Origin of the sequence: Actinopolymorpha singaporensis (genome assembly GCF_900104745.1) — a bacterium.
GTDB classification, from domain to species: Bacteria; Actinomycetota; Actinomycetes; order Propionibacteriales; family Actinopolymorphaceae; genus Actinopolymorpha; species Actinopolymorpha singaporensis.
Window position 1 is genome coordinate 1651539 of the sequence record NZ_LT629732.1, and the last position, 57671, is coordinate 1709209.

Below are 57671 nucleotides of genomic sequence, written 5' to 3' on the forward strand. Positions count from 1 at the left end.
CGTCAGGGCGGAGAACGTCATCGCGCCGGCGGGCGGCGCCGAGTAGGTGGCCGTGTAGGAGCCGTCGGTCGCGTGGAACGAGGCGTACTCCAGGCCCTTGACTGTGCTGGTGGTGTAGTCGACTCCGCTGCCGGCCATCGACAGCCCGCTCAGTACTGACCCTCCGGGGCCCGCGGTCGGCAGCATTCCGGTCAGCCCGTTAGAGCCGGTGCCGCCGGTGATGCTGAAGCTCAGCGTGTTGCCGTTCCAGACGACCTTCCCGAACGCGGAGGCGTTGCGTCCGTCCAGCCAGGTGAGGAGCTGCTTGCCGCTGATGATCGGCACCTCGTGGCTGCGCGCCGAGGAGATCAGCGCGTCGCTTTGCGGCTCGGTCGGAAGGTCGGTGTGCATGTTGGCGGTGAAGGCGCCGTAGTACCCCAGGGGACCTGTTGCGTTGGTCAGCAGCTGGTCGACCGTGAACGGATAGGTCTGGTCCGACTCGTCGGTCATCTGGGTGACCGCCTGGTAGACGTCGATCGTGCTTCCGTCGGTGTCGGCGAACCGCATGGGCATGCCCGATCCCGACATGAAACCCGGCCGGTCCTGAACCCAGCTACCCGGGAAGTAGTAGTAGTTGGTGTCCAACCGCATGCCGTTGGCCAGCTCGGTCTTCGGTTGCGTCGCCCAGTCGCTCCACGGGATGCAGTGAGTTCGGTTGGTGACGGGTGACGGGACATCCGGATAGATGCTCCGCCAGACCGACAGGTCGTTGGCGTAGTTGCCCGCCAGCGACGTTGGCGTGAAGTCGCTGCAGTAGGTCGTCTCGTGAACGCCGACCTCGAAACCCTGGCTGGTGTACGACGCCGCGGCCGAGTTGGTCAGGCGCGGGGTGTTCGGATAGACGTACGAGCTGTACCGATAGCAGGTCCAGTCGGCCACGGAACAGTTCGCGGGACTGTTGGCGAGCAGTTGGTCGAAGCGGCCGGAGGTTCCGCCGTTGCCGTGGTCGTCACCGGTACCGACGATCACAGCATCGAGGCCGCGCGGGAAGTACCAGAACCGTGGCAACGGCATCCTGTCCCGGTTCATCACCTGGATCAGGTTGGCAAGCAGCCGCTGCTGTTCGTCCGCCTGGGGAATCGCCACCTTGTTCAGGTCGATCCAGTCCGGAGAGCTGCTGGTACCGAAGAACATGTCGTCGGATCGTCGCGGCGACAGCTGGTCGCGCTCCTGCCCGGCCCAGGCCCGGTTGCCCTGGCGCATGGCCACGATCGACCGGGGCAGGTCGTAGGTGAACGCGGCGGCTTCTCCGCCGTTACTGCCGACGCTGTGCAGAGTGACCGCCGGGTTGGTCGTCGCCGTGGCCGCGTCGGTGTACAGCGTCGCGATCGACTGTGCGCCGGACAGGGCGTAACGGTCGGCCGAGCCATGGAACTGGATCGTGTCGGAAACGATGCCCGAGCCCGGTGCCGTCGCGGTGTCGACCTTCAGGTATCCGTCGTCCACCGATCCGCCGGCGGCGGTGAGCCCGAGCAGAGCGGACAGCGTCCCGCTCGGCTTCATCGCGATCAGGTTGCCACCTCCGTCGACCCAGGCGGACAGGGTCGCTGCCTGGCCGGCGTCGACGGCCACCGCACCGAGCACCACCACGTCGTAGGGGGCCAGGGCCGAAGCCGACAGGGACGACACGTCGATCATGCGGAACTCGTTGAGGCCCTCGGTGTGCAGGATCTCGGTGATGTACTTGGAGTACGGGTTCGCCGAGTTCGTGACCACCGCGATCGGCCCTCCCGGGCCCTGGGCGATGCCCGGCGGTGGAGGTGCACCGGTCGTGAATGACCAACTCGCCGGCGCCATCGTGTTGCCGGCGGCGTCCTTCGCCCCGCTGACCGAGACCGTGTAGCTCGTCGAGGCCGCCAGCAGGGCGTTCGGGGTCAGGGTCGCCGTCAGGCTCTGGGCGTCGTACCCGAAGGTGGCCGGCACGACATCGCCGTTCGGTCCGGTCAGCGTCATGGTCGCGGCGCTCACGTTTTCCGAGAAGGTCGCCGTGACCGGCGTGGACACCGCGACTCCCGTCGATCCGCCGACGGGTGCCATGGACACCAACGAGGGGAGCGTCGTGTCGGTGGCGCTGGTGTCGAACACGACGTCGACCCAGTAGTTGGTCGCCTGGAAGCCGTTGGTCGGGAAGCCGCTGGCGCCGTACTTGTAGAGACCATTCAGTCCGTCGGTCCCGTTGCGAAGGGCGGTCAACGGGCCACGGGACGTCGCGGTGTTCGCGAAGTAGCTGCTGTTGTTGGCGTACCGGCCGACGGGTGCGTAGTAGGACGCGACGTAGGTCGTTCCGGCAGTCACCGGTACTGGTGAGGCGAAGGTCGCCTGCTGCCACCCGGTTGCAGTTTCGTCGGTGAAGGTGACCGAGGCGAGCTTCGTGCCGCTCTTGCTCCACAGGCTGCCCACGTGTGTCCCGGTGTTTCTGGAGCCCTTGTAGAAGCGGACTCCGGTGACGAAACCGTTCTGGCTGGTACGGAACTTCACACCGAGCTCGACCGCAGAGTCGTCCGCGGTTGCCTCGGTGGCCGGGGTGGTGGTGTTCGGCCACATGGTGCACGGGCAGGGGGACCCGGTCGCGCCGGTGGTGAACGTCCAGGTGATCGGGTCCATGACGTTCCCGGACGAGTCCTGGGCACCGCTGAGCCTGGCCGTGTACGTGGTCGAGGTGGCCAGTGGTGCGTTGGGCGTGAGGGTGGCCGTCCGCGTTGCCGAGTCGTAGTTCAGCGTTGCCGGTACGGCGCTCGCGCCGGTCAGAGTGAAGGTGATGCTCGACTGCTGGACGTCCTCACCGAAGGTCGCCGAAACCGGCGTACCGACCGGGACGCCGGTGGACCCGCCGCCGGGTGCGAAGCCGGTCACCGTCGGCTTGGTGGTGTCGGCCCCGCTGGGACTGAAGACGACGTCGACCCAGTAGTTCGTCGCCTGGTAGGTGCTGGTGGGAAAGCCGCCACCGGTGCCGTATCGATAGACACCGTTGCCGCCGTCACTGGCGTTCTGCAGGGCGGTCAGCGGGGAGTTCACCTTGCTCCCGGTGGCGAAGTAGCCGGTGTCGGCCGAATACCGCCCCACCGGTGCGTAGTAGGAAGCGACGTAGGTGGTGTCGGCGGTGACCGTCACCGGGGTGGCGAAGTTGGCCTGCTGCCAACCTGACGTTGACTCGTCGGTGAACGTCACCGTCGCGAGTCGGGTGCCCGCGGCGTTCCACAGTGAACCGGTGTGCGTGCCGGTGTTCCCTGTTCCCTTGTAGAACCGGATTCCGGTGACGAACCCGTCCTGGTCGGCGCGGAACTTCACGCCCAGCTCCACCGGGGCGGTGTCCGTGTCGGCGAGCGTTCCGGGCGTCTGTGTGCCGAAGATCGTGCACGGGCAGGCGGCCGCCCTGGCAGTCTGGGTGGACAGGCTGCCCAGAAGGCCGAGCAGCAAGGTGATCGCGAGCACCAGCGCAACCCGGCGCCGCGAAGCACGGGCAGGGTTGCCCCAGGAGGTGACGGACATCGAGTTCCCCCGGCTCTTTTCAGTTTGTGGTGAAGACCACGTCGACCCAGTAGTTGCTGGACCGGTAGCTGTCATTCGGATATCCGCTGGCGCCGTAGCGATAGACACCGTTGGAGCCGTCGGTGCCGTTCTTCAGGGCCGTCAGCGGTCCTCGTGTCGTCGCGGATGCGAAGTAGTTCTCGTCGACGGAGTAGTGGCCCGCGGTCGTGAAGTACGACGCGACGTAGGTGGTGTTCGCCGAGACGGACACCGGGGTGGCGAAGTTGACCTGCTGCCATCCGCTACCGGACTCACCGGTGAAGGTGGCCGTCGCGAGCCTGGTGCCGGTCCGGCTCCAGAGAGTTCCGGTGTGGGTGCCGGTGTTCGTCGCCGACTTGTAGAACCGGATTGCGGAGATGAACCCTGCCTGGCTGGTGCGGAACTTCACGCCCAACTCGATCGCCCCCGAGTCGGGGTCGGCCGGCGTCGCCGGAGTCGCGGTGCCGGCCCAGATCGAGCAGGGGCAACCACTGCTTGACGGCGCCGCCGTGGTGAAGGTCCAGCTGTCCTGGCTCATCGGGTTGCCCGCGGCGTCCTTGGCGCCGGACACCGTCACCGTGTAGGAGGTGCTGTTGGCCAGTGCGGTACTGGGCGTGAAGGTGACCGTCCCGGACGTGGCGTTGTACGACGTGGTCCCGGCCACAGCGGTCCCGTTCGCCGGGGCGACGCTGACCCGAGCGGTCGAGTCCTGGATCGGCTCGCTGAAGGTGGCCGTCACCGTGGTGCCGGTGGCGACGTTCGACGCGCCCGCCGCCGGGGTGCGCGCCGTGATCGCCGGCGGGGTGGTGTCCGAAGTGCCGCCGCTGCCTCCACCACCGTCGTCGAAGACCACGTCCACCCAGTAGTTGGTCGACCGGTATCCCTGGTTGGGGAAACTGCCGCCGCCGTAGCTGTAGGCCCCGTCAGGGCCGTCGGCGTTGTCCGCCAGCGCGGTCAGCGGCCCGCGGGCCACAGCCGTACCGAAGTAGTTCTCCGAGATCGCGTAGTGACCGTTCGGCGCGTAGTACGACGCTACGTAGGTGGTGTCGGCGGCGACGGTCACCGGGTTCTCGAAACTGGCTTCCTGCCAGCCCGAGGCGGACTCGCCGCTGAAGGTCACCGACGCCAGCTTGGCCCCGGCGGAGGTCCACAGTGATCCCACGTGGGTGCCGGTGTTCCCCGCGCCCTTGTAGAACCGGATGCCGGTGATGGACCCGGCCTTGACCGTACGGAACCTGACGCCGACCTCGACTGCGGCGGAGTCGGACTCTGCTGCCACGGCCGGCACCGCGGAACTCGGCCAGATGGTGCACGGGCAGGTCGCCGGAGGTGGAGACCCGTCGCCGATGGTCACCGTGCGCGCCGGAGCAGGCGTCTCCATCCGTGCACTGTCGTCGGTTGCCCTGGCCATCACCGCAAGGTCGGTGTTGACAGTCGGCGTGAACGTGTACGACCAGGACCCGCGGCCGGTAGCGGGGTGCCAGGACACGCCGCCGTCGACGGAGACCTCGACTCCCGCGACGACGCCGCCACCGGTATCGGTGGCGGTGCCGCTGATGGTGAGCGGCCGGCCGACCGGTTCGGTCGCACCGACAGCCGGTGAGGTGATGGTCGTACGGGGTGGCGTGGTGTCGGCGGACTCGGTGGCCGCGACAAGCCCGGTCTGCAACGTCGCCGGTTGGGCGCTCATGTCGGCGAGGAGGTTGACGGTTGCCTGCCTGACCGCGGTGTCGGACGTGGCGCCCGAGACATCACTCCAGTGGGTGTCGTCCAGACCCCATGACCATTGGATAGTTCCGGCGCCGAACACCAGCGCGCCGCTGCGTGCGCGGTACAGCGAGAGGTGGTGGGTGGCGGTGCCCGACGCATACGTCGAGCCGTAGTCCTGCAGGTAGCTGGGGACGTTCTGGGTGTCGGTGGAGAGATGGATCAGACCGTCGGGCTGGGATCCGTTGTCCGGGCTCTCGTCCCACTCGTAGCCGAGAATCCCGTGCCCCAGCGTCGTGGTGGCGGTGGAGGCGAGGTTGGCCACCCTGGTGTTGCGCCAGAACCGCAACCTGGCGTCGGCGCCGCCGACGTGCATGTCGGTGGCGCAACAGTTGACCGTGAACATCGTGCCGCTGAGGCTGTTCTCCGGCCGGCCGCCGTCAGCGGGCGGGCTGAACCGCGGGTCGCGCCAGGTGCCGGTCCACACCGTGGGGTCGAGCGGGTCGATCGTCGCGTTGGCGTGGGTTTCCTTGTAGGTGACCAGCGTCCGGTGGTCGTTCTCGTACCGCGTCTTCCAGAAGATCTCGTTGCCGCTGAAGAACGCCAGGTTCACGCCGGCGTCGCGGGCCGCCTCGACGTTCGTGCGCTGCTGGCCCGACCAGTACTCGTCGTGGCCCACCGACATGAAGACCTTGTGCTGCTTGATCAGCGAGCCGTACCGGTCGGTGTCCACGCCGGACTCGTAGCTCACGTCGTACCCGTTGGCCTCGATGAAACGGACCATCGGGTACTCGGCGCTCCACACGAAGTCGTGGAAGGTGTCACCGCTGTTGGTGTTGAACGGGCGGTTGTAGCTGACCTTGTAGGCGCGGTTGGCGGGGCTGCCGACGTAGAGGCTGTTGCCGCCGTACTTGTTGTACGCCTGCCAGGTGGTGTCGGAGGTCTGGAAGTACAGGTCGGAGTGGCTCGCGTCGTCGCGGACCACGAACACGATGTGGCCGCGGGTCGTGCCGGATTTCAGTTCGGCGAAGTAGATGCCGGACACCGCGGTCGTCGGTACGGCCCAGGTCGCACTGGTCGACCAGTTGCCGCAGTCGATCAGTCCGGTCGAGGTGTCCTTGTTGCAGTCGGGCTGGTCGGTCGGCGCGACGTTCGCGATGCTCGTGACCTTCCGGGCGCCCGCGCCGCCGTAGTAGCCCATCCGGTAGATGTTGATCGTGTAGGTCAGTGCGGTGTCGACCTTGAACCCGATGGTCGAGCCGCGGTTCACGCTGATGTCGGTGGAGAAGCCCTGCAGCGCCGGGCTGTCGGGACTCGACACGTCCCAGTCGGTCGAGCCCGCCTGGGTGTTCTCGCAGGCGACGGGATTGAGCACCGGCGGGTCGCACGGTGCGGCGGCCGCTCGCGGCGTCGAGAGGAAGAGCAGCGATGCCACGCCGAGACACATCGCGAGTAGCAGGGACACCGCACGATGGCGTGGGCCACCGAGCGCAGGCGACAACGACCGGACACGCACGACGTCTCCCCCCGAGATGCCGAGATGATCACCGAATCAAAGCACGGTGGGACAAAAGTCCGCTGGCAAAGCGGGAAAGAACCCTTGTCGTGGAAATTTTTGGAGATTTCCTCCGAATCCGGCCGGACTTTTCGAGCATCGACCGATGCCGGCAGTTGCCGGCAGTTGCCGACGGAACGTGTTACTTCAACTGCTGATTGTCAACCTCGACCCTTGACGTTCTTGTCGCCGCGGCCAGAAATCCGGTCGGTCACAGCCGACGCTGCCCTGGCGACCGGACCGGGGACGATGCTGCCGGCGATCTCCTTCGCCAGTCTGCCCCGGTTCAGGGTTCGCACCTTCCGGCCACCATGTGACGTACGCGGACATGGAATCACGTGAGAGGTCATCGACGAAACCTCGGTCGGTGCGGTAGCAGGTGTGCGCACTATTTGTGCGTACGTCGGAGGCTCAGCCGCTCCCTGAGGCCGGTTGGGTGCTCGGCCTGTTCCCTTTGTTCCGGCACGTTGGAAGGCGCCGCAGACCCAGCGCCTTCGGCCTTGGCTCGTTGTGCCTCTCGTTCGCGCAGTTCCTGCGCCTCGCGTTGGGTGTGCCGGAACTCGCGTCGCCGGTGCCGTGCCCGTCGCGCGGCCCTGACCATCAGCGCGATCCCCAACATGCCTACCAGACCGGTGACGATGCCCCAAAAGAACAACCAGCCTGCAGACATCGGCACCGGCCAGCCGAAGAGCGTGAAGTTGCTCGTCAGCATCGAACCGGCACTCTGGTTGGCCGTCACTCCGACGACTCCGACCACGGCGGCCGCCACGAGCAGGATCAGCCCGAGAACGAACATGAAACTCGCCTCCGTAGCTTCGGAGGTCTCCACCCGCGGTCTGGGCACTGAGAAAGCGGACGCGTGGCCATCACGCCTGTCGCCGCAGGCCCGCGGCGTGCTTGCAGTTGACGCTGCAAGTGAAACGCCGCGGCGCGAGGGCCGTCAAGGTACGACAGTCCTGACTGCCGTGAGCTGCCGACCGTGACGAGCGCCCTCGCCGGATATGCCGACATTGCGCTTGCCGTGGCCGGTGCCGCAGCGCTCAGAGCGCACGGCGCCCGGGCGGGCGCCCGGCTATCCCACCGTCACGGTGAGGCTTGGTGAGACGTTGGCAAGGTGGTCGGTGTCGGCAGAGCGGTACACCCGGAAGGGCTTCGACCCCTTCGAAGACGGTTTGTAGCTCACGCTGTAGGTGCTGGAGGAGGAGAGGGTCGCCGACTTCACGGTGTGCCAGGCCCCGGAGTAGTACGCCTGCAGGAGGACCGTCCCCCCCGCGTGGCTTGGGGCGACCGAGCCCGTGATCGTCAGAGTCTGTCCCAGCAGAATGGAACTCTTGTCCGACGCGGCGGTGACCTTCTGTGCCACGTTCACTCGTACGACCGGGCTCGTGGCACTCGCATACTGCTCGGACGCGTCCGACAGGAGCCGGAAGTCGCGGGTGGCGCTCGGCTTGATCGACGCGGTGATCTGGCCGGTCGACGAGGTGGTACCACTCACCAGGGTCTTCCAGGCCGACGAGCCGAGCGAGCGGTACTGCACGTGCACCGGAATCGACGGCAGCGCGCCGCCCTGGGGGTCGGTCAACCGGCCGCTCATGGTCACGGCGCCGCCGTACGTCAGGCTGGTCGCCGAGGTGGTGAACGACAAGGTGGGGGCGTAGCTCCCGGGGATCGTCACCACCCGGGCGGAGCTGACGTTGCCGGTCGAGTCGTAGGTGAAAATGCCGACGCTGTACGTACGTCCGGACGCAAGGCCGGACAGGTCGACGCTGGTGCCGTTACCGGTGTAGGCGAGGTGTCCGGCCGTGGGATCGGTGGGCGGGGCGGAGGTGTCCGGCAGGTATCGCACGACCGTTCCGGCCCGGTCGGCGTCGGCCGGGTTGGACCAGGTGAGATGCGCGGTGGTGCCACTGGTTCGGGTGGCGGTCGCGTTCGTCACCCGGGCGGGTGCGGTGTAGTCCGCCCTGGCGCGGTAGCGGAGCCGGCCGTGCAGCGCCGGGGTTCCTTCCTCACAGTGTTGCTCGAACGTGAGATCAAGGCGGTCGAGGGTTCCCGTGCTCGTGAATCCGACCTGGTCGGCCGTGAAGTCGCCGACGAGCTTGTTGCAGCCACGCCCTTCACCGCTGACGTTCATGCCGGCTCCTGTGCCGTTGAACGGATAGCGGTGAGCGTCGGGGTAGGTGTTGCCCTGGACGAGAATGTCGCCCTGGGCCGGCACGAAGGTGGCGCCCCACGAGTCGCCGTTGGCCGCGTCGACACCACCACTGACGAGCGTTCTCGAACCCGAGAAGGCCACGATGTCGGTGTCCGTGGTGTAGTGGTAGGTCTTGCCGCCGCCGATGTAGTCGCCACTGTCGCTCTGCATGGACCAGTCGGTCGTTCCGGCAACTCCCAGTCCGTCGAGCGGCACGCGGATCGTCCTGGCATTGGTCGTGATCCGGAGGACGGCCGTGCGGGGGCCCGGAGCCTGTGGCGCAAACCGGACGTTGACGAGACAGGACTGGCCTTCGTCGAGGGTCTGACCCGTGCACTCGTCGGTGCGAATCGCGAAGTCCTGCGGGTTCGCCCCCTCGAGCGCGACGGCGGAGACGGAGCCGGCGGAGGTGCCCCGTTGCCGTACGAGCACGGGAACGACCTTGCTCTGCCCACCCGGATAGGTGTCCGGCCAGTGCAGCGCGTGCGGCTCGACATCGGTGGAGGCGGTCGGCATGCCGAACCTGATCTCACCGAAGTCGGCCTTCTCGCCACCCTCGCAGTGATGCTCGTACAGCAGCCACAGCTTGGTGAGTGTGCCTGAGGACCAGGCGATGTCGCGTACCTCGAAGCTGCCGGTCACCTCGTTGCAGCCGCCCGCGACCGACATTCCTGGACGACCCGCCTCCTGGAACGGATAGCGCTGCGCGTCGGGATACCAACCCGCGGCCATGGCCGCCTTGTCGGGAGCCTGGAACTCGAAGTCGTACGACGAACCGCCTCCGCTCACGTCGAGGTTGACCAGGTTGCTGGTGCTCGAGTTGGTCAGCACCGCGTTCGTCTCGTCGAACACGAGGTTCGCGCCGCTGCCTTCACGGGACAGGGTCACCGACCACGGACCGCTGTAGGCGGCGGCACTGGCACCGCCCTCGAAGACGGCGAGACCGCCGGCAACGACAAGCAATCCGATCAGAGACGCAAAGGTTCGGCGACCGCGTCGTACGCGCATCCGTGGGGCTCCCCTCCCATGTGGCGGAGAGAGTGTGGCACAGATGATCTCTGATCCGCGAGGGCCCCGACGTCCGGAGTGTGTTTCGACATTTCTCACCTGTTGGCTACCCAGACAGCCGGGTGGCGATCTAGGTTCTGAGGACTCGAGAAGACCTGATGATTGCGAGGTGCTCATGTCGCTACGTCATGTGCTGGCAGCATTGGCCGTGCTGCCGGTTGTCGCCGTACCGGTGACCGCGCAGGCCGCCTCCGCGACGGGACCGGAGGTGTTGCCGCAGAAGACCCACTTCGACCTGCAGGCGCACCGGGGCGGTATCGGGATGACCACCGAGGAGTCGCTGCAGGGGTTCGCCAAGGCGCTGCGTCTGGGTGTCAGCACCTTGGAGCTGGACACGCACGTCACCAAGGACGAGAAGGTCGTCGTCAACCACGACCGGCAGATCAGTGCCCAGAAGTGCCGCGACACCGAGCCTGTCACGCCGGGCGATCCGATGTATCCGTACGTCGGCAAGTACATCAAGGACCTGACGCTCGCTCAGATCAAGACCATGGACTGCGGATACCAGCAGCTGCCCGGGTTCCCTGAGCAGGAGGTGATCCACGGCTTCCGGATGGTCGAGCTCAAGGACGTGCTGAACCTCGTCAGGAGCTACCACGCCGACCAGGTGAAGCTGAACATCGAGACCAAGGTGGAGGCGGGCGCGCCGGAGCAGACCGCGCCACGCGAGTTGTTCGTTCGCCGGGTGTACGAGGAGATCCACGCCTCCGGAATCGAGGACCAGGTGACCATCCAGTCGTTCGACTGGGGCGCACTGATGGAGATGCACCGGCTCGCGCCGACGTATCCTCTGGTGGCGTTGACGAACTACGACTTCCTCCAGGTGGGCCAGCCCGGCGCCTCGCCGTGGCTCGGAGGGATCGACGTCGACGACTACGACGGAGACTTCGTGAAGGCCGCCGACGCTGTCCCTGGCGTCACGGCGCTCTCTCCGGTGTACGGGTTCCCCCAGAACGGAACGATCAGCGACCCCGCGTTCCGCTTCTACGTCAGTGACGACATGGTGTCCGAGGCACACGCGCGTGGCCTGAAGGTCGTCCCGTGGACCTGCGACGACCCCGCCACTGTCGAGGCCCTCATGGACATGGGCATCGACGGCATCATCACCAACTACCCGAACCACGTCCGACAGATCATGGCCGACCGCGGCATGCGGCTGCCCAAGGCCTACCAACCCCGCTGAGCCCTTCAACCGATTCGGAGACCGCGTAACTGGCCGGCGAAACCGCCGGTCAGGTACGCGCCCGAGGTGTACGGAATCTCCGAACGCACCGACCTGCTTTCGTTCGCCGAACCCGGCGCGTGCCGCCTGGAGCTGATGACCCGCAAGCCGGGAGTCGCTGCCGGCGACGACCACTGATCACAGTGCAGGCGGGGGCTGGTCCTCTTGTGACGTGGGTTTCGTCTCGGTCGTGGGCCTCTCTCCCGTCGCGGTGGGCGTTGTGTCCTGGCCCGTCTCGCCGGGGCCTCTGGCGTACTCCCGACGCCTCTGCTCCCGCTGCTCCTGACTCCTGCGGTAGGCGTCTTCCAGCATTCGTTGTGCGATTGGCCGCCCGCCAAGACCGAAGGCCAGCGCGAGGCCGAGTGCGAGTGCTCCCATGGTCGCGGCGAACGCGATCTGCACGATCTGCTCGGCGATTCTTAGTTGTTGCAGGATCATGAAGCCCGCTATGACCATGATCAGGGCGGGAAGGACGGTACCGGCGATCTTTCCGGTCGGGCTGTCTCCCATCGTCCGGTTGACGGCGGCAGCGACCAGGCCGGCGAGGATCGCCGCGATGACGAAGATGAGAATCGCCGCGACGATGTTCGGCAGGTAAGCGATGATCTTGTACATGAACGTCGTGAGCGCCGCGATGTGCAGTACGCCGACCGCGACGAAGACGAAGATCAGGAATATCAACCAGAAGACCAACCTGGCGACCAGATGCGCCGGACTGTCGCCGGCCAGGACCGAGAGGTACCTGTGCGCGTGAGACTCGTGCAGACGTCGATCGACACCTACCTTGTCGAGGATCTTGCGTACGGCGGCTGCAACCAGTTTGGCGACGATGTAGCCGATGACAAGAAGGACCAGGAACCCCACGAGGTTCGGGAGGAACCCGATCACCCGGTCCAAAACTGGCCGGAAATCTTCAGCCACGTTCATGAGAACCCCCTCGGCTGGCGGAAGCCGGGCGGTATGTATGCTGAATCAGGGTCTTTGGCAGGCACTACGACGACGCCGCAGTACGGTCCAGGATGACCGCTCGGCCTGATGCTCACGGGTAACATTTGCCCGACGAAATTGCCCACGCAAGGGACAGACGTCCCGCTTGGGTCACGTCATGAGTCACCGCTCGAGGTTGGACCACTTCATACTTGCCGCGCCGGACATCATCCGCGCGGCTTGACACGTAAGCGACGGTCGACGACCTAAGCTGCATCGACATGGCAGAGGTTGTCCTACGTGTCCGTTTCACCAGTGGCGACCACATCGACCTTGCCTACGACGAGCCCCACATCGTCGAGGTTGATCAGGTCCTCGAACACGTCATCACGCAACTGGCACAGGATTCGGGATCACTTCGCACAAGGCACGGAGACCGGCTCGTGGTCTTGTACGGCCGCGGCGTGGCCGCCCTCGAAGTGACTCCACGTGGCGCGGTGCTGTGAACGGCACGGCCGAGTCCTCTTCCACCGCGTCCAAAGCGTCGTCGACGACGGTCCTGGCGACAGGTCGGAGATCTCGCGGGAGCCGGTGCAGCGGGTGTTGGTGGACCAGCTCGGGCCACCAACTGCCACCGCACCAGCTGCGCGGCTCGGCATGCGGTCTGTCCACTGCCCGGGAGCGACCTCTGCGAACGCGGGCAGCGTGTTGCGGATCTGGCCGGCCGGTTTGTCCCACGCTCGCCGTTCCGCGTGGCCTGGGCGGGCTCGTGGCAAACCGCCGAGCCCACTTATGACTTCTTCTGCTCCTCCTGGGCCTGCCTGGCGGTCGGGATCTTCTGGTCACAATTCGAGTGCCCTGAGGACTACTGGACGAGTATTGTGCCTGACCCGGAAAAGGTCATGAGTAATTCTCGGTTGTCTGGGACACGTGTGGGTTCCCGAGGAGACTCGACATACATTGTTTCGGCTCCGCGATCAGGTGATCGAAGTCGCGTGCCCGGAAGGTTCTTGAGGGTGCTCCGGAATACGAGGTCAGGACCTACAGATGATCTCGCCGTGCAGTACGGAGAACCATCCGTCATCGTCGTCGGCCCAGGTCCGCCAGACTTCTGCCAACTCCTGAAGTCCGGCCTGGTCGGTGAGGCCGTCGCGAACGAGTTGCCGAGCGAGGTCGGAGGTCAGAACCCGATCGGCCCACAGTCCACCCCACCATGCGCGATCGTCCGGGGTCGCAAAGCTCCAGGTGCTGGCGCCTGCAGTGACGTCGGTGAATCCGGCGGCATGGGCCCAGGCCATCAGGCGCCGGCCAGCGTCTGGCTCGCCGCCGTTGGCTCGGGCGGCAGCCCGGTACAGAGATAGCCACTCCTCCAGTCCGGGGAGGAGGGGAAACCAGGTGAACCCCGCATAGTCGCTGTCGCGCGCCGCGACAACGCCTCCGGGTACGCAGACTCGCCTCATTTCTCTCAGCGCCTGCACTGGATCTGCCACGTGCTGGAGGACCTGATGGGCGTGGACGACGTCGAACCGGTCAGCCGGCCAGTCGAGGTTGTGCACATCGCCCACCACGAAGTCGATGTTGGACACTCCCCGAGCGCGGGCTTCCGCTCGCGCCAGGGCCGAGACCTCTTCGGCCACCTCGAGCGCTGTGACGCGCCCGGGGAACACCTTCGTCGCAAGGTCGGCCGTTATCGTTCCCGGGCCGCAGCCGACGTCGAGCACCGACATCCCCGGTTCAAGCAGCGGCAACAGGTAGGCCGCGGAGTTTTCGGCTGTCCGCCACCGGTGAGAGCGCAGCACCGACTCGTGATGACCGTGCGTGTAGACGGCCCGCGTGTTCCTGCTGTCAGCCATGTCGGGCAGCCTAACCGCCGATAGCCACATAGCGAGACTAGCGTCTCATGATATGACACGCCGAGTCCTGGCGTGGCCGGACCGAGCTCACGAGGTCTTCGGTGCGGAGTGCCCAGAGGCAAGGAGTGCCGGCGGCGGGTTGGTGGACCTCGTTGGCGTACCGCAGCAACCTCTGCCGTTCACGCACACTCCGCGCTGTCGGGCCCGCCGAGATGCGCTCGGCGAAGTGCTTCCCCACCGCGGCGACAGTCTGGCTCACCGTCTGGTTGTCGACGATCGTCGCCGCGTCCGGGGCAGCGTCGGGTTGCTCCGGATCCACTGCCAGCCCCACAGATACCCCGTGGTGTACCCCCTCCGGGTGGCGCTTCTGGAGCCTGGCTCGTTGTTCCTGTACTGCCACGTGTGCGCGTCCACGCTGTACCAACGCAGGCCGTTACGCCTCGCCAGGAGGCGATTCACCGTCGTCTTGCCGGCAGCAGCCGGGCCACCGATCCAATGAGCATGCGTCGTATCTCCCACCGGCCCTCCGTCGGATGCGTCACGACTGGATTTTCACCGGGCATGCGGCCAGCTTGCCCTCGTCGTACTCCAGGGAATGTCGAGAATCAACTTGCCAAGGAGTCTTGGCAAGTTCAGACTGGCAGGCATGTCGAAGCCATCATCAGCGGCACAGTCGAGGGAGTTGGACCTCCGCAGCCTCCGGGCGCTGGCTCATCCGCTTCGGGTCGAGATATTGCAAACCCTGTCCACGGACGGACCGTCGACCTCGGCCCGGTTGGCGGCACGCATAGGTGTGCGGTCAGGATCGACGAGTTGGCACCTGGCCAAGCTCGCCGAGGCCGGACTGGTGGTGGAGGACCCGGAGCGCGGCACGCTGCGCGAGCGTTGGTGGCAGGCGGCCTCTCCGGGCTGGTGGATGGACGCGGCGACGTACCTGGGTGACGAGCAGACCAATGTCGAGGCGACGCTGGTCCTCGGTTCGGTCATTCGCCAGCATCTTCGGCGTGCCGAACAGTTTCTGGGGGAGGAGTGGCCGGAGGAGTGGCGTCGTGCCTGGATCCTGGAGACCTCACTTCCCTTGCGACTTACTCCGCGGGGCCTGACGGAGTTGGGGGAACGGCTCAGGGGAGTGCTCGGTGAGTTCACCGCGCGACCGGACGACGAGGGCGCGGAGACCGTGCTGGTGCAGATTCATGGTTTCCCGGTTCATGGCGAGTCGGGGCGATGACGGACGTTGCCGATTGGCGATCTCCGGTAGAGGTCTCGCTGTGGCGCAACCGCGACTACATGTACTGGTGGTCAGGCACGCTCGCTTCCACGTTGGGCTCGAGTGTGTCGGCGGTCGCGCTGCCACTGCTGATCATGTTCGACACCGGATCGGTCTTCGCGGCCGCCGTGGTGGGCACCGCTGAACGCCTTGGAGCGCTGCTGACCCAGCTGGCTGGCGGTGCGCTCGCCGACAGATGCTCGCGCAAGGCCATCCTCGTCGTTGGCGCGATTCTGCAGGCGGGACTGATGGCTGGAATCGTCTGGCTGATCACGAGGAGCTCGGTCAACGTGCCCGGCCTGGTCGCGCTGGCAGGCGCCTTGGGCATGGTCGGTGGTGTGGTCACCGGCGCGGTGATGCCCGTACTGCGGCGGCTGGTGCCCAGGTCGCAGCTGGCCGCCCGTGCCGCACAAGAGCAGGGACTGAACCAGGTCGCTCAACTGGCCGGCGGGCCCCTGGCCGGCATCCTGTTCGGCCTCGCCCGATGGCTGCCCTTCGTTGCCGACGTGGCGAGCTACCTCGTCGCGGCCATCGCCAACATGCTCATCCGTACGCCCCTCGGCCCTGACCGTTCCCACGTCACGGCCGAGAAGAAGCCCGGGATCGTGTCCGATATCCGTGAGGGTGCTCGAATCGTCGCCCGGCATCCATTCCTGCGCTACACCACCGGCTGGGTGGCCGTGACCAACCTTGTCGGTAACAGTGTCATGCTGCTTGCCATCGCTCTGCTCAAGGAGCAACACGCAGGGCCGCAAGTCATCGGCCTCACCAATGCCGCCATTCTCAGTGGTGGCGTGAGCGCTTCGTTGATCGCCAGTCAACTCATTCGGGCATTGTCGGCTCGTCGCACCTTTCTGCTCGGCAACTGGACGTACGTCATGGCACTCGGATGCGTCGCCCTCACCGAGAAGCCGTGGCAACTCGCGATCGCAGCCGGCCTCTTCGTCTTCGCGGCTGTTCCAACCGCTTCTGTCTGGGAGGCTTACACCGCGAGCCTCGTGCCCGACGCGCTGTTCGGCCGGGTCGGAGCAACCACCATGTTTGCCGCCCAGTCCCTCACCTGGGCCGGAACTCTACTCGCCGGCGCCCTTGCCGAGAGCCTCGGCGCATCCGTCGCCGTCGCCTGCTTCGCACTCTTCCTGCTGCCCTACACGCTCGCCAACCACGTCACGAACAACCTCGACGTGCTACGCACGCCCATCGACCAGGTGCCTGAGATCGTGCCTCAGTAGGCAAGGCCATTCCGGCGGGAGCACTGTGACGTCGTTCCGTTGACGCTCACGTCGAACATGGTGCGAGCCGAGGTTGTCGGGTGAAGCGCCGAGGGTCAGCCCAGGCGACAGGTCCTGGCCTGCTGGAGGTCTCGGTCGGCCCGCCTGTAAACGCTGATGCGGAACGGCGCCTTCTCGTACGCCGACATCCATCGGTGCATGGCGACCCCGGGGTCGAGTCGGCCGGCCCGGCGGTCGGCCATGGCCTGCAGGTGGGCCTTCCACTCGGCGATGCTGGCGCGCGCGGCGCCGACTGCCTTGTCAGCTTCCTCGGTGTAGGTGCGGCAGACCTCGACGCTCGTCTTCTGTTGCGTGGGGAGGGCCGCAGTGTCGACGTTGGTGCACGCGTCGCGAACTGGCCGGAACGCCTTGTCGGCCGCCTCGTAGGTCGAGACGTGACCTGGACCGGCCAAGCGGGTTCTGGTCCAGATCGCCTTGGTCTGCGCCTCGGTGTTCTTCCCGCTCTGCTCGTCTTTCATGGCCTGGATGTGGGCGGCCCAGTCGCCGACTGCCACTCGCGCACTGGTCGCCGCCGCGGTTCCCTTGTCGGCCGCCGCCCTGCACGCGCGCAGTTGCTCGGCCACTTGCCTGGGGAGTCGGGAGCCGGCGCCCTCGGGCTGGCCGGCCCTGGTGGATGCCTTCTCGCTCTTCTTCGTCGCGGTAGGCGTCGACGTGGGCTTCTTGTTCGCGGACCCCTGGATGGTGTGCTGGTTCGTGCCGCCTCGAGACGGGAGGACTGCCCACGCGATCCCTGCGACCGCCAGCGCTGCGACGACGACAGCGATCAGGATGGAGCGGGGCGACCGGGAACGGTGTGCTCTTCTGTGTCCACTTGCCATCGGGGTTCCCTTTGTCGGTGCCAGTCCTGTGCGCGCGAGGTTAGAGCCTGGACCAGCTTTAGGAAAGGTGGTTGACACTCCCGCTCACGCTGTGGGAGTTGAGCGTCACCGAGCAGAGATACCGCGCCGTCTGGAGGTCAGGGGACCCCGGTGACCGAGGTGGCCGACCGCTACGGAGTCAGCCGTCAGGGTGTTCATGGTCCGGCTGCGAGCAGCTTCAGTACGTCTGCTGAACGCCGGTGGGTCAGCGGTGGCGTCAATTCGGCCTGCGCGTGGGAGCTGGGCGCCGTTTCGCGGTCTCCTCAAGCCAGAGCCTGGCAACGTGAGATACCGGACGCTGAACGTCCGCGATCCGGTGTACGTTCCCGGGCATGTCCGACTTCACGATCAAGGCGCTCACGGCGGAGACGTTCGACGACTTCGCCGCTCTCGTCGAGCGGAACAAGGGCATGTTCGCAGGCTGCTGGTGCACGAAGTTCCATCCCGACTGCGCGGAGAAGGGCCAGAGCGCCGAGGGGAACCGGGCGCTCAAGCAACGTCTGGTGGCCGAAGGGATCGCGCACGCCGCGCTGGTCTACGACGGCGACCGGGCCGTCGCCTGGGCGGAGTACGGATCACCCGAGGAGCTGCCCAACATCCATCACCGCAAGGAGTACGTCGCCACTGCCGAGCGACTGCCCGACTACCGGGTCACCTGCATCCTGGTCGAGCGCGGCCTTCGCGGTCAGGGCCTGGCGGCGATCGCCCTGCGCGGCGCCGTCGAGCTGATCGCGCAGGCCGGCGGCGGCCTGGTCGAGGGCTACCCGCACGACACCGGCGGGGTCCGGAAGAAGAACTCGTCGTTCCTCTACAACGGCACCCGGACGATGTACGAGCGCGAGGGCTTCACCTACGACCGGCCCAAGGGCCAGGGCAACTGCGTGATGGTGCGCGAGGTGGCCCCGAACATGCGCGACTGAACCCGTCCAGCGCTCCACACGGAGACGCCGACTGCCCGGCACGCCGCCGCCTCTGCGAGTGGCTCGGCTTCTCCACGATTTATGGCGGGCTCTCGCGACTGATCCGCAAGCCGTACGGCCTTCGGTCCGCTCGGCCCAGCGCGGACGGCAATCGGCCGAGGGACTGCAGATTGGCGTAGCCACAGCTGAGCGCTGAGATGGACTCTCCGACCGTCCGCTTCCGAATCCGCAGGTCAGTGGTGGTGGGCAGGGGCGGGGTCGAACCACCGACCCTCCGCTTTTCAGGCGCGCACATCGTCGCAGGTCAGGAGGGGTGCCGGGCACTTCGTGCGGTCTCCGTGCAACATCTGTCACCGCCTCTCCTCCATCTGTAGGGTGTCCGTCCATGAGCATCGGTGATGTCAGCTTCGTTGTCGGACCACTGGGAGCCATGGTGGTCGCACCGCTGGCGATCATTGCCCTGGTTGTCCGGCAGCCGAGGCGGGCCGCATGGCTGGGCGCACCGCTCATGGCCGTCCTCGTCGTCTCGTGGGTGGGATTCTGGTACGTCTGGGGCAAGGCTTTCGACTACGCCGATGCGAACAAGCCGGTGCCAACTGCGGTCGACTCGACCTCGAACGCCTTCGCTGGGATCTGCGCGCTTGCCTGCGTCGCGCTCGTGGTTACCGCGTTGACCACGCTCCGGTCCGTGCGCCGCGTAGACGGTCTTCCGCGACTCAGTGCTTGACCAGGATCGACCGAGGCAGTTTCGCGGCGTTCCCGCTCGGGCCAGCTCGCTCAGCGCGCCGGATCCCGTCGATGAGGTGTCGCCCGTCGCGCGAAGGCCTCTCTTCATGTCGATCACGACACGCAACAACCCCGCCAGCCAGCCGGACTCGACTTCGCAACACGCCCTAGAAGTATGCAGACGGCCTTACGAACCGCCAACGCACGGATCTGCGTATGAGAGGTTGTTCCTGCGGACGCCAGTCTGGGTCGCGTTGCGGCTCGCCCTGCTCGTCACCAGACGAAGGGGAGAAGACGGGCACGGTGCCTGGCGAAGTCGCGGTACCCGTCTCCCAACGCGTTGATCATGGTGCGCTCCTCGCGCAGGAGCCGGTAGATGAGCGCAGTCAAGATCAGAAGGTAGGAAACGCAAGTGCCCGCCCAGTTGCCCATCATCAGACCGCAGCCGAGGAGCGCGGCGAGTAGGCCGGTGTAACTGGGGTGCCTCAGGAGTCGATACGGCCCGTCGCTGACGATGAGTTGGTCGGGTGAGGTCTTGACCACGACGGTGAAGTACTTGCCCAAGGTGGCAAACGACCACCAGCGCAGCAGAAGACCGAGCCATCCCACCAGGGCGCCCAGGCCGAACACCGCGCGGCCGTCCAGCACCGCGCCCGGTACCAGGGTCTGGGCCAGCGGAAGCATCAGGATGCCCGCGAAGAAGAACACCCGGAACACGACTTCGCTGCGCAGATCCGCCCCGGACGCGCCCCGGCGCCGTTTCACCGCCTGCGAGATCTCACCGATCGCGAACGCCGCGACGCTGATGCCGAACACCACCCGCGCCCAGGCGTCCTGCTGGATGTACGGCGTCGTCACCAAAGCAGTGTCTCAGTCTCCATGGTGCCGTCGGCGCCGTCACCGGAAAGTGACAGCTCATGCCGCAACGAGGTCGTACTCCGCCTCACTCAGTTGGCATGTAGGCTTCGGTCGTCGCGTAGTGGATCACTGCCGCCGTCGCCTCGGTCGGCGTCGGGCTGCGACCGCCACGCCATCAACCGCCCCGGCCGCCCTGCGGGCGGCGCTGGGACGCCGTCCTCGGACTCAACCGGGCGCACAAGCGAAGGCCCTCCAGAGTCCATGGCTCGGCTCGCAAGTAACTTGACCCCGCTTTCCTCGCACGTCAGTCTCCGGCATCCACTCCACGCGTCAAGAGCGCCCTACCGGCGTCGCTCCGCGATCTTCGACCCTGGACCCGCTCCGCTCCGGCCTTCAATCTGGCTGGTTGCGAGGTCGACGGGGAACAGTGGTCCGCGACCATCTTCGACTCCAAGGCTGCGGCTCAGGACGGCCCCAGCGCCCTATATCGGTAGTCATAATTCGCGCATGTTCATCGGTCGCGGTCCGGGATCAGCTCAGCCAGCGCTGCTCGCGAGGCAGGCGCCGGGAAAGGGTCGGCAAAGTACTGGGTCTCGTGCGTGACAAGATCGCCGGTGAGTTCCATGACGCTGACCGAGTAGGTGGGTACGCCTTCATAGGTGATCACGCACTCGCTCACCCACAGGTCGCCGCCGCCGCGGATCCGCAGGACAGTGAAGTGTCGTTCAGCCGGGTGCCCGCCGCGCTGCGCCTGGATCTTTGCCCGTCCCCTGAAGCGCTCCCCGGACTGCGGGTAGTCCAGGATCGCATCTTCGGCGTAGATCACGTGTTCAGTATCGATGTCCCCGCGTTCAGAAGCTGTCCAGTGCTGCTCCAGCCGGGCCCGGGCCCTGGCGTCACGATCCATGGCGCTGTTCACCTACACCAGGCTGGTTCGCCAGCACGACTTCGTAATCTTGGGTCACTGGTCAACATGGCGTCGCCGACACCAACACCGCGCCAATCCAGCCAGTACCACCGACGAGAGGCAGCAGGGCCGTAGGGCCGCGAAGTCCACCTGCCAGATGAGCGGTAGCGAGCTCACTGTCGCCCCAATCATGAAGATCAAGCTTGCTCTGTCCCATTGCCCTTGCCTTCCTTACATGCCGCGCACAGCCTGTAACCAGCCCGGCCGAGGCCCGCTGCCCCGTCGTCGTTGATGGCAGCGAGCTCCTACGGTGTGGCCCCGGCACCCACTGTTTACTCCCCGTTCCCCACGGGCCGAACACTGACTGAGGGCTTGAGTGAGAGCCAGCCGGCAGGCCGCCGCCGGCGCGTTGTTCGACGTGGGCGAGCTCGGCCGACCCTGGCCTGGATAGGTGAGGCTACTGGCGAGGGAGGGTGGGCCAGGTACTGCTTCCCTCGGGTAAGTAGTCTCCCTTGCGGGTAACTGCATCCTCGCGGATAGCGTCTCCGCAACGGGCTGGCACGGTGCACGGTCCGTGGAGAGGAAAGCACCCGATGGCCGATCAGCCGCAGACGATGCCCGCCGTCGTCAACCGCGCCGGAGGCCCCGTCGACAACCCCGACAGCCTGGTCGACGCACTCGTGCCCGCACCGGCTGCACCCACCGGGCATGACCTGCTCGTCGAGGTGCGCGCGGTGTCGGTGAACCCTGTGGATGTGAAGGTGCGCGCTTCCGGCAACCGGGCGCGGAAGGACCGCATTCTCGGGTGGGACGCCTCCGGCGTCGTTCTCGCCGCAGGCCCCGAGACGAACCTGTTCCGTGTCGGTGAGGAGGTCTACTACGCCGGAAGCCTCGACCGGCCCGGCTCCAACGCCTCCCGCCAGCTCGTGGACGAGCGCATCGTCGGCAGCAAACCGACCTCCCTCAGCCACGTGGAAGCGGCGGCGCTTCCGCTGACCGGGATCACCGCATGGGAGGCGCTGTTCGACAAGCTCCGCCTGACCACCGAGTCGACCGGCACCCTCCTGGTGCTGGGAGCAGCGGGCGGGGTCGGCTCCATCCTTATCCAGCTCACCAAGGTCCTCACCGGTGTGAAGGTCATCGCCGCCGCGTCCCGCCCAGAGTCCCGTGCCTGGGCTGAGCAGCTCGGCGCCGACGTTGTGGTCGACCACTCCGACCCCGACCTCGCCCGCCGCATCCTCGATGCCGCGCCCGGCGGCGTCGACTATGTGTTCAGCGCGCATAGCAGGGGACGGATCCCGCTGTTCGCGGAGGTGTTGCGTCCCTTCGGACAGATCGTCGCGATCGACGACGAACGCGACCTGGACTTCTACGCCCTGAAGGACAAGAGCATCTCCTGGCACTGGGAGTTCATGTTCACCCGCCCCCGCCACTCCTGGGACCTCACTGCCCAGCATGACCTGCTGGACCGCATCGCCGAACTGGTCGACGACGGCCGTATCCGCACGACTCTCACGCGGACCCTCGCGCCGCTCGACGCGACACGACTGCGCGAAGCCCACAGGATTGTGGAGACCGGCCACACGATCGGGAAGGTCGTCGTTGCCGCCGAGGAATAGCAGTCTGGTGCGCGTAGATCACGACCTGCTCGATGTCTTGTGTGTCGACCTGCTGAAGAACCGACAAGCTGTTGACCTGCGGAGATGTGGTGGGCAGGGGCGGGGTCGAACCGCCGACCTTCCGCTTTCAGGTCGAGGGAGATCGCGAACGGGGGTCTTCGCGCTCGTCATGATCTTGGTCGGGTGCGTCCTGACCGGCATCGAGCGGGTCTGTTGGCGTCACCGTTGGCGTCTGAGCCCGCGCCGATCCGATCAGCCGAGCCGGCCCTCGGCGAGACGGCTCCTCGAGGACGGTGAAGTCGGCGGGTGCGGCAACCCCCGTATTTGCCCAGCAATACGGGGCATAGGTGTCGGCATGAATCGCGCCCCTGTTGTTCTGCACGTCTCCGCCGTGAGCTGCGCCCCCGACAGAGAAGACATCGCCTCCGGGCCGACGGAATACGCTCCGGTCCGCTTGTCCTTCCCGCGATCGCCCCGTCCGGTGAAGCGTACGGCTGACCCACAGCGGGGCGGGTCAGCCGGCCGTCTCGGGGGTGCGCAGATCGGTGGTGCTCGGTGACGGCGGTCGACGCGAAGCCCTCGGGCGTTCGGCCGGTCCGCTGGCTTGGGCGATGGACGCCACGAGCGCTGTGGGCGCCGCGGGCGGGCCGGCTGCGGATTTTGCTCATGCTGGTGCTGCTGGCCGCCGCGATGCCGCTGCGGATCCCGCTCCCTTGGCCGGTCGTCGGATCGGTCATCGGCTCGGTGTCGATCCTCGATCTGCTGCTCCTCGTCGCTGCTGCCAGCCTCGTCCCGAACCTCCTGCGGCGGCGCCTCAACCTCGGCTACCGCACACTCGCGATGGCCCTCGCGATCCCGCCACTGGTCGCCGCGCTGTCGCTGCTGTGGAGCCAGGACCGGGCCGAGTCGCTGCGCACCACGCTCATCTCTGTCGAGGCGTTCATCGCGTACCTGTTCATCACCCGCGAGCTCGAAGGGCTGTCCGCCGAGCGGGTCGTGGCATACCTCGGGCGGTATGCCTGGCTGGTGCTCGTGCCGGCCGTGCTCCTGATGCTGCACGTACCGGGCTTCGGGCCGTACGGATCCGACTACCACACCGGGTACGCCGTCTCCTACTACGCCCGGCTCTCCCACCCGGTGCTGGGTGGGTCGAACAATCTCGCCACCGTGCTCGCGATCCTCGTTCCGCCGCTGCTGTACTGGGGCCACAGCCGCCGAGACTGGCGCGCCACCCTGGCCGGTCTGATCGCGGCAATGGGCGTCGTCTGCACTCTCTCGCGTGGTGTGCTCGCTGCATCGGTGATCGCGGGCGTCGGATACCTGGCCCTGCTTCCGATCAGTCGCCGACCCTGGGCTCGGCGACGCCCGGTGCCCGGCAAGGTGCTCGGCAAAGTGCTCATCGGGACCTTGAGCCTCTCCGCCGGGGCGGTCGCGCTCTACAGGTTCAACCCGCCGACGCATGAGTACATCAGCGGCCGCCTGTCGCCGGACAGCATCCTGAAGCGCGTCGAGTTGTACTCGGAGGCTTCCGAGAAGATCGGCGCACGCCCCTTCCTCGGGTACGGTGCGGGCGTCATCCCCTACGGCGACCCGGTGAACCCCGTCGACGTACACAACACGTATGTGCAGCAGGCGCTGTCGTTCGGGCTGCCGCTGGGCGTGATCGTCGGCGTCGCGATCGCCGGCCTTCCGCTCTTCTTCCTCCTGCGCCGCCGGGTGCATCCGCTGGCCGGGCCGCTCGGGTACGCGGTTCTGGTCGAGGTGGTGACGTTCGCGTTCGAGTCCAGCTACGAGGGCACCGTCCTGCGAGTCCTCTTCTATCTCCTCCTGGCTATGCTCGCCGGCCTGTTGCGAGCCGCCACGATTGAGAGCACGGCCACAAGGTCCGGCCCCGATGGGCGTAGCCGCTCAGCCCGAACGACGGCCCGCTCCCGGTCGGTGTCGGTCTTCCCCTCGGCATGACCCAGTGAGTCACCCGGGGCCGGGCGCGGTCGAGCATCACGCCCGGCCCGTTCGACATCACCGGGAGCACTATGGCTGCTCCCACTGAGCTTGCGCCTAGCCGCAAGCGTCGCGCCAACGGCAACGGCACCCGTTTATCAGCGCAGCGACGGACGCTGGGTGGCGCGGGCGTACGTGCTCATGCCAGACGGCACGACTGCCAGGCGTGACTACTACGCCACCAGCGAGAAGGCCGCGAACCGCAAACTCGTTGAGGCGATGTCCAGGTCGCATCAGGGGATCCCGGCGGAGGCCACGGGCTGGACTGTCGAGCGGTTCCTGCTCTACTGGCTCGAACACGTCGTCCGGCCCGCGCGTAAGCCGAAGACCCATCAGGGCTATGGCGTCGTGGTGCGCGTGCACCTGATCCCGCAGCTGGGGCGGAAGAAGCTGCACCGGCTGACCGGTGTCGACGTCCGGCAGTTCCTGGCCAGGCTTCGCAACACCTGTCTGTGCTGCCTGCACGGTGTCGACGGCCGACGGCCTGTGGGGGAGCGGAAGTGCTGCGCGATCGGACGGTGTTGTGAGCGGGTCCCGTCGGCCCGCTTGGTCCAGCAGGTGCACTCGGTATTGCGGAACGCGCTGCAGGCCGCCGTCGGGGAAGAACTGCCGGCGCGGAAGGTCGCGAAGCTCGTCCAGGTGTCCGCCCCCACGTATGAAGTGAACCGCGGAGTCGGCGTTGCCGAGGCGAGGGCCTGCTCGAGGTGCGCCCGGAGCCTGCAACGGGTCGACGGTCACCTCCAGGCGGTGACCCCAGGAGCAGAACCTCGCGACGGACGGTGCCGCTGGTCGGAGTCTGCGTCGACGCGCTGAAGGACCACCGGGAGCGGCAGGCCAGGGAACGGCAGCTCGCGGGGGAGACCTGGGTGGAGTCCGGGCACGTGTTCACAAGCAGGACCGGGACGCCGGTGGAGCCGGACAACCTGCGGCGCAGCTGGTACCCGATCCGGGAGGCGGCCGGGCTGGACGCGGTCCGTTTCCACGACCTGCGGCACAGCTGCGTGACGTTGCTCCTGGAGCTCGGTACGCCGCCGCACATTGTCCGGGACATCGTGGGCCACTCCGACATCGACGTCACGATGACGATCTACGCGCACGCGTCGTTGGAGGAGAAGCGGGCAGCGCTGAGGAGGCTCGATGAGCGACTCCAATAACGCCCGCGGACGCTGTTGGCGTCAGCGCTGGCGTCATTCCGACCAGCGCGGGTTCACGTCGAAAGTGAATCCGCAGGTCAGAGGTGGTGGGCAGGGGCGGGGTCGAACCGCCGACCTTCCGCTTTTCAGGGCCACGGACCCACGTTCACCGGCCTCCGCCGGGGAACGTCTGCGCAGATCAAGCGCGATCGGCGACCGCCGCTGATCATCGGCGGACGTAAGCGAATGAGACCACGTCAAGGACCAGGAGTCGACAATCCAAGCCATCGCGGCCGGGACAGGGTTGATCTTGGCGTCGTCATTCTGCCGCTGGACGATGGCGTGCTCGACTAATGGCCGGACGAAGCCATAGGTAGGTATGCGGGGCATCGCGTATCTGCCGCGCGTTGCCCAGTTCGCTGCGCGCGGGACCGCACTCCAGCTCGGACAGCTCGCCGGCGGTGATGTCGACTGAGACTTCCGGGCTCGTGCACCAGTCGATACGGAGCCGGACGTGGTGGGTTCCCGGAGTCAACGTCACAGTGGTCGACTCGCCTCGTCGCACCCTTCCGACCTGGACCCCGTCGACCAGGATCCGATACGCGCGCCACTTGTCCCGCCACTTGGCGGGCTCGCGTGCCACGCGCAGCGCTCCGATCCCGCTGGGGGTGCCGTCGGCACGACCATCCTCCGAGCCACCTTGCAGCTGATCGTTCACGGCTCTTCTCCTCGCTCACCGGAGGGCTCATCGGCACGACGGCGCGGTGACGATAGCGAACGGGTCTGGTCCCGCAGATGCGGGGGAACCACCCAACGCGGCCGGTTGAACCAGATGACCGCGATCCCGGTCCACGCGCTCCCCGTCACGCCGACGAGCAACACCAGCAGCAGGACCGCGAATGCCTCTGGCGGCCGTTGGTGCGCCCCTTTCAGGTGGCTGGTCGCACGGAGCCCGCCCACCACCACGATCAGGATGCCAGCAGGTAGTGGAACACCGCGAAGGTCGGCATGCTCGCCTCGAACCCCGCCCGGAACCCGTCGGTAAACGGGACCCCTCGCGTCTGGTCGCCGGGGGCGATCTGCTGCCGCCAGCTCCGTACGCCGAGCCTGACCAGCGCGGTACCTGCCGTGAGGCAGTACGCCGCAGCCAGGCACACGACGACCATGGGTTGCCTCACCGCCTCGCCGGTCGGTGGCAGTGGGTTTCGAGCAAGGTCCGCAGCGGCGAGGGATCGCCCGCCGCCGGTAGCCCGCGCTTCGGTAGCACGAGTACCACGGCACCAGGCCGCTCGGACGCGCACAGAACAAACGATCGTTCTGTCTCGACGACCTGCGGGTACTGGGACCATGCGGCTGTTTCGCTCCGACTGGCGCTGGTGAGACGTAACCCGACGTCATCGACGACGGCTCGAATGGGCTCGGACAGACCGGGATTCCCGCTCATGATCAGGCGTGCCTGCCAGCGGTAGGGCCAGCGAGCGGCGACGAGGAGCCGGAACAGGAGCAAGCCGAGGCCGGTGGCGCCGAGCGCCACCGCGGCGAAGGCTGTGATGTCACCCGCCGAGATGGACCGAAAGCCGCCAGATGCGACGAGCCCATGGAGAATTCCGTCTAGTGCGGCGACGATTAGTACCGGGAGCAACCAGGGACGCCGGGCGCGGCGCCGATGGGCGAGGAAGCCGTCAAGCACGTCGTCCTCGGTGAGTGTGTAGCTGAGTTCGACCGGGCCCACGGTGACCTGCTCGGATGACATGGGAGGGCAGTGTATTCACTACGCATGTCTGGCCGCGGCCATCGCGGCGGTCGGGGCCGCGTATGCCAGGATCTGCGCCACGACAGCGCGTCGGGGCTCGCTGTTGTTGTGGAGCTCATTGGATGTAACTGCCAAAACGAGACTCGGGCGGCTTAAGCAGCACGTCCATGCCACGCACCCTTCTGCTTGTCTCACGCGTCAACCCTGACGCGAGGGACCGTTGCACCCGAGGTCCGCGCGGTGCTGAGTTACCAAAAGCCGCGGTAGCCGAGGTGCACGGCCAGGGCGGCGGACTCGGTGGCGAAGAAGACCGCCCAGCCGACGAGCTTCCGGGAGCCTACCCGCCGGTGGGCGATGAGCGCGCCGATGAAGTACAGCTCCAGACCAACTGCGGCGAGCAGCCCCAGCAGTGGCACCGCGAACCCGGCCACCAGGCCCACGGCTCCGGCCGCCAGCAGGCTGCCCAACTTCGGTCCCCACGAGAGTGGCAGCCGCTTCATCGCCATTTGCGCCTTGGGGTAGTCGTGGCCGATCAGGTAGGTGACGGCGGCGCTGCCGGTGAAGACGGCGGCCAGGATGGTCACCGTGACGTAGGCGATGAACATGGTCTCCCTTTCCGGGGACGCTGGGAGTTATCTGAGACGGCGCCTTCGCAGGTCGCGACGGCAGCGCCGTCGCACTCCGGGTGTCCGCTGAGGGGGACCCCACACCTTCGGCGGCGCGACCCCATATCCGTTGGACCTTCTGCAGTACTACTGGGGCTCCTGCGCACGCGCGGAGGCTCGCCTCGCCATTCGGTGGATCACCCTGGAGCCCGCGGAAGCACCGAGGGCGTGTGACAACGGGTGGAGGAGGCGGGCGCCGGGTACGCGAAGCGTCCCCATGAACGCGAACCTTGTCCGGTCCGCCTCGGCCGCGGCCGCCATTCCTCCCAGCAGGAACCGGCTCTGCATCCAGCACCATCCCGGCCGGAGCACGACATCGAACCGGGCTCGCTGCCCGAAGCGTCCTCGTGCCAAGGCCTCCAGCCGTTCTCCGTCCGCCCGGGTGATTCGCATGGTGCGGACGTCGGTGAGCAGCCGCGGGAATTCGTTTTCGAGGTCGGCGGCGACCGCCCAGACCTCGTCGAAGGACAGGGGTAGGACGTCTTCGGCGTACACCGCGCCGGGGATGACCGCTGCCATGACGCGCAGGCGGCGTACGGGGTCGAGGTCGGCCTCGGGCCAGATCGTGTCGGTCATCTCCATGCCTTCCGGAAGCTGAGCCGCGCCCTGTGCAGCCGGGACTTCACCGTCCCGGTCGATATCTCCAGCAGTTCGCCCACGGCCCGTTCGCCGTGACCCTCCAGATCACGAAGCACGAGGACCGCGCGGTGCTCTGGTGACAGTCGGCACAGGACATCGCGGACGTCCGCGGCCAGGAGGGGATCGCCGGGCTGTGGCACGTCGTCCAGGTCAGTGGCGCGGGTGTGCTGCGAGCGTCGCGCCATCCGTATCGCCTCGCGAATCGCGATCGACCGAGCCCACCCGAAGACCGCTGCGGGATCGCGCAGCCCCCGGATGCCACGAAAGATCGCGATGAGCGCTTCTTGTGCGGCGTCGGGCCCGTCATCCAGTGCGATCGGGCCGCAGATCCGGCCGACGTAGGGGGCCAGCAGGTCGAGCAGATCGTGCATGGCCATGCGGTCGCCCCGCTGGGCGGCCCGGACCAGAGCGGCGGCGTGCTCGGAGTCGCCGTTCACCCGACCGGTTCCTGCGCGTGCGCGAATCCGGCGGACAGCGACCTGATCGCGTCCGCGACGAGGCCGGGCTGCTCATCGGCGAGGTAGTGGCCGCCCGGAACGACGCGAACAACCAGATCGGTGGCGTGCCGTTCGCCTCCTGCCAGTGCCTCGGGCGACATGGCGAAGTCGTCTGTGCCGAAGAGGAGTGTCGTCGGCACGGTCAGCCGGAGCGCACGGTGGCGGCCGATGAGGAGCCGTGGGATGTCCCGCAAGACGTACTGCCAGTGCAGCGCCCGGCCCGCATGGGCCCGCGCCCGCGCTCGTACGGACTCAGTGAACTCGTCGAGGTCGGCACGTCGCCACACATCCGGGTTGGTCACTCCTCTGCGAAGGATGTATCTGGTGAACGTGGGCCAGTGTCGCAGCAGCGCGCCGCCGATCACCGGATACTCCCACGGGATCGTGTACCACTGCCGCCAGGCGTGCCGAATGAGGCGCCGATGCTCCGGCCACGGATGGATCATGCTGAGCGCGAGGAAGCGGTCGAAGCGTTCGGGTGCCCGGATACAGGCCATGAAGCCGACCCACGCCCCCCACTCATGGCCGACCAGAAGCACTCGGTCCAGTCCCAGCGCATCCATCAGCGCCAGCACGTCGTCTGCTCGGGTGCCGGTGTCATAGCCCCGGTATGGGGCGTCGGACCATCCGAAACCCCGGAAGTCGGGCATGATCAGCCGGTGACGGCCGGCCAGCAGCGGGACTACGTGCCGCCACGCGTACCAGTGCTGCGGGAACCCATGGAGGAACAGAACCGGCGTTCCCTCCGCCGGACCCGCTTCGGCCACGTGGAAGCGCACCCCGCCCGCTTCGACAAACCGGTGCTCCACTCCTTCGACATACGGCATCGCTCGCATCCGCGCTCTCTTCCCTACGGCTACCGACTCGATGAATCACTTCATCCCTAAGGAGGCGCCGATCCACCTGAACGTTCCCGCCGATTTCGAGCTCGGCTCGTACCGAGCGCTCCGAGCCGCTCCTGAGCAACAACCCCGGAGGTCGCTGTGTCATCCGGGGTCATTGTTCACTTGGGCCGATCACCTGCCCAGGTTTCCTTCAGGTGGTCGGCCAGCTCACAGCATCTTCTGACTTGATGCAGGTCACAGACCGCTTGGGGCGCTGTCGCTGCGGCACGTAGATTCAGGCGGTGCTCTGGTACTGGCTCGCAATCACGCGGCTCGTCGCGAGCGCGATCAGTGATGTGGCAGCCGGAGTCCAGGACAGAAGTAGCCGGCGGCGCCACGGCCGGACGAGATTGCCGCCGTAACCAGTCGGGCCTCATTTCGTTAGTACAGCTAGCGTCGGTGCTGTGGAGGCCTGGCCGATGGTCGCCCCCGCTGATGGCCCGACCGAGCGCTTACCGACGCCGCCCGCGTTCCTACGCCCCCTGGGAACGCGGGGTCACTCTGCCGCCCAGCGGGCGGGTACCCCGGACCTGGGGCGCCGCTCGCGGGCGGCGGGTGACGCTGACCACCGGCCGTGGCCGGATGAGCGGACGCATGTGAGCGGCGGACCGTCCACGTGCAGGCCCGCGACCTTCCGAGCTCGCAAAGGAGTGTGCCGCGCGTTCGCCGCCTACATCGTCGTCACTGTCGTGGCCGCCATTGCTTTCGCGTGCGCAGCCGCCATGAACTTCACCCACCACAGATCGGTCACCGAAACCGCGGAGCGCCTGGGCATTCCGGTGTCCTGGCAGGTACCGCTCGTCTGCTGCTCGGAGCAGGCTCGGTCGGTCTGATCGCCGGCTTCGGCGTACCGGCACTCGGCACCGCCGCGGCAAGCGGCTTGGTCTTGTACTTCCTGTGTGCGGCCGGTGCACACGTCAGAGGTCGCGATACTCGGGTGGCAAGCTGGATCAACTGGTCGATCTTCTTCGGCTTGGCCGTCGCCGCACTTGCGGTGGGTTTAGCTCACCGCGGCGCGGTGTGATCCTTATCGGGAGAAGACGCGCTGGTGCGAGAAGCAGGCCCGGCTGCTCCCTGCGGGTTCCCGAGCCATGCTCGGCGGGATGCCTACTTCGACGCGATGACAGGACACGGCGTGCTGTCCAACCTCCGTAGAGGAACGCCGACGAACCCGGACACGACTCGGCTCTCGTGCATCCCTCTTGCTGGAACGGTGCCTTGGACGGCCCGATCGGTATGAAGGTCGGATCGAGAACGTCTGTCCAAGTGCGGCGAGCCTCAGGGACGGTCGCCCTTGGTAGACGAGTCAGCCCGCTACTTGCGCTGCGCTCTTGGCGGCGGTCTGGACTGGTTGGACGTAATTGCCATAACGATGCTCAGGCACGCTGAGCAGCACGTTCGCGGACGGGATACACGCCGTCAGGTTGCTCGTAGCCGAGGTGGCGACAAAGGTGTGTCCGCGTGTGGGGTGCTTGCCGGCATGCTTCCGAAGCGGAGCCTCACAGGGCCGCTGACCAGGCACGATGCCGTGGCCGGTCTCAGTTTCAGGGCTTGCTGGTCTCAGCTGCGACGGCTCCCGACAGCCATCTGTCGGGAGCCTCTAAGCCGCTGACCTGGGGGAATGTGGTGGGCAGGGGCGGGGTCGAACCGCCGACCTTCCGCCTTTCAGGGCCACGGACCCACGTTCACCACTCGCCGCCCAAGTACGTCTGCGCAGGTCAGCGCTATCCGCGGCCGGCGCCGACCACCGGCGAACGAGTGCGAATGAGACCAAGTCTGAGACCAGCACCCAACCGGATTCCACCTGTACTGAGTTGAGACGACCGCCTTGCGGCACCTGCACGAGTCATGAGTGGGCGGCGGAGGAGCTCCGCCTGCGTCACCGCGAGCAGTCGCTGGTCGTCAGCCTTGGACCTGTTGGACGTAATCGCCAGAACAGGCCTCAAGCGGTGAGCAGAGGAACGTTCCGTTGGCGGTGCTTGGCCCACGAGCTGCGGTGTCGGCGGGCCGCAACCTGTCCGTCACAGCGCACCATCACCTCCTGCGGGGAGGCGGTGCCCGACTGAGGAACCAGCGTTGTTCAGTCGGGCGCTCTGTTGTCGTGGTCGCCGCCGCTTCCGCAAGGGACGCGGACTCCCCGTCGCTCGGGGGATGGCGATCCTTCGAAGAACCGATGCCGTCGTATCGAAGCGCAACGGCCACAAAGCTGGGTGGCTCACTCCGGAGGTGCGGGCGCGGCCGCCAGGTCGGTGCAGGAGCGAAGGTCGGCGAAGTCCTTCCGCATCTCCTCCGCCTTGTCGCCGTCGGCGAAGTGCGGCAGCCCGTTCGAACGGATCATGGCCGGTGACCAACGTGCCGCCGTCACCCTACGCCCCTTCATGGTCAAAGTGAGCACGCCGGTGGTCGACGTAGTCGTCGTGGTCTGGTTCGGCCACACGAAGTTGCCCAGGCCGTAGCCGACGTAGGTCCGGCCCAGCCACCCTGCGCCTAGCAACATGTGCGCGTGGGTGCCGATCACGACGTCGGCGCCGGCGTCGGCGAGCCTTCGGGCGAGGTCCTCCTGCTTGTTGGTCGGACACTGGTTCAGCTCCTCGCCCCAGTGCAGGTAGACGACCACGACGTCGCTGGTGCGTCGGGCCTGCCTGACCGCGGCGATCAGCCGCTGCGGGTCCACCGCGGACGCGACACCGGCCCGGCCCTCACCAGCGGGGAAGTTACGTGACGTCGGATCGTTGACCTGGGTGGCACCGATCACCGCCACCGACGTTCCCTTGATCCTCACCACGTGCGGCCCGAACGCCTGCGCGGCGTCCTGGCCGATACCGACGACCGCGAGCGGAGCGTCGTTGATCGCCGCGAGCGTGTCCGAAAGCCCGTCCGTCCCGAAGTCGACGCCGTGGTTGTTGCCCATGCTCGCCACGTCGACCCCGGCCGCCGCGAGCGCCTCGAACGCAGCTGGCGGCGCGCGGAAGGTGAACTCCTTGTCCTCGGGTTCACCGCGCGTCGTGATGGCCGTCTCGAGGTTCACGACGGTGAGGTCAGCGGCGGCGAGCTCGGATCGAATTGGCTCCAAGGCGCTCTCGGGATCGTCGAGCCGCTGGCGCAGCACACTCTCCCACCGGATGTCGCCCGCGAAGGCGAGCGTGAACGTCGCGTTGTTCTTCGCCTCGTTTTTCGGTGCCACCCGTGCGCGGTCCGACCTGTTTGTCGGACCATTCGACGGGTCTGGTGTCGACATTTCTGTCGCGCCCGCGGGAGTGACGTGGGGCGTGGAGGTGGGCGAGGCGACGTCTTTGCCTGCAATGCCACACGCCGACGCGCAACACACCAGGGCGAGGAGGAGCAGCAGAATTCTTTTAAATGCTCGAGGCATATCGCCAAACTAGTGGCGAGGGATGCACCGATCAGGAAAGTCCGCCGCAGTTGGATTTGCGCCCGATCCAAATAGAACCGGCCGGATTCGACGTCCCGCAATACCGCTCGCCAGAAAATGCGTCTCGCCATATTGCGGCGACGAAATCCATGCGCAGGAATGTGTCCGAGGAAAAGGGTCGTCCGCCGGTGCCCGACGGCCGCCTGCGATACCAGGTCAGCGACCAGACGGGCCGGGTCAGCATGGACACAAGAATCAGGGGTAGAGCTGCGGAACTGGAGAAACTATCAGGTCTTCTGCGCGTAGGTTCGCCAGATCCAGTGGAGCCCGTTATCATTTACGGGATGTCAGGAGGTGGAAAAGACCAGCATTGCTACGTGGCGACGTCCTGGCGACCGTCCGCCTTCCGAAGCGGAGCCTCACAGGCCGCTGACTAGGCACGATGCAGTCGCCGGTCTCAGTGTCCAGGCCAGTTGGTCTCAATTACGACGGCTCGCGACGGTCATGTGCCGGGAGGCTCTCAGTCGCTGACCTGGGGGAATGTGGTGGGCAGGGGCGGGGTCGAACCGCCGACCTTCCGCTCTTCAGGGCCAAGCACCCACGTCCGCCGCCCACCGCCTGGATGCGTCTGCGCAGGTCAGCGTGGAGTCAACGGGGCGCTAGCGTGGGACACGAGGGGTAGATCCCTTTCGGTGAGCAGGACGGTTGGTCGCACTTCCATCCTGCCGTCGGGCGATCTACCCCTCCCTCACGCCCCGGCCACCGTCAACAACCTCATGAGCCGCAACATCTAGCCGCTCGTGTGCGGCTTGGGGGGGATTCGTCGCCGTAGAACAGGGGACGGCTGGACCACAGTTAGCGTCCTCGTGTCAGCCCGTCCACCCCCTCGCCACGAGCCCGGATTTGCCTCGGTTCCGTGGCATGGCCTTTCTTCGCTTCGGGCACGTTTCCTGGCGAGAGCATCCTTTCATACGCGGATCGAGTTACGCCCGTATGTGTCGTGCTAATCGGGGGAGGGACATTGGAGAGGTCGCCTTTGAGTACGCGGAACGTGGATTGGCGTCATAGTGAATTCTCATCGAAGACGGTGTACGTCCCGCGCTTCTATCGCGGTAGCTGCAGGCGTGGGTTAGGTGCACTGGACCGATCGTGATGGATTTGCATGGTCGTGCGTCCGTGTCCGGGTCCGGACGGTTGGCGGCGCCGGATGCTCACTCGGTGTCGCGGCTCGACATCCAAGGCTTGCGGGCGGTTGCCATCTTGTCGGTGCTCCTCTACCACATATTCCCTCGTCTGCTTCCGGGCGGCTTTCTTGGTGTGGACATCTTCTTCGTCATCTCCGGTTTCCTGATCACCGGAATTTTGACTCGTGAACTGCAGCGGACCGGGAGGATCCGGCTCGGACGGTTCTGGGCGCGCCGCGTCCGGCGCCTGTTGCCGATGGCGTCTTTGGTCACCGCACTGACCTTGGTCACGTCGATATTTGTGTACAGCCCACTACGCGTACCCGAGCTGGCTACTGACGCCCGCTGGGTGGCTTTGTATCTGCCGAACTACTGGTTCGCGGCGCGGCAAACCGACTACCTGGCCAACCAAGCACCACCGTCACCGTTTCAGCACTTCTGGTCGCTCGCGGTTGAAGAGCAGTACTACTTCTGTTGGCCCATCCTCATGCTCGCAGCCGTCCTGGCAGCGACAAGGATCCGATGCGCACCTGTCGCCAACCTCCGGCTACTCCTCCTCGGCTTGACCGCGATGATCACCGCCGTGTCGATGCTCGTGTCGTGGCAGCTGACCCAACCACATCAGCCGTGGGCGTTCTTCGGCCTACCGGCCCGCGCCTGGGAACTCTCGGCAGGTGGACTGCTCGCCATCACCATGCAGAAACCGCCGCGACTGTCCCGTGCCGTCGCCACTGCGAGCGTCGGCGCCGGCATTGTCCTTCTGACTGGGTCATTGATCTGGTTCTCTGCTGACCTGGTGTTCCCAGGATTGTGGCCGGTGATTCCGATTGCCGGGACGCTCCTCCTGCTGTGGGCAGGCAACGCACCACGGGCCAAGCTGCTGCATGTTCTGACGGAGAACAAGTCGAGCGTGTATGTCGGCACCATCTCCTACTCGTTGTACTTGTGGCACTGGCCGGTGCTGATCTTGTCCCGGGCACGCTTCGGCTTCGACCACGAAGTTGCGCTTGGTGCCGGCTGTATCGCCGTCTCGCTTGCCTTGTCCTGCGTGTCCTACCGATTTCTGGAGAACCCCGTCCGCCAGTCCGCGAGGCTGCGGCGTGTGGTCTGGCCGAACTACGCACTGCTGTTCGCCTCGACCACGACCGTGCTAGCAGCATGCACAGCGACCGCCAGCGTGTCGGCAACCCACGGCAGCGAGACCGTTCGACGACCCGAGAACAGTTCCGCACAGCCGCCCGGGCCAACCCCGCGCTCTGCCACGACGGTCTCTGCCAGCACCGTCCCCACCACGGTCCCTGCCACCACCCGGCCTAGCCTCGAGATCGCCAGGAAAGACCAGCCTGCTCTGGGCTTGTGTGGGGTCGCGTTTCATATCGCCACCCCACGTGTATGTCAGTACGGTGACCACAAGGCCTCCAAGTCGATGGTGCTGTTCGGTGACTCGCACGCAGCGCAGTGGTTCACTCCGATCAGCAGCTTTGCCCGGCAGCATGGCTACAAGATCTTCGTGATCCTCAAGTCGAGCTGCCCAGCCGCCAGTAACTACCGGTTTGTGAGCTACGCCGTGGGGCGGGAGTTCTACGAGTGCGAGTCCTGGGTGCGGCGATCAATTGGCCAGATCAACCATCTTCGGCCCGACATCATCGTCGTGAGCAACGCCACTCTTGGCTACACCGAGCCGATCGGCGGTCATTACCCCGACGCGTGGCACGACGGCCTCAGCCGAACCTTCGCCGCGCTCCCATCGGCCACCAAGAAGATTCTCATACTCGACACCCCGCGCTTCTTCGAGACCCCGCCCACGGAATGCCTGGCCGCACACTTGAACGATCCTGCTTCCTGTGGTGTCGACGTCACCAAAACGATCAGCCAAGGTGCGCGGTCTGCCGAGAAGGCCGCGGCGGAAGCGCATCAGGTCAACGTCGTGGACCCTGTCCCGTGGCTGTGCACCAAGACCTGCTACGGGATCGTTGGCGACATCATCATGTACGCCGACTCGAACCACATGACCAACACCTTCGCCAGCACGCTGTCACGGCGACTCGCCGTCCAACTCGGAAACTTGCTCCGTTAACATTACGACTGGTCCCTGAAAGTCGATGAAATAGCACTTGTCGTACGAGATTATGCCCGGAGCTTGGCTACCTCTCGTCTGTCAGAATGCCTCACCGTCGGTTCGAGATCGCCACAATTGCGGCGGCCCGGGCGTTGCGGTCGACGCGACGGAGCGAGAGTCGAATACAACACCGGGTCGGGCTGGAAGGTCGCGTCCGTACTGCCCAACGTCAACGGTGAGGACACTCCAGCCGGAGAGCGCATCGGGCAGAGAGGTTCGGCGGTGAGTCCCACGGATTCGGCGGCACGAGATACGACCTGTCCAGGCTGGCCGGCAAGGCGGTGAGGCTCCGCTTCCACATCAAGAAGGTCGACGGGGATCCGGAGACAGCCGAGGAATCCAGCTGGTATGTCGACATCCTCAAGATCGACACGTGCATCTGAGACGGACCCGTGGTGCCAACGCGTCGTTAGATGTGCCTGACGTCTTCTGACTCTGCACTGTTCGCAGGTTCGACGCGCGTCAGGCAGGTGGCGTCGTTCCAGATGTAGACAACCTCGTCGAGAAGCACACCTGAGTCGTCGAAGTGTCGCTGGCCGAGCAGGGTGCCGCCGATTCTTTCGTAGAAGGCGCGGGCGGGTGCGTTGACGGCGAGTACACCGATCGCCAGTCTCCGTCGTCCTCGCGAGACGAGGAACGTGGCCAGGTCTGCGAGCAGCGCCCGTCCGATCCCGCTGCGCTGTCGAGTGGTGTGCACATACAGCGAGTAGCATTCGCCGGTCGGGTGGGCGGCACGGTTCGCGTCGTCGAAGGGCCAGTCTGCCGGCGGCCCGCCCATGGCGATGCCGACGATCTCGCCGGCCGTGTCCTCGGCGACGCAGACGTACTCTTGCGGATCTTCGGCCGCTGCGATCTCGCGTAACGTCCGCTCCCACCCCTGGGTGGATGACTCGTACGTGCGCTCCAGCAGAAGATGTTCGGGGATCTGGCCACGGTGGGCGGTGCGGAACGTGTCGACGAACACCCGAGCCATCGCCGGAGCATCTGCCAAGGTCGCTGCTCGGACCTTGAACCCGCGACGCTCGCGCGCCTCACCCATCCGGTCGTCCGTCACAAGATCACATGATGGTCCGCAGACGCCCAGGCCGTCATCGAAACGGATCAACTCTTCCGGACCGCGACGCTTAGGTGTCGTGCCATGCATCTGCGCCGGTGCGCGGACGCATTGGACGCAATGGCCAGAACCCCTGGGCCGACCGTCCGCTTCCGAAGCGGAGCCTCACAGGCCGCTTACCAGGCGCGATGCCGCCGCTGGTCTCAGTTCCCGGGCCCGCTGGTCTCAGTTAGAACGGCTCCCGACAGACGTCTGCCGGGAGCCACTGAGTCGCTGACCTGGGGGATTGTGGTGGGCAGGGGCGGGGTCGAACCGCCGACCTTCCGCTTTTCAGGTCTGGGCAGATCGCGACCGGTGTGGTTGTCACGCTCGTCATGATCTTGGTCGGATGCTTCAGGGCCGGTGTTGAGCGGGTGTGTTGGCGTCAGGGTGGGCGTCAGGTCGGAGGCGCGACCTCTTCGTCCCGAAGCATGCCCATGATCGTCGGGTCCTGGCTCTTCATGCTCGTGGCAGCCTGCGTGCGGTGCATGGCTGTGCGGGGATGTCCGGTCAAATGCCGGTCGATTGTCACTCAGTTAGTCACTCACCGGAGACCAGCCCGGCTGGCCCGGTCTCGGAGGGTCTGCTTCATTCGTCGAACAGGTGTGCGACTCGGGGCGTATGCTGCTGCTCGGGCGGGAGGGCCGGCACCGACACTGGGCAGGGGATCGGCCGTATGGCCCTCCCCGCCCACCATCGGATTATGGAATCGGTATAGAAGTATCATTCCTCTCCATGACCGAGACCTCGCCGGATCCCCGGGACCGTGCCATCGCTCAGTTCCTCATGACGCTGTCCACTGCGGCGGCCGAGCTGGCCGCGGCGTTCACCGCCAGGCCGATGGAACAGCCGGACTTCAGGGACCGCCTGGTCGGTTCGATGCAGCGGCAGGTGGCCGCGCTCCTCGACGTCAACGGGGAGGAGGGAGTGTCTCCTCGTCAGATCACCGAGATGCTCGGCCGCACGGACGACGGCAACGTGCGCAACACCCTCAACCGGTTGCGCGAGCTCGGTGTCGCGGAGTTGGTGCCGGGTTCGTCGTGGCCGCAGATGTGGCGGCCCACGGCGCTCTACCGGAAGGACTCGCCCGAAGCCGAGTGATTGCCGGTCGGAGCTCGGTGCAGATGACTGATGCGATCGATGGGCCCGCATCCGGTGGGGCGAGGTCGGCAGGCTTGATGGGCGTGCGGACTTGGGCGGAGAGGTTGGCACTCCCTTGTCTGCGGCGGCCGGTGCACTTGAAAAGCGCTACCGAGGGACCCCTCGCGGTCATTGGTTCGAATCCCATGCCCTCCGCCCTGATCTGGCACTTAGCCGTCCTGACCTGCGGAAACGTGGTTCTGGTACGCCTTTTCGATCATGCTCGGCGAGGCTCGGTGTGGCTTGCTCTGTCCGGCCAGATCTCGGCGTTTGCGGGCCATAGGCGGGCCAGGGTCGGGCGTCGTGTCCGTAGGCGTGTGGCGTCCCACCGCGCTCTACCGGAAGGCCTCAGATGGTCCCGGCGACTAAGAGGGACGTCGCGTCGCTCGCTGGTCGAGCGGCGTTTCGGGTCCGGCGATGTAGCCGTTGCAGGTGCTTCCGCCACCTCATCCTGTCGCGGGTGCGATAGCTTGGCTATTGCGAGAGAGTTGCAACTAGCCTCGGATGGCCTGCCTGGCGCTGGTGCCGGAGTGGGCCGGGATGAAGGAGTGCACGTGAGCGACTACACCCTTCCTGACCTGCCCTACGACTACAGCGCTCTGGAGCCGCACATCTCCGGGCAGATCATGGAGCTGCACCACTCCAAGCACCACCAGGCCTATGTGACCGGCGCCAACACCGCACTGGAGCAGCTCGCCGACGCGCGGGACAAGGACGCGCTCACGCCGGTGAACCTGTACGAGAAGAACCTCGCGTTCAACCTGGCCGGGCATGTCAACCACTCGGTCTTCTGGCCCAACATGTCACCCGATGGTGGTGACCGGCCCGACGGTGAGCTCGCGGCCGCGATCGAGGAGTACTTCGGTTCGTTCGACGGCTTCCGCGCCCACTTCACCGCCAACGCCACCAACCTGCAGGGGTCGGGCTGGTCGATCCTGGCGTGGGACAGCCTCGGTCAGCGGCTGATCATCGAGCAGCTGTATGACCACCAGGGCAACCTTGCACCCGGGTCGGTTCCGCTGCTGATGCTCGACATGTGGGAGCACGCCTACTACCTGCAGTACCGCAACACCAAGGCCGACTATGTGACCGCCTGGTGGAACATCGCCAACTGGGCCGACGTCACACAACGGTTCGAGGCCGCCCGCAGCCAGACACCGGGACTGATCACCCGATGACCGGCACCCCGGGACCGCGGGACCGTCCAGCCGGCAATCCTGACCTCGCCGGTCTCGTCGATGCCGCGCAGCGTGCCGCCGGGGTGTTGGCGGCCCGGCATCGCCACGATCCCGAAGGTGTCGCCGCGTTGATGAACACCTTCCCTAACGACCGGGCGCTGGCCGGCGGGTCACTTCTTCTCGCCGAGATCGCCCTCGGGCTCTACCGGCAGCAGACAGGCCAGTCCATGGACGAGTGCGTGCACGAACTCGCCACCCAACTCGAGAACGCCGTCACCGGCCCTCCCTAGCCGGCGACCTGGGACCTGACCGCTCCTGTCCACTTCAACGCTCGCTCCAACCGAGGATTCATGGCCACTCAGACGCAAACGACGGACGCTTCGGCCCGACCTGGCCTTCGGAAGGCCTTCACCCCTGGTGAGTGGGGGTCGCTCGGCGGGATGGCCGGCTTCATCCTGCTCCTGCACGTCCTCGGGTGGGGGGTGCTGCTCCTGGCGGTGGCGCCCCGGGAGTACCACCTGGGCGGCGCCGGAGTGCTCGGTGCCGGGGTGGGGCTGACCGCATACCTGCTTGGTGTGCGGCATGCGTTCGATGCCGACCACATCGCCTGCATCGACAACACCACCCGCAAGCTCGTCGGGGAGGGCAAGCGCTCGGTGAGTGCTGGGTTCTGGTTCTCCCTGGGCCATTCCTCGGTGGTGTTCGGTGCGAGCCTGTTGCTGTCGGTCGGGATCCGGTCGGTCGCCGGCGTGGTCCAAAACGACCAGTCCCAGGTCGGGCAGACACTCGGGCTGATCGGCACCATCGTCGCCGGCGCGTTCCTGTTGTTGATCGGCCTGATGAACCTGGTCGCGGTCGTCGGCATCGCCAAGGTGTTCCGCGGCATGCGTGCCGGACAGTTCGACGAGGCCGAGCTGGAGCGGCACCTGCACAACCGCGGCTTCCTCGCCCGGTTCCTCGGACGAGTCACCAAGCGGGTGTCCCAGCCCTGGCACCTGTATCCGGTGGGACTGCTCATGGGGCTCGGCTTCGACACCGCCACCCAGGTCGCCCTCCTGGTCCTCGCCGCCGGCTCCGCCGCCTTCGTGCTTCCCTGGTACGCCATCCTCGTGTTGCCGGTGCTGTTCGCCGCCGGCATGAGCCTGTTCGACACCGCGGACGGGGTGTTCATGTCCCGCGCCTACGGCTGGGCGTTTCTCAAACCGATCCGCAAGGTCTTCTACAACCTGACCGTCACCGTCTTGTCGGTCACCGTGGCACTGGTCATCGGTGCCCTGGTGCTGATCGGTCTCCTCGTGGACCGGCTGCACATCAAGACCGAGCCGCTGGCATGGCTGGCGTCCTTGGACCTGGAGTACGTGGGCTTCGGCATCGTCGGACTGTTCGTGCTCACCTGGGCCGCAGCCCTGACCGTCTGGAAGGTCGGCCGCATCGAACAACGATGGTCCGCCCGCACCCAGCCCAGTGAAAGCACGTGACCACCGCGCCGAGGCGGCGGCAACATCCGCGCCACAGGGCCGGAGGGTTTGGCCGGTGGCCTGGGTTGGTCCGGGAGAGTGGCGGCCCGTAGCCTCGTCCGGCGCGGTGGGCAGCTTGGCTGCCCGCCCGTAACCGCCCACCGTGGGCCGCCGCTCTTAGGGTCCCGGACCAAGCGAGGTGGCTAAAGCCTCCGGCCCGGCACCACCTACGACGTACTGTCTCCCGCGGAGCGGGAGTTGATGAGGGTCGCCAGTTCTTCTGGCGGCCCTCTTGTCGCGCCCAGCCGCGCCGGCCGACCGGGCGCCGAAGGCGCGGAGGGAGAGCCGGCGCCGTCAGGCGGGCGCGCGGCGGCCGGTGGCCGCCTTGAAGACGTAGGGAAAGTTGTCACCATTTGATCAACTAAGCGCATAAGACCCGAGTGCTCGCGCTATGCTCTTGGGTCACAACTGCAAACCACCCAGACCGGCATTGGGGGCACAAGTGGTCGTCACTGGATGGGAAGCTCCACTAGCACGGGCTGTCGCCGGCGGAGTAAGTAAGGTCGTCGGGACCGCTGTGCTGAGGGGGGTCAAGAGCCGCCGGCTTAAGAAGTATCTAGAAGAGACAGATATTACTCAACCAGATCTCCCTGTCGACCTTTCTGACGCCCTTGTGCCTCAGGTGAACCAGTTTGTTTCATCACCTGAGCTTGAGAATTTAGCGTTATCGATTGCTTCGATCTTGCTTTTGGATCCAGCCGCCAAGGCCTCTGGTGAGCGCTTCCGGGATCTGCGGGAAGGGTTTCGCTGGACATGTCGTCTAACATTTATCGGGCGTCCGGATGAAATAAATCGTCTTGGTGAAGCTCTATTCGATAGGGTATACGAGGCCGTAACTCGTTCGATCGCGGTTGGCCAGGCGGTCTCTACCCCCCACGCATCAATTGCCGCACAGGCGGCAGTTATGAAGGCAGCGAGCAGTGCTGCCGCAGCCTCTGTACGCAACACCAAATTACTCTCGCGCATCGAAAAACTGGACGAAATTCTTTCTTTTGAGAAGTCGTTGCGTACGCAGATAGCAAGTCTTCATAATGGAATCCGCGTACCTCATACAGACACGACGAAGAAAGTTTCGTACAGTAAGCTGTTTGTTCAGCCAACGCTACGACGCATTGAAGAAGACGAGGCTGAAAACGAACGTGATGTGAACGTCAACGTGCTCTTACTATCTACCCTCCGCCTTATTATTCTGGGTGACCCCGGTGGGGGAAAGTCGACAACGAGCTTGAAATTGACATACGACGTCGCATCAGGTCGCCGCTCGCCTCTTTCGGCCACAGTGCCCTTCCTGGTGGTCCTGCGCGACTACGCGAAGGAATACTCGAAGTCGAGGATGCCTCTGATCGAGTACCTGGCCCAATTGTGTCGGACTCCATATTCCGTTGAACCGCCCGAGGATGCCATTGAATACCTACTCCTTAATGGCAGAGCATTGGTTGTCTTCGATGGTCTCGATGAACTACTTGATGTTGCAGATCGACGGCAAATCGTTGAAATTGTCGAGGGATTCTGCTATCGGTACCCGACGACGCCCGTCCTCGTGACGTCGAGGCGAGTTGGGTACGAAGAGGCTCCTCTTGATAAGGACCTGTTCACTGTCGCTCAACTGCAGGAATTTGATGATGACCAAGTGGAAACCTACGCCCGCAAATGGTTTAGCTTGGACGGATCGATACCGAAGCCGCATCGTGAAGAGCGAGCTACATCTTTCCTGCGCGAAAGCGAGCTAGTCAAGGATCTTCGCGTTAATCCATTAATGCTTTCTTTGATGTGCAGCATCTACGCGTCAGAGAACTACATCCCGACGAATAGGCCAGAGGTCTACGAAAAGTGCGCGTTAGTGCTCTTTGACCGCTGGGACCGCCATCGTGGAATCGTTGCGCCATTGTCGTTTGATGCACATGTTCAATCCGCTATGCGTGCACTAGCTCTGTGGTTGTACTCCAAGCAAGAGAAGCAGGGTGGAATACCGCGTAAAGAGATCATTAGTTTTATGAAGGAATATCTTCTCAAAAAGCGCTTCGATAATGAAGAGGATGCTGAGAACGCGGCGACTGAATTTGTTGATTTCTGCAAAGGTAGAGCATGGGTGCTGACGGACGTCGGCGCCGACCTGTACTGGTTCACTCATCGTACATTCCTCGAGTATTTCGCGGCCAGCCAACTCGTTAGGCAGCATCCTAGCGCCCGAGATCTCTTCGCTGAGCTCCAAGACACAATATTCCGAACTCAGTCGGACGTTGTGTGTCAACTCGCCGTGCAGATCCTCGGCAGGACGGTTGAAGATGGGGCCGACGACTTCTTGGAACTGGCAGTCGACGCCTCTCACTCGGCGTCGGAAGAGCATCGCGTAAGCGCACTCTCGTTCGCGTCACGGTCTTTACGGTTTGTAGTGCCTCGCTCTGGGGTTGTTCGCAAGATAGTGGAGGCTTCCTTTGACATCTATGTCACTTCGCGTCCAGCCCTAGGGACATCCCGTGTCTTCAGGGGGATTGCAAACTCAGAGTCAATTCCAGTACGCAACTTACTTGGGGCGTCACGCGAGAATATTCCGCTGATATCAAAGTATTTACAAGAGAGAGCTGATGCAAGGTTGTCGACTGCGCTGGACGAACGCTGCCTGGCGCTAATGCTTTTAACGCCCTCCTTCTACGACGATTTCGGTTATTGGACCGAATGGGCAGTCGATAACTGGGAGAGGATGGATAGCGTCATACAAAGGGCGCAAGTGCAATACTGGTGGATCGCGCTTGAGAAGGCTCAACGGACTGGCGATTTCAAAAGTTTGGTGACGCAACATGGTGTTGGAAGTCTATTCCAAAGTGTGGTCATAAATGAACTACCTCGGATACCGTTAGCTGCGGAAAGATTTATATTCCCACAATCTCACAAGCAGGATCTTGTCGCGAATCTGGCGGCGCTTGATCATTTTCTGACCACTAACGCCGCGCCGTGGTGCTACGAGGATGATATGCCTTGGCCCTTAAGCGCTTTTGTCTCTGATGAACTGCGGGTGATAGACCAGGTGTCGGAAAGAGAAGGTCGTTCCGTTTTGGTTAAGCTTGCCTTGCCCTTCATGGAGCTTCCTATCAAGATGAACCCGGACTCGCTTTTTCGAGGGGACTTCATTGGTGGAACCGACCACCCCTTACTGCATCTAGCACGGGGGAGGGTAAAGAAAAGCGAGTCCCAGAAGGTCAACGAGCTGATTCGCTCGCTCGACGTCAGTGCAGACACTGCAGATCTTCTCCGGGACTGGGCAAGGAATCGTGTGAGCCTGGTTGGGCCATCTAGGAGGGCTAGGAGCTAAGGTGGCGTAGGGGCGATGGGGCTCGAGGGTCCTTGCCTTTGGTCCGAGCCATCGCCAGCGCTTCGATGCCGAACTAAGTGGCGCAGGACGAGACAGAACGCATCGCTGGCTTCCGATGCCTGCCGTGCGTGCCTGGGCGTCGGTGAGCCGGGGCAGGCCCGGCCTAATGGAGTCCGCCGGTGTCGGAGGCGTACCGATGGCGGACATAGAAGAGCTCGAGTGGACCGGGCAGAGGGTGACAGAGCCAGTGACTGTGAACGTGTGGTGGACCTCGGACGCGGCTGAGATCTACTTCATGGAAACCACTGACCGACGAGACATCGGTGTGGACCTACGCGCGCCGAAGTCGGATGACACTGGACGGACACACCACGCGTATGCCCTTGTGCCCCACGTACAACCTGGCAACGTGGTGTTCCACTACCAACAGCCGTCGGGAATAGTCGCTTGGTCTCGAGTTGTTGGTGTGCCCTTCGAAGATGAGCTGGTGTGGGGTGCACGTGGACGCGTTGCGCAACGTGCCGGTGTCAAGCCATATCGACGGCCCGGATGGTGTGCACCGCTGGAGGGACCGTTCATGCTCCCCGCGCCGGTAACCCTGTCAAGGTTGCGCGCGCACGAAGTGAGGATTCGGGCAGCTATTGAGTCCACCGAGCGCGATATCACCGGCACGATTTATCGGCCTTTCCAGATTTCTGACAAGCAGCCGCTACGCGCAACACAGCACTATCTAACGAAGCTTCCCCTTGCCGTGGTGCTGGAGGTCCCGGAACTCCTCGCCGCTGCTGATCAGGCCGGCAATGGGGCTGCTGCTGCCATGTCATCGCCTTCTTTAGTCCCCGAAGCGCCACACGAAGGAGAAGTGCTCGGACAGTCCTACGTTGCTGCCGCCGAGCACGTCTCGACCGCTGAGAGAGATCCATTCAAAATTGATCCCTCTGTGATCGATCGCGGTGTCCAGGGTCATGCGATGACCCAGAACGCTCTAGCCACGGTGCTACGGCGGCGAGGACTTGAACCGCGCAGCCCCCAAGGGCGTGAACCGCAGTATGACTTGGCCTGGATTTACGGTGATCAGGTTAACGTCGTCGAGGTCAAGAGTCTGACCGTGGGTAACGAAGAGCGTCAGTTGAGGCTGGGGCTCGGTCAGGTGCTCCGCTACCGGCAGGTACTGAGCAACGGTCCCGAGTCTGTACGAGCGGTCTTGGCAGTGGAACGGGCTCCTAGCGATTTGAGCTGGCGAGACCTCTGCTCGAACCTGGACGTTCTGCTTTGCTGGCCGCCTGACTTCGAAGGTCTGTGAACTATGGTCAAGACTGGGGCGATAACGCACCCCTTGGCGAATGCTCCTTCAGCGGAGTGTCCGGCCCGCGTGCCGCGACGCGGAAGGTCCTACGCCACCAGAACGGGCTTGTATCCAATTCGGACCTGAGTACTTGCGACGGGAGCGATGTGCACCTGGCACCTCTGTCAGCCTACACATTCACGCCGAGTCGCTGCAGCAGACGCTTTAACACATTTCGGCCTGTAACTGCCTGCTGACGGTCGAGCTCGCGCACTAGCTGCGGGGTGTATGGCTCCCATACCTCTGGAGGGGCTGTACGAACCCATAGGCCAGCGCCCACATGACCGCCGCCCAAGCCGCGGTCGACGCCTGGCGCCGGGAGTACAACCATGTCCGGCCGCACCAGTCGCTGGGCATGACCACCCCGGCGCAACGGTTCGTCGCGGTGCCGACTGAGGAGCGGGCCCGGGTACCGCTGTGGATTCCGGCCGAGCTCACCGTCCACCGTGGACTCTCGTCCACTGGCACAGCCGAGAACACCAAGCCGCACCGCCCACCGTCACGGACTCGGCTGACATGGCCGCGATGGCGACGTTCGGGGTGCAGGTCGAAGCAGCACGGGTGGACCTGTCCGCACCCGAGGCGCGAGAAGCGATCGAGGTCGACCGGGTGGTGCCGGCCAGTGGGAATCTCATGGTCGGTCCGCAGCAGTTCTGGCTCGGGCGACCTCGGGCTGGGTCGGTGGTGCGGTTGTGGATCAGCACCAGGACCGTGCACGTCAGCGTGGACGGCCAGCTGCACAAGACGCTGCCGTCGCGGTTCACCAGCGTTGACCTGGCCCGCCTGCGTGCCCACGGTGCACAAGCGGCAGGGCCGCCGCCGGCGCGTAGTGCTGCCGGACCGGGCACGACTGCGACGGTCGAGGTGCAGCGGCTGGTGAACGGCTGTGGTCTGGCCACCCTCGGCGGACACCAACTCCCGGTCGGGACACCGCTGGCCGGTCGGCAGGTCACCCTGCGGGTCGAAGAGCACCTGGTCCATGTCCTCACCGACGGACAGGTCTGGAAGACCATCCCGCACACCGTCCCGCCGGCCAAACGCGTCCGGCTGCGTGGGACACAGATGCCCGCCCCGATCCCGGCCCCGAACCAGGCACCGATCCGGGTCCAGCGCCGGGTGTCGGCCCGCGGGGGGATCCAGGTCATCGGCCAGCGCGTCCAGGTGGGCTTCGCCCACCGGCACACCATCGTCACCGTCGAGGTCGACGACACGATGCTGCGCCTGCTCGACGAACACGACACGCTGATCAAGATCGTGCCCCGCACCAGCCGCAAGGAGGTCACCCGCTACAAGGCCTACACCGCCCAGGAACGGGCACAGCAGGCCTAGAACCCGTTACCCCTCAACTGAAGCCGAAGCGTCACCCATCATCTGGCACTAGGCAGGTCGTGGAAGCTGAGCGGTACGGGGTGACCCGTCAGAGCGTGCATGCGTGGCTGCGCCGGTACCGGGAGGAGAGGCCGTCTGGTCTGGTGGACCGTAGTCACAGGGTTCATCAGCATCCGTGGCGGATTTCTGCGGGTGTGGAGGCGGCGATTTGTAAGAGTCCGAGGACGAAGCCGGATCGCTGACCAAAGCCGAGGACGCGAGGTAGCAGCCAACCCCTCTGGCTCTAGTTACCGGTCCCCGGTATCTGGCCCGTGATGACGGCGGCTGCCACCGACACCACCACGTCGCGGCCGGCACTGCGGATCGCCTCCAACGCCCGGCGCGCGTTGCTCTTCTCGACCTCGGTCGGTGCGTTCTTCGCCAACGCTTCCAGCGCCGCCTCGATCCGGTCCGCTGCGGTCTCCGGCGATGGCCACGAACCGACGACCCGCCGCGCCTCGCCCGTGACACCGAACACGTGGATGATGCCCGCGCCCCACGCGCCCTCGGTCTTCACGAAGTAGCCGCCGTGGTCGAGAGCTCGCAGTCCCGCGTGCACCTCGCTTTCGCTCATGCCGGACTCGGCTGCGATTCCGGTGAATGAGGCGCCGCCCGTTGCTGACTTGTCGCACAACCTGACGGTGGCCCGTAGCAGCGGCAGGTCGCGGGTGTACCAGGTGTCTTCAATCGGCTCCATGAGCGCGTGCCCCTTCTTCTGGCCTATCCCGACTTCGTGGCGGCTGTCTTACATCCTTCGTGTGTGTACACCAGTCCCGGCCTTTCCCCTAGTCGGGGGCTTGACCATGCCGGAAGGGGCGGCGGGTTGTGGCCGCAGTCATGCTTGGACTGCGCGTCGACGTTTGTGGCCCCCGATGATCAAGGGCCTGGCGTCACCGGTTTGAGCCTGTGGGCGATGCGGCCGGTAGCAGTACGCACGGCAATAGTGACGTTATGTCATGATTTGGTAGATCTACCCAGACCGGCCAGGATTCCAGGATGATGTTGGCGTGGCTCGGATCTTCGACAACATCAAGTTGGACCTCGGCTCCCACTTGACTAAGACGCTGCAGGTCTCTGACCGGATCGACGCGGCAGTTGGCTACTTCAACCTTCGCGGCTGGGCCTTGTTCGACGGCATCGTTCGAGGGAAGGCCGGCACCGCATCCGCAGCGCCAGTCATGCGCATCCTCATCGGGATGGCCACGAAAGGTCCTCAACAGGAGACGATCGCTGAGCTCGAAGCCAGCCTAGGCGCCGAGGTGGCACAGGAAGCCGACGCGAACGCGGCTCGAGCCCGCAAGGCGGAGCTACTCGAGCAGCTCCGCACGCAACTGATGCGTGGCGTGCCGACGAATGCCGACCGTAGGACCCTCCAGTCGCTACGCGACCTCTTGGCTGGCGGCGTTGTTGAGATGAGGGTCTTCACTCGCAGGCCGTTACATGGCAAGACGTATGTCTGCCACCGAGACGATCTCAATAACCCCATCACCGGATTTGTTGGATCCTCGAACCTCACTATCCCGGGACTGACCAGCAACCTGGAACTCAATGTCGACGTGATCGACGTCGACGGCGCGAGGGCCCTGGCCGACTGGTTCCAGGACCGATGGGACGACCGCTTCAGTCGACCCGTCACCGCCGACGTCCTGGACCTACTCGACGAGTCGTGGGCGAGGCGCGAACCGAGACGGCCCTATGAGGTGTTCATGAAAGTCTGCTACGACCTCTCACGCGACGTGCGCGAAGGCCTAGCCGAGTACTCGATCCCGACCAGCATCCGTAACCAGTTGCTGGATTACCAGGGCACCGCCGTCCAAGCTCTCGGTCGACGCATCGTTAGGCGTCGCGGCACGATGCTCGGCGATGTCGTCGGCCTCGGCAAGACGCTTACCGCCATCGCCGTGGCATTGATGCTTCGGGAGGAGCACGGATACATCCCGCTCGTGGTGTGCCCGAAGAATCTCGTCAGCATGTGGGAGGAACACCTCGACGCGTACGACCTTCCAGGGCGTGTGGTTCCTTACAGCCAAGCACACGCCACGCTACCGGAGTTACGACGCTTCCCATTCGTGATCGTCGACGAATCGCACACCCTTAGAAACGACACGCGCCGCGACTACAGGGCCATCCAGGACTACATCCATGCCAACGACACTAAGGTACTGCTGCTCACGGCGACCCCATACAACATCCGCTTCAAGGACGTCGCGAATCAGCTTGGCCTGTTCATAGACGACGATGATGACTTGGGCATCTCTCCTGTCGGCGCCCTGACTGCTGACCCCAACCTGGGTGACAAGGTTGATGGCAAGATCACCACGATGGCTGCCTTCCGTCGCTCAGAGGATCCCGAAGACTGGAAACGACTGATGAGCGAACACCTCATCCGTCGAACTCGCAGCTTCATTCGTGCCAACTATGCGCGTGTCGACGAGGACGGTGTGCAGTACCTCGCGTTCGCGGACGGCAAACGGTTCAGGTTCCCCGACCGCATCGCAAGGCCAATTAGCCACTCTTTCGGTCCAGCTGACCCGGCTCGGGACATGGCAAGCCCACGGACCCTCGCCGCAATCCAAGGCCTTACGCTCCCGCGCTACCAGCTCGCCCGATACATCAACAGTGAGACACCGCTGACTGACGAAGACCGCCGTTTTCTCGACCGCCTCAGCCGCGGCCGCGGCAACGTCGCAGGGTTCGTCCGCACGACATTCTACAAGCGACTCTCCTCGTGCGGCTATTCGTTCACGCTATCCATCGAGAGACACATCGCCCGCAATGAACTCTTCCTGTACGCACTCGAGCACGGTCTCGCCATCCCCACCGGGACAATCGTCGACACCAACCTCGCCGACGATGACGATCCCACTGAACAGGAACTCAGCACAGTTGAGCATCTCAGTGACGACCCTGAACGCCGTTACAATGCGCTCCTCGGCGCGGACCCGGCAGGCATCACCTGGGTTCGATCGCAGTTGTTCACCGCAGACCTCCGTGCCGCACTTAAGGCAGACACTGCCACGCTGCGAAACCTTCTCACAACCTACGGCGGATGGAGTGCGGAGTGGGACTCAAAGCTTTCTGCGCTAGTCGACCTGCTTACCGTGACGCACCCGGACGAGAAGGTACTGGTCTTTACGGAATACAAGGACACCGCCAACTACATCGGCAGTGCCCTTCAAGCTGCCGGTATCGGCAAGGTAGGTGTCGCAACCGGCGACACTGACGACCCCACGTCACTCGCTCATCGATTCTCGCCCCGATCAAATGCCCTGCCAGGTCAAAGTGCCGTGGAGCAAGACCACGAACTGCGTGTCCTCATAGCGACTGATGTCCTCAGCGAAGGTCAGAACTTGCAGGACGCCCACATCGTCGTCAACTACGATCTCCCGTGGGCCATAGTCCGATTGATCCAGCGAGCGGGTCGTGTTGATCGCCTCGGTCAACAGTCTGACACGGTTCTCGTGTATTCCTTCTTCCACGAGTCCGTTGAGAACGTCATCGATCTACGCCGGCGCATTAGCGCTCGGCTCAGCGCAAACGCATCAGCCTTTGGCTCCGACGAGCAGTTCTTTGGCAGTCCTACTGAGGTTAAGATGATTACTGACCTTTATAACGGTAATATCGATGACCAGGACCAGATAGACGATGTTGACGCATCCAGCTTGGCCTACGAACGCTGGAACAAGCTCGTACAAGAAGATCCCACTCTCGCTGCCCGCATCGCTGCGCTACCGGACATGATCGCCGCCACTCGCAAGCGGCGCCTGGCCGACGGTCCTGAGACCGTCGTCTGTTACGTGCGCACCGAATCCGGTGTGGACGGCTTCGGCGCGGCCTCACCAGCCGGTCCTCCACGGCTGTTCACCGGTCACGAGGCTCTCCGCGCATTCGAAGCCTCGCCGGACGAGCAGGGCCTGGATCACATGGAGAACCACGATCAACTGCTCGCCGAGCTGGTCCGCGGCCCGCTCGCAACACCGGCCCGAGTCGCTGGACGACTGCGGGGAGTACGACGCACCGTCTGGGCACGGCTCGGAGACCAACTGCACGGCCATGACATCGAAGCGCAGCAAGCCTTAGACGCCCTGTTTCAGCATCCACTGACAGCCGAGGCCGACCGCCGGCTACGACGAGCCATCCGTAACGGTGCGACCGACCAGGAGTTGACGACGCGCGTTACGGCTCTACACCGCGACGAGCAACTAGTGATCGCAGCACGCGGAAATAAAGATCCTATTCGCATCGTCAGTAGCCTGGGGGTTGCACAGTGACGCGCCGTAGTCTGTTGCCGCTGGTAGATGCGGAAGACTTCCGAACGCTATTCATCGAAGAGTTGGGCTGGCTGAACCCTGACCGGTCGGACCTCACAATCACGGTTAATGGCACGAAGCACACATTGACTCAGGTTGCCGGGTACAAGGGGCTCCGGATCTGGCACCATGCCGGTCTTCCACCGCGCAAAGTCCAGCGCGCAATAGACCTTGAGGTGGGCCGCGAAAGCACAGAGAGGCTCCTCATCTTCACGGGACCTCACCGGCAAGACTGGCGTTGGCCTCGTCGTGCCCTGCTCGGCGGTGCAAATGCTCAGCTCGTTGTCCACGAGCACCTCGTCGGATTGGCCCAACCCGACCTGGAACGAAGACTTCAGTCAATCTCCATCGACCTAGATGAAGATGTCACTCTAGTCGAATTGCTACAGCGGATGCGGGACGCATTCGACACCGTGTCCGAGACAGCCAGTGTCCAAGCTGCACGGCTAATGAACGTCCTCTACGGTGAGCTCGAAGCCGCCGGAGTGCCGCCGGTTTCTGCCACCCTGACCTTGGCTCGGCTACTGTTCCTATTGTTCGGTGACGACACCGAGATGTGGCGCGCCAACATGTTTAGCAGGTATATCGAGAATCATACGACGGCCGACACGTTGCATGCGGATCTCAGAGCCCTGTTCGACGTCGTAGATCAACCCGAGGAGTCGCGGGCATTGGCTCCTGGTTCGCCCCTGATCTCGTTTCGCTACATTAACGGCGGTCTTTACAAAAATAGCTTCGATCTACCTCCCCTCACTTCCGCGTTCCGTGACGGCCTCCTTGAGGCGAGCAAATTCGACTGGGGGTTGATCTCCCCGGCCATCTTCGGGTCGATGTTCCAGACCGTGAAGGCGAAAGAGGCTAGGCGCGCAGGTGGAGAACACTACACCAGCGAGGAGAACATCCTTAAGACAATTGGACCTTTGTTCCTGGATGAATACCGTGCCCGCCTAGAGGCAGCGTGGGATGACAAGCGGCGACTGACCGAGCTGCACAACGATCTCGGACGTCTCCGTATCATGGACCCTGCGTGCGGCTGCGGAAACTTTCTGATCGTCGCGTATCGGGAATTACGTGCGCTCGAACTGGACCTCCTAAAGCGCCGTCGCGACCTCGATGACTTGGACGGCAAGACCACAGGGCGTGGGAGCCGCGCACAGGGGGTATTCGACGTCACTGACCGCATCAAAGTCACCCTTGACCACTTCTATGGTATTGAAATTGAGGAGTGGCCGGCTCGCATCGCCGAGACTGCGATGCTGTTGGTCGATCACCTGGCGAACCAGGCGATGGAAGAGGAGTTCGGCCTTGCGCCTGACCGCCTTCCGATTCGCGTCGCCCCCACTATCAAGCATGACAACGCCCTTCGCAATGACTGGGCTGCGATTCTACCGCCGAGCGATAATGTAATCATCCTAGGCAATCCGCCCTTTAGTGGCCGCGGCGACCGTGGACCGCAACAGACGGCCGATCAGAAGTTGGTGTGGGGCCCTCGATACAACATCAACCTGGACTACGTGACCTGCTGGTATCTACGCGCAATCCAGTATTTCGGTCGCCATGCTGGCCGGTGGGCATTCGTGTCGACCAACTCGGTCTGTCAGGGCGAACCTGTAGCAACATTGTGGTCTCCGATACTCGACGCCGGCTGGCGCTGTCGATTCGCCCACCGATCGTTCCTGTGGGAGTCGGAGGCAAGAGGGAAAGCTGCCGTCACGGTGTCCATTGTCGGGTTCGACCGGAACAAGACGTCTCCCAAACCTGTGCTCTGGACCTATCCGCCGGGCGGCAAAGGTGACGGCACTGCAGTCCCAGTAACCCGCATCAACCCCTATCTAATCGACGGACCGAACCTCCTTGTCCGAAAAAGCACACGGCCGCTGTCATCCCAGATGCCGGAGGCCAGCTTTGGAAGTATGCCAAACGACGGCGGTCATCTCCTGGTCGAAGCCAATGAGTACACGGAAGTCGCAAGTGACCCTGTGGCCAGCAAGTACCTCAGACGCTTTGTCGGCGCCAAAGAGTTGGTACACAATCGCGACCGGTGGTGTCTCTGGATGGTTGATCTCGACCCCAAGGACCTCAGGAAGAGTAGAATTCTCCGCGAACGTGTTGCCGCTGTCCGCAACCACCGGTCAAGCAGCGCAAGCCCGACGACAAGCACGAGGCAACACCCGCCGCACCTGTTCGGCCAGCTCGCGCAGCCTAAGACCTCGTATCTGGCCATCCCCCGCCACGTCAGCGAGCACCGCCGCTTCTATCCGGCAGCTCGTTTCGATGCTGATGTCATCTGCGGTGACGCAAATTTCCTAATCCCTGATCCAGACGGTCTCGCACTAGCGATCGTCTCCTCCTCGATGTTCATGGTTTGGCAAAAGGCGATCGGAGGCAGAATTAAGTCTGACCTACGGTTCTCCAAAACCTTCACCTACAACACGTTTCCGCTCCCTGTGTTGTCCAAGAGGCAGTACGCCGCATTGTGTTCGGCGGGCACCGCTATCCTCACCGCGCGAGCGACCCATGTGGGCTGGTCTTTGGCACGTATATACGAGTCGGACGCTATCCCGGATAACGTTGTAGCCGCCCACCTCGCCGTCGATAAGGTTCTAGACTCGACATTTGGTCGAGTAAGCCTGGACACGGAGGGCGATAGGCAGCGGGCACTCTTCCGCGCCTACGCTGCGCTGAATGGTCAGGAGGCATTCCGTTCGACTTGAAGGTAGTCCTCCAATCAACTGATGCTGCGCCAGCACCTCCGCTATGAAAGTGGCGCTGGTTCAATACAGGGTCTAACTTTCTGACACCTGGTGGGGCGCGGGCGGCGGGTGCGGTGGTGGCTCGCGCCGAAGGTGCACGCAAGCATGCCGCACCCGGACGTTACCTCTGCTCGATCGGAGAGCAAGCGGTGAGCCGACGCCTCGGACGGGTATGAGATGGTGTCGAGCCCTTCGGTAGCGTTACACCGTGGCTGGCGATCGGAGTGACGTGGACGAAGTGGCCCGGTGGACGATCCATGAGGAGAGACTCGTAGACGACACCCGCAGACTGCGCCTGAGCATCGCTCACGTCGAACTACCTGACGGCGTGCACTTCGAGCAGTACGTCTTGCGCATGCCGAAGGCCTCGATCGCCGTCGTCCTGGACGACGCGGGTGAACGTGTCCTGATGATCTGGCGGCATCGGTTCGTGCCCGACCGTTGGACGTGGGAACTGCCCGGCGGCTACGTGGACCCCGATGAAGATCCGCTCGACACCGCGGCTCGAGAGGTGGAGGAAGAGACTGGGTGGCGTCCGCGGAACATGCGCCCGCTCGGGAGCTTCCAGCCCCTGTCAGGGACGGCCGACTTCGAGAATTTGCTCTTCGTCTCCGAGGGGGCGGAGGACACCGGGAAGTCGCCTGACGTCAACGAGGCGTCGAAGGTGGAGTGGGTGGAGCTGTCGACGGTAAGAGAACGGATCGCGCGAGGTGAGATCGACGGAGCGGCCGCTCAGATCGGTCTGCTTCACGTCTTGTTGTCCCGAGCTGGCTAGGCCACTCGCCGGAGCGGGATGCGCTGAGCCGTCATCCGCTTGTAGACCCTACGTACGACCGGCTGCTGGCTGAAGGGTGACAGTCGAACGGCCACGTCGGTCATGTAGGCCGTCGTCCTTGTCGAGCGCACGCTGATGGTCAAGTCCAGCGCCTCGGTCGTGTACGCGACAGCCTCATCGACCTTGCCCTGGTCCGCCAGCGTGCCGGCCAGCAAGGCGGTGTTGAACACCCGGCCGCGGTCGTACCCCTCGGTCATCTGCAACGACTGACGAGCGAACTGCTCGGCGTCCGAGGCTTGGCCGAGCTCTCTCAATGTGTGGGCGAACTTCGCCGACAGGTACGCCTGGTCGAAGTAGACAAGCCATGTCGGTGCGTCGTTCGATCGCATGCGGCAGAAGTTCGTCTCGGCGTGCCTCAGTGCTCTCATGGAGGCGGAAGCATCCTGTCTCAGGGCGTGCGCATGGGCTTCCATCGCCGCGGCCTCGGCGACTAGTGCGGCTATGCCCGTTGGCTCTGCGAGCTGGCGTGCAGCCATGGCGAGGTCGAGGGCCTCGTCCGGTGCGTTGAAGAACGCTGCCTGATGGCTCATGCCCAAGAGCATCTCAGCGGCCAAGGCTCTGTCCACGGCTTCTCGTGCAAGTTGGAGAGCTTGATGGAGGAAGCGACGCCCGGCAGCTTGGTCACCGATGTCGTAGGACATCCAGCCGACCAGCTGGAACAGCTCCGCAGCGCCGGCGAAGAGGTCGGCTCGGACCTTTGACGAGCCGCGGGACGTGCTCAGGAGGGGCGCGACACGGTTTTTGATGAAGGCGACGGCCTGCTGCAGACTCTCGCCGCCACCGAACCGGTTGTCCGCCTGCCGGAATGCCTGCGTCCAGTATTTCAGAGAGTCGACGTCCTTCGTCCCGATGACGCGCGAAGGGCTAGCAGTAAGCACGCGGCCGGCGGCGTCTGAGGCTTCGGTGCCAAGCAGGACCGCTCCCACGCCGACTGACTTGAGTAGCTGTCGCCTGTCCACGTCCGGCTCCTCCTCGCTTGCATGCTCAACCTGGGCCGTCAGGTCGAACCACACGACATGTCGAGGGATGTGCAGGAGCCGCGCCCACTTGGCGAGCTTCTCCAGGTCGTGCGTATTGCTGCTCCCTCGCTCGATCCGGCTGACTTGCCCCTGACTGAGCCCCAGCCATCGAGCCAGTTGACTTTGACGGACGAGAGGACTTTGCAGGTCCCTATAGGCCTTGAGCAGGTAGCCGAAGTTCCTGCTCCGGGCTGCATGCTGAATCTCTGCCTGCTGCCAGAACTCGTCAGGCAGGGTCGGCGGGCCCGCTTCCGTGTTTGCGGTCCCCTGAGCTTTCGCCTGGTGTACGCGCACGTGAAACCCCCTGTGGTCGCGGCCGAGCTTACGACAGTGAGGGCACGCACGCGCTCCGTGACACGCGTCCGTATGCATCGCACGCATATGCGTTGGCCGCGTATGCATCGCATTCGTGGCACGAGACGGCTTGCTGGGGATGTCATAGCGAACACGAGGCGTGGCGCCTCGTTTTCATCGGTCCCAGTCAAGGGAGTGCACTCATGAAGTTGATCGTTGACACCTCGGTTCACACGTTCACGGTGACGAAGGCGGCGGAGCCGAAGACTGATCAGGATGGTCGGCACAAGGCCGATCGGAGGACCGGCGAGTTGTTGTTCGTCGTGCAGGTGATGGCGCTCGAACCTGAGTCCGGGGCGGACATCATCACGATCACTGTGGCGGGGCAACCGCCGAAGGTGGCCGTGGGGCAGTCCGTTACCCCGGTCGAGCTGGAAGCCATCCCGTGGGCGACGGGCGGCCGGAACGGTGTCGCCTTCCGTGCGAAGGCGCTGGAGGCCAAGCAGGCGGTCAAGGCGGCCTGAACCCCAGGTCACAGCTGTGAACGCCGAGACACCGTTCGAGTTCGAGTGCCAACACATTGAGCAGCCTGCCAATCGTGGGCAGGTGGCGCCGCTGAGCGGCGCGAACAAGTAGAAAGCGGCCCCCGAAGGGGCCGCTCCCCAAAGACGGCGGAGACCCGGAACTTGGTCTGGAGAACCTTCCGGGTCTCTGCCTTCCACTCACCCTTGCTAGGAGGGCTGTGG

General features: G+C 64.9%; 44 protein-coding genes and 1 pseudogene (1 of these 45 only partly in view). 25 read left to right on the top strand and 20 right to left on the bottom strand.

Translation table 11 applies throughout. The annotated features are described in order from the left end of the window. The 4 genes from BLU27_RS07535 to BLU27_RS07550 form a co-directional block, all read right to left on the bottom strand. Positions 1–3528, bottom strand: partial view of a DUF4082 domain-containing protein gene (locus tag BLU27_RS07535; RefSeq protein WP_092651868.1) — the 5' portion only. The gene continues 993 nt to the left of window position 1, outside the view; only the first 3528 of its 4521 coding nucleotides appear in the window; it begins with the start codon at positions 3526–3528; its stop codon lies beyond the left edge, outside the window. Between the two features lie 19 nt (positions 3529–3547). Next, positions 3548–6688, bottom strand: a complete 3141-nt coding sequence (locus tag BLU27_RS07540; protein WP_197681728.1) for a DUF4082 domain-containing protein — start codon at positions 6686–6688, stop codon at positions 3548–3550. 508 nt (positions 6689–7196) lie between these two features. Then, positions 7197–7604 carry a hypothetical protein gene (locus tag BLU27_RS07545; protein ID WP_092651872.1) on the bottom strand — a complete coding sequence of 136 codons (408 nt, stop codon included), beginning with the start codon at positions 7602–7604 and terminating at the stop codon, positions 7197–7199. A gap of 276 nt (positions 7605–7880) precedes the next feature. Further along, a complete protein-coding gene (locus BLU27_RS07550) occupies positions 7881–9962 on the bottom strand; it encodes a fibronectin type III domain-containing protein (RefSeq protein ID WP_092651874.1) in 2082 nt (693 codons plus the stop codon). Positions 9963–10182: 220 nt separating this feature from the next. On the opposite strand from BLU27_RS07550, the gene BLU27_RS07555 reads away from it, so the two are divergent. Beyond that, on the top strand, positions 10183–11250 hold the full coding sequence (locus BLU27_RS07555; RefSeq protein WP_092651876.1) for a glycerophosphodiester phosphodiesterase family protein: 1068 nt from the start codon (positions 10183–10185) through the stop codon (positions 11248–11250). Between the two features lie 177 nt (positions 11251–11427). Here BLU27_RS07555 and BLU27_RS07560 read toward each other — a convergent pair whose 3' ends face one another. After that, a complete protein-coding gene (locus tag BLU27_RS07560; RefSeq protein WP_092651878.1) occupies positions 11428–12216 on the bottom strand; it encodes a mechanosensitive ion channel family protein in 789 nt (262 codons plus the stop codon). 281 nt (positions 12217–12497) lie between these two features. On the opposite strand from BLU27_RS07560, the gene BLU27_RS07565 reads away from it, so the two are divergent. Then, the gene (locus BLU27_RS07565; RefSeq protein ID WP_092651880.1) at positions 12498–12722 is read left to right on the top strand and encodes a hypothetical protein; all 225 of its coding nucleotides are present in this window, start codon (positions 12498–12500) and stop codon (positions 12720–12722) included. A gap of 528 nt (positions 12723–13250) precedes the next feature. On the opposite strand, the gene BLU27_RS07570 is transcribed toward BLU27_RS07565, so the two are convergent. Next, on the bottom strand, positions 13251–14069 hold the full coding sequence (locus BLU27_RS07570; protein ID WP_092657344.1) for a methyltransferase domain-containing protein: 819 nt from the start codon (positions 14067–14069) through the stop codon (positions 13251–13253). 646 nt (positions 14070–14715) lie between these two features. On the opposite strand from BLU27_RS07570, the gene BLU27_RS07580 reads away from it, so the two are divergent. Together BLU27_RS07580 and BLU27_RS07585 are read left to right on the top strand one after the other, a co-directional pair. Next, the gene (locus BLU27_RS07580) at positions 14716–15297 is read left to right on the top strand and encodes a winged helix-turn-helix domain-containing protein (RefSeq protein WP_157728292.1); all 582 of its coding nucleotides are present in this window, start codon (positions 14716–14718) and stop codon (positions 15295–15297) included. After that, a complete protein-coding gene (locus BLU27_RS07585; protein ID WP_092651886.1) occupies positions 15294–16568 on the top strand; it encodes an MFS transporter in 1275 nt (424 codons plus the stop codon). Before BLU27_RS07580 ends, BLU27_RS07585 begins: the two co-directional genes overlap by 4 nt. Before the next feature lie 95 nt (positions 16569–16663). Here the strand turns inward: BLU27_RS07585 and BLU27_RS07590 are convergent, their stop codons facing one another. After that, positions 16664–17446: a hypothetical protein gene (locus BLU27_RS07590; RefSeq protein WP_157728293.1), complete on the bottom strand. Its 783-nt coding sequence runs from the start codon at positions 17444–17446 to the stop codon at positions 16664–16666. A 371-nt stretch (positions 17447–17817) separates the two neighbouring features. Here BLU27_RS07590 and BLU27_RS07595 point away from each other — a divergent pair, with 371 nt between their 5' ends. After that, positions 17818–18405, top strand: coding sequence for a GNAT family N-acetyltransferase (locus BLU27_RS07595; protein WP_092651890.1), 588 nt, complete (start codon positions 17818–17820; stop codon positions 18403–18405). Between the two features lie 385 nt (positions 18406–18790). Then, the gene (locus tag BLU27_RS07600) at positions 18791–19132 is read left to right on the top strand and encodes a hypothetical protein (RefSeq protein ID WP_092651892.1); all 342 of its coding nucleotides are present in this window, start codon (positions 18791–18793) and stop codon (positions 19130–19132) included. Between the two features lie 272 nt (positions 19133–19404). Here BLU27_RS07600 and BLU27_RS07605 read toward each other — a convergent pair whose 3' ends face one another. Both BLU27_RS07605 and BLU27_RS07610 read right to left on the bottom strand, forming a co-directional pair. After that, a complete protein-coding gene (locus BLU27_RS07605; protein WP_092651894.1) occupies positions 19405–19989 on the bottom strand; it encodes a methyltransferase family protein in 585 nt (194 codons plus the stop codon). Between the two features lie 511 nt (positions 19990–20500). Then, complete coding sequence (locus BLU27_RS07610; protein WP_241827839.1) at positions 20501–20908, bottom strand: nuclear transport factor 2 family protein; 408 nt, start codon at positions 20906–20908, stop codon at positions 20501–20503. A gap of 581 nt (positions 20909–21489) precedes the next feature. Here BLU27_RS07610 and BLU27_RS07615 point away from each other — a divergent pair. From BLU27_RS07615 to BLU27_RS29815, 4 genes are all read left to right on the top strand, one after another. Further along, the gene (locus BLU27_RS07615; RefSeq protein ID WP_092651896.1) at positions 21490–22515 is read left to right on the top strand and encodes a zinc-binding alcohol dehydrogenase family protein; all 1026 of its coding nucleotides are present in this window, start codon (positions 21490–21492) and stop codon (positions 22513–22515) included. A 666-nt stretch (positions 22516–23181) separates the two neighbouring features. Next, positions 23182–24477, top strand: a complete 1296-nt coding sequence (locus tag BLU27_RS07620; protein ID WP_092651898.1) for an O-antigen ligase family protein — start codon at positions 23182–23184, stop codon at positions 24475–24477. Between the two features lie 180 nt (positions 24478–24657). Beyond that, positions 24658–25329: a tyrosine-type recombinase/integrase gene (locus tag BLU27_RS29810; RefSeq protein WP_206744641.1), complete on the top strand. Its 672-nt coding sequence runs from the start codon at positions 24658–24660 to the stop codon at positions 25327–25329. Further along, entirely contained in the window at positions 25296–25670 is a 375-nt protein-coding gene (locus BLU27_RS29815) for a tyrosine-type recombinase/integrase (protein WP_197681730.1), read from the top strand. Before BLU27_RS29810 ends, BLU27_RS29815 begins: the two co-directional genes overlap by 34 nt. A 298-nt stretch (positions 25671–25968) precedes the next feature. On the opposite strand, the gene BLU27_RS28855 is transcribed toward BLU27_RS29815, so the two are convergent. From BLU27_RS28855 to BLU27_RS07655, 7 genes are all read right to left on the bottom strand, one after another. Continuing rightward, the gene (locus BLU27_RS28855; protein WP_157728294.1) at positions 25969–26367 is read right to left on the bottom strand and encodes a hypothetical protein; all 399 of its coding nucleotides are present in this window, start codon (positions 26365–26367) and stop codon (positions 25969–25971) included. A 250-nt stretch (positions 26368–26617) separates the two neighbouring features. Next, complete coding sequence (locus BLU27_RS07630; protein ID WP_092651900.1) at positions 26618–26815, bottom strand: hypothetical protein; 198 nt, start codon at positions 26813–26815, stop codon at positions 26618–26620. A gap of 8 nt (positions 26816–26823) precedes the next feature. Next, positions 26824–27402 (bottom strand): YcxB family protein, encoded by a 579-nt coding sequence (locus tag BLU27_RS07635; protein WP_092651902.1) that lies wholly within the window; start codon positions 27400–27402, stop codon positions 26824–26826. 248 nt (positions 27403–27650) lie between these two features. After that, entirely contained in the window at positions 27651–28007 is a 357-nt protein-coding gene (locus BLU27_RS07640; RefSeq protein WP_092651904.1) for a DoxX family protein, read from the bottom strand. Between the two features lie 147 nt (positions 28008–28154). Then, a complete protein-coding gene (locus BLU27_RS07645) occupies positions 28155–28643 on the bottom strand; it encodes a hypothetical protein (protein ID WP_157728295.1) in 489 nt (162 codons plus the stop codon). Beyond that, a complete protein-coding gene (locus BLU27_RS07650) occupies positions 28640–29143 on the bottom strand; it encodes an RNA polymerase sigma factor (protein ID WP_241827840.1) in 504 nt (167 codons plus the stop codon). The genes BLU27_RS07645 and BLU27_RS07650 overlap by 4 nt, the downstream gene beginning before the upstream one ends. Further along, entirely contained in the window at positions 29140–30030 is an 891-nt protein-coding gene (locus BLU27_RS07655) for an alpha/beta fold hydrolase (protein WP_157728296.1), read from the bottom strand. The genes BLU27_RS07650 and BLU27_RS07655 overlap by 4 nt, the downstream gene beginning before the upstream one ends. Positions 30031–30796: 766 nt before the next feature. Between BLU27_RS07655 and BLU27_RS31150 the strand changes: the two genes are divergently transcribed. Continuing rightward, positions 30797–31111, top strand: coding sequence for a DoxX family protein (locus tag BLU27_RS31150; RefSeq protein WP_197681731.1), 315 nt, complete (start codon positions 30797–30799; stop codon positions 31109–31111). 1191 nt (positions 31112–32302) lie between these two features. On the opposite strand, the gene BLU27_RS07665 is transcribed toward BLU27_RS31150, so the two are convergent. Next, complete coding sequence (locus BLU27_RS07665; protein ID WP_157728297.1) at positions 32303–33271, bottom strand: CapA family protein; 969 nt, start codon at positions 33269–33271, stop codon at positions 32303–32305. 1407 nt (positions 33272–34678) lie between these two features. Here BLU27_RS07665 and BLU27_RS07670 point away from each other — a divergent pair. Continuing rightward, positions 34679–36721: an acyltransferase family protein gene (locus tag BLU27_RS07670; protein ID WP_157728298.1), complete on the top strand. Its 2043-nt coding sequence runs from the start codon at positions 34679–34681 to the stop codon at positions 36719–36721. Positions 36722–37172: 451 nt separating this feature from the next. On the opposite strand, the gene BLU27_RS07675 is transcribed toward BLU27_RS07670, so the two are convergent. Further along, positions 37173–37817: a GNAT family N-acetyltransferase gene (locus BLU27_RS07675; RefSeq protein ID WP_157728300.1), complete on the bottom strand. Its 645-nt coding sequence runs from the start codon at positions 37815–37817 to the stop codon at positions 37173–37175. Between the two features lie 774 nt (positions 37818–38591). Here BLU27_RS07675 and BLU27_RS07680 point away from each other — a divergent pair. The 9 genes and pseudogenes from BLU27_RS07680 (at position 38592) to BLU27_RS31160 (ending at position 47917) form a co-directional block, all read left to right on the top strand. Beyond that, positions 38592–38957 (top strand): helix-turn-helix domain-containing protein, encoded by a 366-nt coding sequence (locus tag BLU27_RS07680; protein WP_092651916.1) that lies wholly within the window; start codon positions 38592–38594, stop codon positions 38955–38957. 593 nt (positions 38958–39550) lie between these two features. Beyond that, positions 39551–40174 (top strand): superoxide dismutase, encoded by a 624-nt coding sequence (locus BLU27_RS07685; RefSeq protein WP_092651918.1) that lies wholly within the window; start codon positions 39551–39553, stop codon positions 40172–40174. After that, entirely contained in the window at positions 40171–40464 is a 294-nt protein-coding gene (locus BLU27_RS07690) for a hypothetical protein (protein WP_092651920.1), read from the top strand. Before BLU27_RS07685 ends, BLU27_RS07690 begins: the two co-directional genes overlap by 4 nt. Positions 40465–40524: 60 nt before the next feature. Beyond that, positions 40525–41652, top strand: a complete 1128-nt coding sequence (gene nicT / locus BLU27_RS07695; protein WP_479683693.1) for a HoxN/HupN/NixA family nickel/cobalt transporter — start codon at positions 40525–40527, stop codon at positions 41650–41652. Positions 41653–42313: 661 nt separating this feature from the next. Next, positions 42314–45001 (top strand): NACHT domain-containing protein, encoded by a 2688-nt coding sequence (locus tag BLU27_RS07700; RefSeq protein WP_157728302.1) that lies wholly within the window; start codon positions 42314–42316, stop codon positions 44999–45001. A gap of 607 nt (positions 45002–45608) precedes the next feature. Beyond that, on the top strand, positions 45609–46304 hold the full coding sequence (locus BLU27_RS28860) for a hypothetical protein (protein ID WP_206744642.1): 696 nt from the start codon (positions 45609–45611) through the stop codon (positions 46302–46304). A gap of 322 nt (positions 46305–46626) precedes the next feature. Beyond that, positions 46627–46701, top strand: a pseudogene (locus BLU27_RS31155) (integrase core domain-containing protein); the annotation flags it as partial. A 161-nt stretch (positions 46702–46862) separates the two neighbouring features. Next, positions 46863–47675, top strand: coding sequence for a hypothetical protein (locus BLU27_RS30280; protein ID WP_241827841.1), 813 nt, complete (start codon positions 46863–46865; stop codon positions 47673–47675). Between the two features lie 59 nt (positions 47676–47734). Beyond that, positions 47735–47917 (top strand): helix-turn-helix domain-containing protein, encoded by a 183-nt coding sequence (locus BLU27_RS31160; RefSeq protein WP_422386076.1) that lies wholly within the window; start codon positions 47735–47737, stop codon positions 47915–47917. 41 nt (positions 47918–47958) lie between these two features. Here BLU27_RS31160 and BLU27_RS07715 read toward each other — a convergent pair whose 3' ends face one another. Beyond that, positions 47959–48411: a hypothetical protein gene (locus BLU27_RS07715; RefSeq protein ID WP_092651928.1), complete on the bottom strand. Its 453-nt coding sequence runs from the start codon at positions 48409–48411 to the stop codon at positions 47959–47961. 310 nt (positions 48412–48721) lie between these two features. Between BLU27_RS07715 and BLU27_RS07720 the strand changes: the two genes are divergently transcribed. The 3 genes from BLU27_RS07720 to BLU27_RS07730 all read left to right on the top strand — a co-directional run bounded on the left by BLU27_RS07720 (position 48722) and on the right by BLU27_RS07730 (position 55552). Then, the gene (locus tag BLU27_RS07720; protein ID WP_172804905.1) at positions 48722–51985 is read left to right on the top strand and encodes a helicase-related protein; all 3264 of its coding nucleotides are present in this window, start codon (positions 48722–48724) and stop codon (positions 51983–51985) included. Beyond that, positions 51982–54738, top strand: a complete 2757-nt coding sequence (locus BLU27_RS28875; RefSeq protein ID WP_157728310.1) for a class I SAM-dependent DNA methyltransferase — start codon at positions 51982–51984, stop codon at positions 54736–54738. The genes BLU27_RS07720 and BLU27_RS28875 overlap by 4 nt, the downstream gene beginning before the upstream one ends. A 247-nt stretch (positions 54739–54985) precedes the next feature. Continuing rightward, a complete protein-coding gene (locus tag BLU27_RS07730) occupies positions 54986–55552 on the top strand; it encodes an NUDIX hydrolase (protein ID WP_197681732.1) in 567 nt (188 codons plus the stop codon). Here the strand turns inward: BLU27_RS07730 and BLU27_RS07735 are convergent. Beyond that, positions 55549–56925, bottom strand: coding sequence for a helix-turn-helix domain-containing protein (locus tag BLU27_RS07735; RefSeq protein WP_092651933.1), 1377 nt, complete (start codon positions 56923–56925; stop codon positions 55549–55551). The two genes, BLU27_RS07730 and BLU27_RS07735, sit on opposite strands and share 4 nt — an antisense overlap. Before the next feature lie 203 nt (positions 56926–57128). Between BLU27_RS07735 and BLU27_RS07740 the strand changes: the two genes are divergently transcribed. Further along, complete coding sequence (locus BLU27_RS07740; protein ID WP_092651935.1) at positions 57129–57449, top strand: hypothetical protein; 321 nt, start codon at positions 57129–57131, stop codon at positions 57447–57449. The last annotated feature ends 222 nt before the right edge of the window (positions 57450–57671 follow it).

Bases quoted from the DNA above. Each gene is read 5' to 3' on its own strand.
- BLU27_RS07630 (WP_092651900.1), bottom strand. From the start codon at position 26,815: ATGGTCGTCGTGTGCCTGGCTGCGGCGTACTGCCTCACGGCAGGTACC.
- BLU27_RS07615 (WP_092651896.1), top strand. From the start codon at position 21,490: ATGGCCGATCAGCCGCAGACGATGCCCGCCGTCGTCAACCGCGCCGGA.
- BLU27_RS07570 (WP_092657344.1), bottom strand. From the start codon at position 14,069: ATGGCTGACAGCAGGAACACGCGGGCCGTCTACACGCACGGTCATCAC.
- BLU27_RS07690 (WP_092651920.1), top strand. From the start codon at position 40,171: ATGACCGGCACCCCGGGACCGCGGGACCGTCCAGCCGGCAATCCTGAC.
- BLU27_RS07545 (WP_092651872.1), bottom strand. From the start codon at position 7,604: ATGTTCGTTCTCGGGCTGATCCTGCTCGTGGCGGCCGCCGTGGTCGGA.
- BLU27_RS07555 (WP_092651876.1), top strand. From the start codon at position 10,183: ATGTCGCTACGTCATGTGCTGGCAGCATTGGCCGTGCTGCCGGTTGTC.
- BLU27_RS07590 (WP_157728293.1), bottom strand. From the start codon at position 17,446: ATGGCAAGTGGACACAGAAGAGCACACCGTTCCCGGTCGCCCCGCTCC.
- nicT (WP_479683693.1), top strand. From the start codon at position 40,525: ATGGCCACTCAGACGCAAACGACGGACGCTTCGGCCCGACCTGGCCTT.
- BLU27_RS07595 (WP_092651890.1), top strand. From the start codon at position 17,818: ATGTCCGACTTCACGATCAAGGCGCTCACGGCGGAGACGTTCGACGAC.
- BLU27_RS07635 (WP_092651902.1), bottom strand. From the start codon at position 27,402: ATGTCATCCGAGCAGGTCACCGTGGGCCCGGTCGAACTCAGCTACACA.
- BLU27_RS07655 (WP_157728296.1), bottom strand. From the start codon at position 30,030: ATGCCGTATGTCGAAGGAGTGGAGCACCGGTTTGTCGAAGCGGGCGGG.
- BLU27_RS07565 (WP_092651880.1), top strand. From the start codon at position 12,498: ATGGCAGAGGTTGTCCTACGTGTCCGTTTCACCAGTGGCGACCACATC.
- BLU27_RS29810 (WP_206744641.1), top strand. From the start codon at position 24,658: ATGCCAGACGGCACGACTGCCAGGCGTGACTACTACGCCACCAGCGAG.
- BLU27_RS07645 (WP_157728295.1), bottom strand. From the start codon at position 28,643: ATGACCGACACGATCTGGCCCGAGGCCGACCTCGACCCCGTACGCCGC.
- BLU27_RS07580 (WP_157728292.1), top strand. From the start codon at position 14,716: ATGTCGAAGCCATCATCAGCGGCACAGTCGAGGGAGTTGGACCTCCGC.
- BLU27_RS07640 (WP_092651904.1), bottom strand. From the start codon at position 28,007: ATGTTCATCGCCTACGTCACGGTGACCATCCTGGCCGCCGTCTTCACC.
- BLU27_RS30280 (WP_241827841.1), top strand. From the start codon at position 46,863: ATGGCCGCGATGGCGACGTTCGGGGTGCAGGTCGAAGCAGCACGGGTG.
- BLU27_RS07620 (WP_092651898.1), top strand. From the start codon at position 23,182: ATGCTGGTGCTGCTGGCCGCCGCGATGCCGCTGCGGATCCCGCTCCCT.
- BLU27_RS07680 (WP_092651916.1), top strand. From the start codon at position 38,592: ATGACCGAGACCTCGCCGGATCCCCGGGACCGTGCCATCGCTCAGTTC.
- BLU27_RS07585 (WP_092651886.1), top strand. From the start codon at position 15,294: ATGACGGACGTTGCCGATTGGCGATCTCCGGTAGAGGTCTCGCTGTGG.
- BLU27_RS07600 (WP_092651892.1), top strand. From the start codon at position 18,791: ATGAGCATCGGTGATGTCAGCTTCGTTGTCGGACCACTGGGAGCCATG.
- BLU27_RS07560 (WP_092651878.1), bottom strand. From the start codon at position 12,216: ATGAACGTGGCTGAAGATTTCCGGCCAGTTTTGGACCGGGTGATCGGG.
- BLU27_RS07740 (WP_092651935.1), top strand. From the start codon at position 57,129: ATGAAGTTGATCGTTGACACCTCGGTTCACACGTTCACGGTGACGAAG.
- BLU27_RS07715 (WP_092651928.1), bottom strand. From the start codon at position 48,411: ATGGAGCCGATTGAAGACACCTGGTACACCCGCGACCTGCCGCTGCTA.